Annotated in this window: 61 protein-coding genes and 1 pseudogene (1 of these 62 running past the window's edge); 46 read left to right on the top strand and 16 right to left on the bottom strand. The window is 33.2% G+C overall.

The features are described 5' to 3' along the window. Positions 1–186 precede the first annotated feature (186 nt). Entirely contained in the window at positions 187–1182 is a 996-nt protein-coding gene (locus tag C9J37_RS16145; RefSeq protein WP_107896153.1) for a tetratricopeptide repeat protein, read from the top strand. A 163-nt stretch (positions 1183–1345) separates the two neighbouring features. Here C9J37_RS16145 and C9J37_RS16140 read toward each other — a convergent pair whose 3' ends face one another. Continuing rightward, the gene (locus tag C9J37_RS16140) at positions 1346–2263 is read right to left on the bottom strand and encodes an alpha/beta hydrolase (protein ID WP_107896152.1); all 918 of its coding nucleotides are present in this window, start codon (positions 2261–2263) and stop codon (positions 1346–1348) included. Positions 2264–2436: 173 nt separating this feature from the next. Between C9J37_RS16140 and C9J37_RS16135 the strand changes: the two genes are divergently transcribed. Beyond that, entirely contained in the window at positions 2437–2916 is a 480-nt protein-coding gene (locus C9J37_RS16135; RefSeq protein ID WP_107896151.1) for a dihydrofolate reductase, read from the top strand. 106 nt (positions 2917–3022) lie between these two features. On the opposite strand, the gene trhA is transcribed toward C9J37_RS16135, so the two are convergent. After that, entirely contained in the window at positions 3023–3658 is a 636-nt protein-coding gene (gene trhA, locus C9J37_RS16130; RefSeq protein WP_107896150.1) for a PAQR family membrane homeostasis protein TrhA, read from the bottom strand. A gap of 266 nt (positions 3659–3924) precedes the next feature. On the opposite strand from trhA, the gene C9J37_RS16125 reads away from it, so the two are divergent. The 5 genes from C9J37_RS16125 to msrB all read left to right on the top strand — a co-directional run bounded on the left by C9J37_RS16125 (position 3925) and on the right by msrB (position 7438). Beyond that, a complete protein-coding gene (locus C9J37_RS16125) occupies positions 3925–4767 on the top strand; it encodes a fatty acid kinase binding subunit FakB (protein WP_107896149.1) in 843 nt (280 codons plus the stop codon). Positions 4768–4954: 187 nt separating this feature from the next. Then, positions 4955–5884 carry a GDSL-type esterase/lipase family protein gene (locus tag C9J37_RS16120; RefSeq protein ID WP_235617142.1) on the top strand — a complete coding sequence of 310 codons (930 nt, stop codon included), beginning with the start codon at positions 4955–4957 and terminating at the stop codon, positions 5882–5884. Between the two features lie 4 nt (positions 5885–5888). Next, entirely contained in the window at positions 5889–6470 is a 582-nt protein-coding gene (locus tag C9J37_RS16115; protein ID WP_024364120.1) for a YpmS family protein, read from the top strand. Between the two features lie 12 nt (positions 6471–6482). After that, a complete protein-coding gene (gene msrA, locus C9J37_RS16110) occupies positions 6483–7013 on the top strand; it encodes a peptide-methionine (S)-S-oxide reductase MsrA (protein ID WP_024364121.1) in 531 nt (176 codons plus the stop codon). Then, entirely contained in the window at positions 7010–7438 is a 429-nt protein-coding gene (msrB, locus tag C9J37_RS16105) for a peptide-methionine (R)-S-oxide reductase MsrB (protein WP_107896148.1), read from the top strand. Before msrA ends, msrB begins: the two co-directional genes overlap by 4 nt. 256 nt (positions 7439–7694) lie before the next feature. Here the strand turns inward: msrB and C9J37_RS16100 are convergent, their stop codons facing one another. Further along, the gene (locus C9J37_RS16100) at positions 7695–9542 is read right to left on the bottom strand and encodes a methyl-accepting chemotaxis protein (RefSeq protein WP_407656258.1); all 1848 of its coding nucleotides are present in this window, start codon (positions 9540–9542) and stop codon (positions 7695–7697) included. A 267-nt stretch (positions 9543–9809) separates the two neighbouring features. On the opposite strand from C9J37_RS16100, the gene C9J37_RS16095 reads away from it, so the two are divergent. Together C9J37_RS16095 and deoD are read left to right on the top strand one after the other, a co-directional pair. Beyond that, positions 9810–10031: a YozE family protein gene (locus C9J37_RS16095; RefSeq protein WP_024364124.1), complete on the top strand. Its 222-nt coding sequence runs from the start codon at positions 9810–9812 to the stop codon at positions 10029–10031. A gap of 118 nt (positions 10032–10149) precedes the next feature. Continuing rightward, on the top strand, positions 10150–10857 hold the full coding sequence (gene deoD / locus C9J37_RS16090; protein WP_024364125.1) for a purine-nucleoside phosphorylase: 708 nt from the start codon (positions 10150–10152) through the stop codon (positions 10855–10857). Positions 10858–10928: 71 nt separating this feature from the next. Here the strand turns inward: deoD and C9J37_RS16085 are convergent, their stop codons facing one another. Both C9J37_RS16085 and C9J37_RS16080 read right to left on the bottom strand, forming a co-directional pair. After that, positions 10929–11633: a site-specific integrase gene (locus C9J37_RS16085; protein ID WP_107896146.1), complete on the bottom strand. Its 705-nt coding sequence runs from the start codon at positions 11631–11633 to the stop codon at positions 10929–10931. Between the two features lie 191 nt (positions 11634–11824). Continuing rightward, the gene (locus C9J37_RS16080; RefSeq protein WP_107896145.1) at positions 11825–12196 is read right to left on the bottom strand and encodes a hypothetical protein; all 372 of its coding nucleotides are present in this window, start codon (positions 12194–12196) and stop codon (positions 11825–11827) included. 200 nt (positions 12197–12396) lie between these two features. Here C9J37_RS16080 and C9J37_RS16075 point away from each other — a divergent pair, with 200 nt between their 5' ends. Then, positions 12397–12618 carry a transcriptional regulator gene (locus tag C9J37_RS16075; RefSeq protein ID WP_107896144.1) on the top strand — a complete coding sequence of 74 codons (222 nt, stop codon included), beginning with the start codon at positions 12397–12399 and terminating at the stop codon, positions 12616–12618. After that, positions 12615–12974, top strand: a complete 360-nt coding sequence (locus C9J37_RS16070) for a YhjD family protein (protein WP_167397327.1) — start codon at positions 12615–12617, stop codon at positions 12972–12974. Before C9J37_RS16075 ends, C9J37_RS16070 begins: the two co-directional genes overlap by 4 nt. Before the next feature lie 21 nt (positions 12975–12995). On the opposite strand, the gene C9J37_RS16065 is transcribed toward C9J37_RS16070, so the two are convergent. The 4 genes from C9J37_RS16065 to C9J37_RS16050 all read right to left on the bottom strand — a co-directional run bounded on the left by C9J37_RS16065 (position 12996) and on the right by C9J37_RS16050 (position 14412). Then, a complete protein-coding gene (locus tag C9J37_RS16065; RefSeq protein ID WP_025219653.1) occupies positions 12996–13190 on the bottom strand; it encodes a hypothetical protein in 195 nt (64 codons plus the stop codon). Positions 13191–13584: 394 nt separating this feature from the next. Next, positions 13585–13782 (bottom strand): hypothetical protein, encoded by a 198-nt coding sequence (locus tag C9J37_RS16060; RefSeq protein WP_107896143.1) that lies wholly within the window; start codon positions 13780–13782, stop codon positions 13585–13587. Positions 13783–13872: 90 nt separating this feature from the next. After that, positions 13873–14118 (bottom strand): hypothetical protein, encoded by a 246-nt coding sequence (locus C9J37_RS16055; protein WP_107896142.1) that lies wholly within the window; start codon positions 14116–14118, stop codon positions 13873–13875. A 72-nt stretch (positions 14119–14190) separates the two neighbouring features. Next, positions 14191–14412: a helix-turn-helix domain-containing protein gene (locus C9J37_RS16050; protein ID WP_025220122.1), complete on the bottom strand. Its 222-nt coding sequence runs from the start codon at positions 14410–14412 to the stop codon at positions 14191–14193. Positions 14413–14636: 224 nt separating this feature from the next. Here C9J37_RS16050 and C9J37_RS29025 point away from each other — a divergent pair, with 224 nt between their 5' ends. The 3 genes from C9J37_RS29025 (at position 14637) to C9J37_RS16040 (ending at position 16426) form a co-directional block, all read left to right on the top strand. Next, positions 14637–15065 (top strand): helix-turn-helix domain-containing protein, encoded by a 429-nt coding sequence (locus C9J37_RS29025; protein WP_235617141.1) that lies wholly within the window; start codon positions 14637–14639, stop codon positions 15063–15065. Positions 15066–15173: 108 nt separating this feature from the next. After that, positions 15174–15509, top strand: coding sequence for a hypothetical protein (locus C9J37_RS29020; RefSeq protein WP_235617140.1), 336 nt, complete (start codon positions 15174–15176; stop codon positions 15507–15509). Positions 15510–15664: 155 nt separating this feature from the next. Continuing rightward, the gene (locus tag C9J37_RS16040; RefSeq protein WP_107896140.1) at positions 15665–16426 is read left to right on the top strand and encodes a hypothetical protein; all 762 of its coding nucleotides are present in this window, start codon (positions 15665–15667) and stop codon (positions 16424–16426) included. A gap of 437 nt (positions 16427–16863) precedes the next feature. Here C9J37_RS16040 and C9J37_RS29700 read toward each other — a convergent pair whose 3' ends face one another. Further along, positions 16864–17067, bottom strand: coding sequence for a tyrosine-type recombinase/integrase (locus C9J37_RS29700; RefSeq protein WP_107896139.1), 204 nt, complete (start codon positions 17065–17067; stop codon positions 16864–16866). Between the two features lie 310 nt (positions 17068–17377). Next, positions 17378–17818: a hypothetical protein gene (locus C9J37_RS16030; protein WP_137067709.1), complete on the bottom strand. Its 441-nt coding sequence runs from the start codon at positions 17816–17818 to the stop codon at positions 17378–17380. A gap of 137 nt (positions 17819–17955) precedes the next feature. Between C9J37_RS16030 and C9J37_RS16025 the strand changes: the two genes are divergently transcribed. The 7 genes from C9J37_RS16025 to C9J37_RS15985 all read left to right on the top strand — a co-directional run bounded on the left by C9J37_RS16025 (position 17956) and on the right by C9J37_RS15985 (position 23905). Then, positions 17956–18258 carry a hypothetical protein gene (locus C9J37_RS16025; protein ID WP_107896137.1) on the top strand — a complete coding sequence of 101 codons (303 nt, stop codon included), beginning with the start codon at positions 17956–17958 and terminating at the stop codon, positions 18256–18258. Positions 18259–18571: 313 nt separating this feature from the next. Then, positions 18572–19099 carry an SMI1/KNR4 family protein gene (locus C9J37_RS16020; RefSeq protein WP_107896136.1) on the top strand — a complete coding sequence of 176 codons (528 nt, stop codon included), beginning with the start codon at positions 18572–18574 and terminating at the stop codon, positions 19097–19099. Between the two features lie 79 nt (positions 19100–19178). Further along, on the top strand, positions 19179–19652 hold the full coding sequence (locus tag C9J37_RS16015; RefSeq protein ID WP_107896135.1) for a VanZ family protein: 474 nt from the start codon (positions 19179–19181) through the stop codon (positions 19650–19652). Positions 19653–19792: 140 nt separating this feature from the next. Then, on the top strand, positions 19793–20308 hold the full coding sequence (locus C9J37_RS16010; RefSeq protein WP_107896134.1) for a DUF6985 domain-containing protein: 516 nt from the start codon (positions 19793–19795) through the stop codon (positions 20306–20308). Positions 20309–20649: 341 nt separating this feature from the next. Next, the gene (locus tag C9J37_RS16005; RefSeq protein ID WP_107896133.1) at positions 20650–20979 is read left to right on the top strand and encodes a barstar family protein; all 330 of its coding nucleotides are present in this window, start codon (positions 20650–20652) and stop codon (positions 20977–20979) included. Between the two features lie 933 nt (positions 20980–21912). Next, positions 21913–22683, top strand: a complete 771-nt coding sequence (locus C9J37_RS15990) for a hypothetical protein (RefSeq protein WP_107896132.1) — start codon at positions 21913–21915, stop codon at positions 22681–22683. 295 nt (positions 22684–22978) lie between these two features. Beyond that, the gene (locus tag C9J37_RS15985; protein WP_107896131.1) at positions 22979–23905 is read left to right on the top strand and encodes a DNA/RNA non-specific endonuclease; all 927 of its coding nucleotides are present in this window, start codon (positions 22979–22981) and stop codon (positions 23903–23905) included. 339 nt (positions 23906–24244) lie between these two features. Here the strand turns inward: C9J37_RS15985 and C9J37_RS15980 are convergent, their stop codons facing one another. Beyond that, the gene (locus C9J37_RS15980; protein WP_107896130.1) at positions 24245–25204 is read right to left on the bottom strand and encodes a hypothetical protein; all 960 of its coding nucleotides are present in this window, start codon (positions 25202–25204) and stop codon (positions 24245–24247) included. A gap of 1278 nt (positions 25205–26482) precedes the next feature. On the opposite strand from C9J37_RS15980, the gene C9J37_RS15975 reads away from it, so the two are divergent. The 18 genes and pseudogenes from C9J37_RS15975 to C9J37_RS29015 all read left to right on the top strand — a co-directional run bounded on the left by C9J37_RS15975 (position 26483) and on the right by C9J37_RS29015 (position 39588). Beyond that, a complete protein-coding gene (locus tag C9J37_RS15975; RefSeq protein WP_107896129.1) occupies positions 26483–28168 on the top strand; it encodes a methyl-accepting chemotaxis protein in 1686 nt (561 codons plus the stop codon). A gap of 547 nt (positions 28169–28715) precedes the next feature. Beyond that, positions 28716–28982 carry a hypothetical protein gene (locus C9J37_RS15970; RefSeq protein ID WP_107896128.1) on the top strand — a complete coding sequence of 89 codons (267 nt, stop codon included), beginning with the start codon at positions 28716–28718 and terminating at the stop codon, positions 28980–28982. 1065 nt (positions 28983–30047) lie between these two features. Then, positions 30048–30947, top strand: a complete 900-nt coding sequence (locus C9J37_RS15965) for an ABC transporter ATP-binding protein (RefSeq protein ID WP_107896127.1) — start codon at positions 30048–30050, stop codon at positions 30945–30947. Beyond that, entirely contained in the window at positions 30944–31720 is a 777-nt protein-coding gene (locus C9J37_RS15960) for a DUF2705 family protein (protein ID WP_107896126.1), read from the top strand. The genes C9J37_RS15965 and C9J37_RS15960 overlap by 4 nt, the downstream gene beginning before the upstream one ends. 14 nt (positions 31721–31734) lie before the next feature. Beyond that, entirely contained in the window at positions 31735–32178 is a 444-nt protein-coding gene (locus tag C9J37_RS15955) for a DUF2975 domain-containing protein (protein ID WP_107896125.1), read from the top strand. A 10-nt stretch (positions 32179–32188) separates the two neighbouring features. Further along, complete coding sequence (locus C9J37_RS15950; protein ID WP_107896156.1) at positions 32189–32401, top strand: helix-turn-helix domain-containing protein; 213 nt, start codon at positions 32189–32191, stop codon at positions 32399–32401. Continuing rightward, on the top strand, positions 32398–32622 hold the full coding sequence (locus C9J37_RS15945; RefSeq protein WP_107896124.1) for a DUF3955 domain-containing protein: 225 nt from the start codon (positions 32398–32400) through the stop codon (positions 32620–32622). Before C9J37_RS15950 ends, C9J37_RS15945 begins: the two co-directional genes overlap by 4 nt. A 20-nt stretch (positions 32623–32642) precedes the next feature. Next, the gene (locus tag C9J37_RS15940; RefSeq protein ID WP_107896123.1) at positions 32643–32858 is read left to right on the top strand and encodes a DUF3955 domain-containing protein; all 216 of its coding nucleotides are present in this window, start codon (positions 32643–32645) and stop codon (positions 32856–32858) included. A gap of 248 nt (positions 32859–33106) precedes the next feature. Continuing rightward, positions 33107–34078 carry an alpha/beta fold hydrolase gene (locus C9J37_RS15935; protein WP_107896122.1) on the top strand — a complete coding sequence of 324 codons (972 nt, stop codon included), beginning with the start codon at positions 33107–33109 and terminating at the stop codon, positions 34076–34078. Positions 34079–34094: 16 nt separating this feature from the next. Continuing rightward, positions 34095–34763, top strand: coding sequence for a response regulator transcription factor (locus C9J37_RS15930; protein WP_024364148.1), 669 nt, complete (start codon positions 34095–34097; stop codon positions 34761–34763). Then, complete coding sequence (locus C9J37_RS15925; RefSeq protein WP_107896121.1) at positions 34760–35752, top strand: sensor histidine kinase; 993 nt, start codon at positions 34760–34762, stop codon at positions 35750–35752. The genes C9J37_RS15930 and C9J37_RS15925 overlap by 4 nt, the downstream gene beginning before the upstream one ends. 372 nt (positions 35753–36124) lie before the next feature. Further along, positions 36125–36559, top strand: a complete 435-nt coding sequence (locus C9J37_RS15920) for a hypothetical protein (RefSeq protein ID WP_107896120.1) — start codon at positions 36125–36127, stop codon at positions 36557–36559. Positions 36560–36656: 97 nt separating this feature from the next. Next, positions 36657–36871: pseudogene (locus tag C9J37_RS29695) on the top strand (IS3 family transposase); the annotation flags it as partial. A gap of 171 nt (positions 36872–37042) precedes the next feature. Beyond that, entirely contained in the window at positions 37043–37624 is a 582-nt protein-coding gene (locus C9J37_RS15910) for a hypothetical protein (protein ID WP_107896119.1), read from the top strand. A gap of 175 nt (positions 37625–37799) precedes the next feature. Then, the gene (locus tag C9J37_RS15905) at positions 37800–38030 is read left to right on the top strand and encodes a helix-turn-helix transcriptional regulator (RefSeq protein ID WP_107896118.1); all 231 of its coding nucleotides are present in this window, start codon (positions 37800–37802) and stop codon (positions 38028–38030) included. Further along, positions 37999–38406, top strand: coding sequence for a hypothetical protein (locus tag C9J37_RS15900; RefSeq protein ID WP_235617144.1), 408 nt, complete (start codon positions 37999–38001; stop codon positions 38404–38406). Before C9J37_RS15905 ends, C9J37_RS15900 begins: the two co-directional genes overlap by 32 nt. A 257-nt stretch (positions 38407–38663) precedes the next feature. Continuing rightward, complete coding sequence (locus tag C9J37_RS15895; RefSeq protein WP_107896116.1) at positions 38664–38951, top strand: hypothetical protein; 288 nt, start codon at positions 38664–38666, stop codon at positions 38949–38951. A gap of 487 nt (positions 38952–39438) precedes the next feature. After that, complete coding sequence (locus C9J37_RS29015) at positions 39439–39588, top strand: hypothetical protein (protein WP_235617139.1); 150 nt, start codon at positions 39439–39441, stop codon at positions 39586–39588. A 401-nt stretch (positions 39589–39989) separates the two neighbouring features. On the opposite strand, the gene C9J37_RS15885 is transcribed toward C9J37_RS29015, so the two are convergent. The 4 genes from C9J37_RS15885 to C9J37_RS15870 form a co-directional block, all read right to left on the bottom strand. Beyond that, positions 39990–40757: a MerR family transcriptional regulator gene (locus tag C9J37_RS15885; RefSeq protein ID WP_107896115.1), complete on the bottom strand. Its 768-nt coding sequence runs from the start codon at positions 40755–40757 to the stop codon at positions 39990–39992. A 492-nt stretch (positions 40758–41249) separates the two neighbouring features. Next, positions 41250–41810, bottom strand: a complete 561-nt coding sequence (locus tag C9J37_RS15880) for a hypothetical protein (protein ID WP_107896114.1) — start codon at positions 41808–41810, stop codon at positions 41250–41252. 245 nt (positions 41811–42055) lie between these two features. Next, positions 42056–42478, bottom strand: coding sequence for a ferritin-like domain-containing protein (locus tag C9J37_RS15875; protein ID WP_107896113.1), 423 nt, complete (start codon positions 42476–42478; stop codon positions 42056–42058). A 53-nt stretch (positions 42479–42531) separates the two neighbouring features. After that, the gene (locus tag C9J37_RS15870) at positions 42532–42801 is read right to left on the bottom strand and encodes a translation initiation factor 2 (RefSeq protein WP_107896112.1); all 270 of its coding nucleotides are present in this window, start codon (positions 42799–42801) and stop codon (positions 42532–42534) included. 491 nt (positions 42802–43292) lie between these two features. On the opposite strand from C9J37_RS15870, the gene C9J37_RS15865 reads away from it, so the two are divergent. From C9J37_RS15865 to hypD, 7 genes are all read left to right on the top strand, one after another. Then, the gene (locus tag C9J37_RS15865) at positions 43293–43751 is read left to right on the top strand and encodes a DUF2231 domain-containing protein (protein ID WP_201262174.1); all 459 of its coding nucleotides are present in this window, start codon (positions 43293–43295) and stop codon (positions 43749–43751) included. 542 nt (positions 43752–44293) lie between these two features. Beyond that, positions 44294–44686, top strand: coding sequence for a YidH family protein (locus C9J37_RS15860; RefSeq protein ID WP_235617138.1), 393 nt, complete (start codon positions 44294–44296; stop codon positions 44684–44686). A gap of 853 nt (positions 44687–45539) precedes the next feature. Then, positions 45540–45893: a hydrogenase maturation nickel metallochaperone HypA/HybF gene (locus C9J37_RS15855; protein WP_107896111.1), complete on the top strand. Its 354-nt coding sequence runs from the start codon at positions 45540–45542 to the stop codon at positions 45891–45893. A gap of 1 nt (position 45894) precedes the next feature. Next, positions 45895–46554 carry a hydrogenase nickel incorporation protein HypB gene (gene hypB, locus C9J37_RS15850; RefSeq protein WP_107896154.1) on the top strand — a complete coding sequence of 220 codons (660 nt, stop codon included), beginning with the start codon at positions 45895–45897 and terminating at the stop codon, positions 46552–46554. Continuing rightward, a complete protein-coding gene (gene hypF / locus C9J37_RS15845; RefSeq protein WP_107896110.1) occupies positions 46539–48842 on the top strand; it encodes a carbamoyltransferase HypF in 2304 nt (767 codons plus the stop codon). The genes hypB and hypF overlap by 16 nt, the downstream gene beginning before the upstream one ends. Before the next feature lie 15 nt (positions 48843–48857). Continuing rightward, the gene (locus C9J37_RS15840) at positions 48858–49091 is read left to right on the top strand and encodes a HypC/HybG/HupF family hydrogenase formation chaperone (RefSeq protein WP_024363297.1); all 234 of its coding nucleotides are present in this window, start codon (positions 48858–48860) and stop codon (positions 49089–49091) included. Continuing rightward, positions 49066–50158, top strand: partial view of a hydrogenase formation protein HypD gene (gene hypD, locus C9J37_RS15835; protein ID WP_107896109.1) — the 5' portion only. 14 nt of this gene lie beyond the right edge of the window; only the first 1093 of its 1107 coding nucleotides appear in the window; it begins with the start codon at positions 49066–49068; its stop codon lies beyond the right edge, outside the window. The genes C9J37_RS15840 and hypD overlap by 26 nt, the downstream gene beginning before the upstream one ends.

The raw sequence follows: 50158 nt of genomic DNA, 5'->3' as shown, positions 1-50158 counted from the left end.
CTTTTAACCTCACAAAAAATTTAAGGGTTACGCCCCTTAAATTATTTGTGAGGCGAGCAAGCGATAGCGCGCTTAGATTTAAAGCAAAATCTCAATTTTCCCTGTCCATTTTCTTGACATAGTATCAAAAATTTAGAAGCTATTTATTTAAAACTACTTTTAAAAGAAGATATTAAGGATTATGATTTGAGTATATTCGAAAACTCATATTTGTATTTGGCTAATAATGATTTATATATAAAATCAAAACTTATAAATTCTAAATATTTACTATCCTTAAATAAATATATAGAAGCGGAGGATATTATTAATCAACTAAGTGAAATATATAACACATTTTCTGATAGAAATAAGTTTATTTATTTAAATGTTGCTATATCACTTTATTATCTTACAAACCAAACAAATAAAGCTTTATACTTAATAAGTAATGAAAGTAATTTTAATATTCAAGCTGGTGATTTCGAAGTAGCGTGTTTTCGCTTTAACGTTGCATTAATTTTGTGTAAAGAATATAGGTTTTTAGAGTCAATTGATTATTGTCAAAATGCATTAGAATATTTCAAAACGGTATATCTCCCGAACTTTTCTTTTAAATGTCACATCTTATTAGCAAGAGCTAAAAATAACCTAGCTCAATATAAATTAGCGCAAACTCATATTAATATATGTTTTAAAATTTTGGAAAATTCCGATAAAATGAAACATCCAGAGAATTATACTATGATTTATTCCAATTTGGGGTGTTGTTTTGAGATAGAAGGTAATTTAGAAAAAGCAATTTATAATTACAAACTTGCGTTAGACTATAAACAAGAAGGACGTGAATATATTAATATTATACGCTGTACATATAAGAAGGGGGATCTAGGAGAAGCTATAGAGTATTTAAACAATGTAAATACTATTTTTGAAAATCTTCCACTTAATTTACAATATCAACGAGATATTTTTACTTTTATTTTATTAGGGAAATTAAATAGGGAAATCGCTACTAGTTTTAGTGATTTAGAAGAAAAATGCTTGAACTATTTTAAAAAAAATAAATTATATAATTTATTAATTTTTTATACAAAATTATTCGCGGAATTTTATAAAAACATTAAGTGGTATAAAAAATCATGTGAGCTGTATGAGTGGGCTCTTGAAATAAGTGAAAGTATAAGAAAAGGAACAAATTAACGATTGTTTAATCAATGAAGCGCATTGTAATTAATGTACTAATTATTTTTAACAGAAATAAGGCATTGGTGACTTTCGACCAATGCCTTACCTTGTGTCATGTTGTCATCCTTTAAAAAACATTTTGCTCTATTATCGCATTGTTTAGTGGCATTACACAAACTTATTTCACGAATGTCGCAATTTTTTCAACTGTTTCAATTGTGGCTGCTTCAAAAAACGCCATTTTACTGAAGTAACTATGAATCAAACCAGCCATAGGGATATGTTCTATATAAACACCCGCCCCAGCTAATTTTTGAGCATATGCAAGTCCTTCATCGTAGAGTACATCTGCTTCTGCCGCAATAATCATTGTTTTGGGAAGAACGCTCAAGTTTTCAATGTGCAAAGGGGAGACAAGTGGATTCGTAAAGTAGTTTGTCTCCGTATATTGCGCTGCAAACCATTGCATCCCTTGTTTATCTAAACCAAAGTGTTCGCCATAAACATTATAAGAAGCCGTCGTAAAATCAAGATTTACAACAGGGTAAATCAATGCTTGCGCAGTGATTTTAGGGCCATTAAATGTAGCAGCTAAATAGCTGACAACAGTTGCTAAGTTTCCTCCTGCACTATCACCAGCTACTGATAATTGGCTATTATCACCACCAAAAGTTGCAATGTTATCAAAAACCCACAGTAAACCATCATAGGCATCGTGTAAAGGTATTGGGAATGGGTATTCTGGTGCTAAGCGATAATCGATGGATACGACAATGGCATGGGCTTTGTCTGCAAGTAGCCGACAACCTGCATCAGCGGATTCTAAAGTGCCGAATACCCAGCCACCCCCGTGATAATAAATAATTACGGGTAATTTTTCTGCCTGTTCCGGAATGTAAATACGAATATTTATTTCTTGGCCATCACGCACGCTAATTTTTTTATTTTCTATAGAAGCAAGTTGTGGTGAATGGCTAGATTGCCATGGTGGAACTGTACGTGAGTTTCTTGCTTCCTGTGGTGTCATTTCATAATAATGGGGTGTTCTAGCTGTTTCTTGAATATAGCGAATAGCCTCTTTTGTTAAACGTGTCATGATCATCATCCTTTAATCGTTTAAGTATTAATCCTTATTATAAACTATTCTTATAATTTTACTAGGTTTTAGTATCAATTAAGAAAATTATTTTAATAATGAGCAGAAATATTCCGATAGTAAAGTAAAAATATGTTTATAATAGAATGAAGGATATAACTTGGAGGGTAAGCATGATTTCATTAATAGTAGCACATGATCATAACCATGTTATTGGCTATGAAAACGGTATGCCGTGGCATTTACCGGGAGATTTACAATATTTTAAGGAAAGAACGATGGGCAAGCCTATGATTATGGGACGTAAAACATTTGAATCGATTGGACGACCGCTACCAGGACGACGAAATATTGTCGTTACACGTGATGCAAATTATCGTGCGGATGGAATAGAAACGGCGACAAGTATTGAGGAAGCTCTTGCGTTAGCAGGGGACGTGCCGGAAATCATGATTATTGGCGGTGAACAAATTTTTAGACTATCTATGGAGCTAACGGATCGCATATACATTACAAAAATTAATCATGCTTTTAAAGGGGATACTTTTTTTCCAGCATATGAAGAAGAGTTTGTTTTAGTTGCGTCACAAGAACCAGAAACAGCACCTGAAGGTTACACATTTCAATATCAAATTTTTGAACGCAGACAATGACAGTTAGTAGGATTTAGCAGCAAATAATAGTTGTCCTACTTGCAAAAAACGCACGGTGTGAGCTTACACCGCGCGTTTTTTTAATATCCTATGTGGATGCATTAATTTATAAATACAGATACACACAAGCATACATTGAACCACATCCCGCTAACACAAACAGATGCCAAATTGTATGATTATAAGGCAATGAGCGCCACGCGTAAAAGATAGCACCAATTGTATAGAACAAACCACCAGCTAATAAATAAGCAAAGCCATGACTCCCTAAGAACAGATAGATTGGCTTTATGGCAAACATAATAAGCCAGCCCATACCAATGTAAAAAACAAGAGATAGGATGTCAAAACGATGAATAAAAAAGCATTTAAATAGCACACCAAGTAAGGCAAGCGTCCATATGATACATAATAGTGTTATTCCTAATGTACCCCCAAGTGCGATTAATAAAAATGGTGTGTAGGTCCCAGCAATTAAAATATAAATGGCGGAATGGTCAAGGATAGCAAAAAAATATTTATATTTTTCAGGCAGACTATGGAGTAAGGTAGACATCATAAACAAGATAATGACAGATGCACCGAAAATACTAAAAGTCGTAATATACAGTGCTTGCCCGTTGTGGACAGCCGTTAATAGTAACAGCACAAGCGCTGGAATACTTGCGAGCAACCCTACGCCGTGGGTGATGGCATTCCACAATTCTTCCTTCCGTGTTTTATAGTCAAATGAATTCATCATCGTACACCCTCCCGTCGTTATATGTTTACAATAGCCCATTCATTTGACTGTTTCTATGTATGTTTGTCATATATTTACTTATTTAAAATGTCATGTCGATTTATAGAGGAAAATGTTAGACAAATTTAATGAAAAAAGGCTATAGTATCCAAGGTAGTGTACATGAAACAGACTTGGAATAGACAAGTCAGATGACAAATGTCATGTTTACATATGGAAACATTAGTCTATATAATAATTTCAATGAAGTAAAAGGATGTGTCGAAGTGGGACGAATTCATATTGTAACGGACTCAACTTGTGATTTAACAAAAGAAGAAGTAATGCAACACGGTATACATATTGTGCCGTTAACCATTCAAATTGATGGGAAAACGTATATAGATGGAGTGGATTTAGAGCCACGAACTTTTTTAGGTTTAATGAAAAATGCGAAAGATTTGCCGAAAAGTTCTCAACCTGCACCAGGGAAATTTAAAGAATTGTACGACGAGCTTGGAAAAGATGGGGATCAAATACTTTCCATTCATATGACAGGTGGCATGAGTGGAACAGTCGAATCAGCTCGACAGGCGGCACAAATGACAGATGCAGATGTAACTGTCATTGATTCTCGCTTTATTGCAATTGGGCTTGCGATACAATTACGAGAGGCCATTAAAATGCGCGATGCAGGAGCGACTGTGCAAGAAATCGTCGCACGTTTAGACAAAGTACGTGAACATACTCATTTATATGTGATTGTTGATACACTTGAAAATTTAATTAAGGGCGGTCGAATTGGTAAAGGAACAGGCTTTATCGGTTCTTTACTCAACATAAAAGTAATTGCGAACTTAGAAGGTGGCGCATATAATCCTGTGTCAAAAGTTCGTAGTCACAAACAGGTTGTCAATTACTTATTCAAGCAATTCCAAGCGGATACTGCTGGTAAAACAGTAAAAGCTGTAGGAATTTCACATGCTGATGGCTTAACAACAATGGGCGGTCCATTAAAAGAGTTAGTAGAAGGAACAGGCTTTGATGAGGTAGAAATTGCTTTTACCTCTCCAATTATTTCTACTCATACCGGTCCAGGTGCAATTGGTTTTATTTATTTTGCCGAATAATCGATAAGAGCTGCTACATAAGTAATTGTAGTAGCTTTTTACTGTTCTTAGTCAGCTTGGAAAATGGTTAACAAGTATTTAGATGAATATGCTTAGATTTTTCTTGATAAATTGGAGCATCGTCACTTTTCTTTGTAGTGACAACTATCTATAATAGAACTAACAGCAAATGATGGAAGGTGGTCAAATGGGCATCTGGCGAATTATTTTGTCATGTTTGACCGTCTTAATACTAAGTGGTTGTGCAATATCAATAGATGAACCGAGTCCGCAGGCTGACGATGAAAATGAACAGTCAGGGACGGAGCAAGATATGAGACAGGATGAGCAACAAGCAGAGGAAGAGGCAAAGCACTCTAGTAATGTATTGACGCAAATTTTTGAACATTTTTTTGAGCCTACACCAGAGGATTTACGGCAAATTGATGATTACAACGCAAAACAACTACATTACTTGGCACTTGGAGATTCATTAACAGACGGTGTCGGGGATGAGTATGGTCAAGACGGTTATGTTGGAAGATTAGCAGATTCAATGTTAGCTTGGACTTCGATATCAGAAGTTAAGGTTGAAAATCGGGGAAAAAGAGGGAGACGTAGCGATCAGCTATTAAAATTATTAAAAAAAGGGCATTATGATGAAGAGTTACAACAAGCACAGTTTATTTCATTAACAATGGGTGGCAATGATGTAATGAAAGTAGTCAAAAAAGACCTGTTTAACTTGAAAAGAGATGCCTTTGATAAGGAATTATTAACCTATGAGAATCGTTACAGTAAAATAATTGACAATATACGTGCAAAAAATCCAACTGTACCGTTATTACTTATTGGGTTTTATAATCCCTTTTCAATTGTCACAAATGAGGCCAACGAATTTGATACGATTATTACAGAATGGAATAGCGTTATCAAAAAAATAGCAAGTAAGGATTCAAACGCTTGTTATGTCTCTGTAGAAGACTTATTTGATTCAAATGAAGAACTGGTCTATCACACGGATTTTTTTCACCCCAATGCAAAGGGATATGATAAAATGACGGAGCGAATTTTAGCAGCAATGGAGCAATGTAAAATGGAACAAAAAATTAATAAGGAAATAGGCTTCGGGGAGTGAAAAAATGAATAAATGGAAATTCGCATTTTTTGCGTTAGCAGGTATGGTTATTTTTTCAATTCTCCTCGTCGTTTATTTAGCAACGAAGCCAGTTGAAGGATTTGAATTAGCGAAGAGTGCAGACAGTGAAGAAAACGTAACAGGTAATGTTCTTGTAGTACAAACGACTACGAAAGAGTTGGAGTCAATTACCAAAAAATATTTAAAGGACACAGCTAAAGGCTCACCATTGCCATTGGATTTTACCATTGGAGATGATATTGAATTACGAAGTAAATTAACTGTTTTTTATACAGAAATTCCGATTTCAATGAATTTTGACCCAATCGTTGATGAAAAAGGCAATATTATTTTAAAGCAAACAGGGATGAATGTAGGGCTTTTAAACATTCCGCCGGAGACGACCATGAAAATTATGCGAGATTCGGTGGATTTCCCCTCATGGATTACGGTCAATCCAAATAAAGCTGAAATTTATATTGATTTATCGCGAGTAAATATTGCGTCAGGTTCTAGGGTTCGTGCGAAGGAATTAGACTTACCGAACGATAAGATTTTATTGGAAATTATCGTCCCAGGAAAATAAGGAGTGAAATAAATGGCAATACAATATGCGACATTTGCAGGCGGCTGTTTTTGGTGTATGGTCAAGCCATTCGATGAAACACCTGGCATTAAGGCTGTAGTTTCTGGTTACACTGGTGGACATGTTGAAAATCCAAGCTATGAACAAGTCTGTTCGGAAACAACAGGTCATGTAGAAGCGGTTCAAATTACATTTGATGATGACATCTATTCATACGAGCAATTATTGGCTACATTTTGGACATTAATTGACCCAACGGATGCTGGTGGGCAATTTTTTGATCGTGGACAATCCTATACAACAGCCATTTTTTACCATGATGAAGAGCAGCGTGAATTAGCTGAACGTTCAAAGGCAGATTTAGAAGCTTCTCGTAAGTTTGATAAGCCGATTGCTGTAAAAATTTTACCTGCAAGCACATTTTATGCTGCGGAGGACTACCATCAATATTATTATAAAAAAAATCCAATGCACTACGAACGTTATGCAGTAGGTTCTGGTCGCAAGGCATTTCAGGAACAACATTGGGGGCATAAAAAATGAATAAAGAGCAACGTTTAAAAGAACTAACAGATATGCAATACTATGTAACGCAGGAAAATGGGACTGAGCCACCGTTTCGTAATGAATATGATCAACATTTTGAAGAAGGAATTTATGTCGATATTGTTTCAGGAAAGCCACTCTTTAGCTCTCACGATAAATTCAATTCTGGCTGTGGATGGCCAGCATTTGCAAAACCAATTGCACAAGAGAATGTGACGGAGCATTTTGATACTTCCCATGGAATGCGTCGTGTAGAGGTAAGAAGTAAGGAAGCTGATTCTCATCTAGGACATGTCTTCCCAGACGGTCCACAAGAGTTAGGTGGTTTGCGCTACTGTATCAATTCTGCATCACTTCGTTTTATTCCTAAAGCTGATTTAGAACAAGAAGGCTACGCTGAATATAGCGCATTATTTAAGTAACAAACAAACGCCTAGTACGCTTAATTCGTACAGGCGTTTTTAATATTGGAAAAAAGAGAGGGTGGGATATAACTATAAAATTAAGAAACAGAGAGAAGAACTTAGCTATTCTTGCTTTTGCAAAAAAATGAGGGTTGTGGCTTACTGTGCTGAGCGGAAAGCGCCCACCCGTAGCGGACATCAACGACATAACAAAAAAGTGTTAGATTGATTGCAGTTAATCTAACACTTTTTCTCTTTGCCAGAGCCTCTTGTCTTAAATTTTAAACGCACCTACAACACTACGTAAACTATCGGCTTGATGTGCCAGCTCGGTTGCCGCTGCATTAATTTCCTGCATGGATGCAGAACCTTGGGTAGCTGCAGCAGCAGACATCACGGTATTGGAAGCTGTTTGTTCAGCATAGGCATTTATATGCACAAAATCACTTGCTACAGCATTACTATAATCAAGTGTATGGGCTATTTTATCAACCATTGTGGCAATAATCGCAGTCGTTTCTTTTGTTTGCGTTAAAATGTTGGACAATGACTGGTTTGTTTCATTTGTCACCTCAACGCCTCGAATAACCGTTGTGACACCTTCTTGATTTTGTGTAATAATTGATGCCACTTCATCTTGGATAGAATTTACAATAGCGGTTACTTCTTTAGCCGCAGTTTGTGATTGCTCAGCGAGCTTGCGTACTTCATCTGCTACGACCGCAAAGCCAAGACCATGCTCTCCAGCACGGGCTGCTTCAATTGCCGCATTTAATGCAAGTAAATTTGTTTGCTCAGAGATTGCAGTAATCGTACCAATAATGGAGGTTATATCTGCAGATTTGCGGCCAAGTGCCTCAACGGTTGTGGAGGTAGAAGCTATCGTTTCTTCAATTGTCTGCATGACTAAGGTAGATTGTAGGACAGAACGACTTCCTTCATCTGCTGCTTGTTGCATGGCGAGTGAAGCGCGTTGTACGGCATTGGCTTGCTCATTCAACTGATGCATAGAATGGTCTAAATCACTCATTTTTTGTTGAGCACTATTCATGCTATTGATTGTATTTTCACTATCACTTGCGATATCGGCACTTGCATCTGCAATATTTTGAATTGTGCGTGCATTTTCATCAGCTAGCGTCATGAGCTCTCGGCTACTATTTGATACATGATCAGCAAGTTCACTGACGCGTTTAATAAGGTTTGAAATAGACAAAATAAGCGTATTCGTCGAGTTAGCAATTGTAGAAAATTCATCGTGATTACGCACATGTACGCGCCTTGTTAAATCACCACCCGCTTGAGCAATATCTAAAATGGAATGGTTAATCGCACGCGTGTTATTTTTTAATGATTTAAATAACATATAGCCAAAAATGATAATAGCAATTAAACTGATAATCGAAAAAATAAAGAAATAAGTATTGGATACAGTTACCTGTTTGTTCAATTTATTAAGTTTTGTTTTGTTCGATTCATCCATTACTAAATTGATGGCGTCAATATTATGATCAATATGCAATTTCATAGTTTCGCCAGTGCCTTCAATCATGAGCTTCCTTGCTTGTTCAAGACCAAGTTCATCTCGCATTGTCATCACCTTTTTTGAGTATTCAAGGTAGTTTTTATAATACTGGCTGATTGCTTGTATATGTCCAAGTTCCACTTCGCGGTCTGCAAATTTTTCTTGTAAGGAAGCTATTTTTTTATTAATAGAATCAATTTTCATTTTGTAAGAAGTGGAATAACTACCATTGCCGGTAATTAGGTAAGCTTGTTCGAGGTTGGTTAATCTAGCAATTTCATAGGCAAGCTGATTTACTGTAAGCTGCTCTTGTACATTCTTCTCAGTAAAATCCTCCATTTGTTGTTGAAGATTCGTAATATTGATGTACGACAATATACCCATTGCTGCGTTAATAAAAATAAGCAAAGTAAAAATGATAAGTACTTTTCCTCGAATTAAATGATAAAAACGTTGTCGTTTTTCTGTAGTAGGAGGGAGATTGTGCCTACTAGCTTTAGAATCCATAGCTTTCTTTTTTCTGAAAAAATTAGAATCTAAGAGAGAAGGGCGGTTTCTCTTAGGTTTACTAGCCTGATTCTTGTTTTTCATCGCCATCACCTTCCTAATTTTTGCATTTATTGACTTCAATTCTATCGTATAATACTAAAAAATTCTATCCTAATTTCACAAAATTTTCATTTTTCAGATAAAAAAGCGTGATATTTTTGCATGACAAAAGTCTATAAGGTGAAAAAGGCTCTTCAGTTTTTTCTTCACTAGGAAAAAATACTTAAAGAAAAAATGCTACATTTTATGACGAAATGTATTTTTTTTGATAAACTAGCGGAAAGTAAAAATGAAAAGGGGAGGCATTTTTCAACAATGAAAAAGAGCTTTTATTTATATGTATTAACATTCAGAGGGGGAGAGTGGTCAGATGCAAAAGTTCGATTTGCTGAAGAAGTTTTTCATGAACATAACTTTCCTAAACAAAGCATGGATTTTGATGAGTTATCTACATATATCGAAACGTTTGCAACAGAAAATTTAACAACTGAAGTATTTGATGAGTTATGGGATTTATACAGTGAACAAGGACGATAATGATTCGCAATACTTTCACTATTCGTACTTTTATAGTTGCTAGACGTCTAGCATTGCGTAAATACGTGAAACCAAGTATTATTTATAGTGATAACTGACAGAAAAGAGGGATTGCAGTATGAGTATTCATATTAATGCAAAAAAAGGCGAAATCGCTGACACTATTTTACTTCCGGGAGACCCACTACGTGCAAAATACATTGCCGAAACGTTTTTAGAAGATGTTACATGCTATAACGAAGTCCGCAATATGTTTGGTTATACTGGTACGTATAAAGGCAAACGTATTTCTGTACAAGGTACTGGTATGGGCGTGCCTTCCATTTCCATTTATGTAACAGAATTAATGCAAGAATATGATGTACAAAAGTTAATTCGTGTAGGTACTTGTGGTGCAATTCAAAAAGATGTTAAAGTTCGTGATGTTATTTTAGCGCAAGGAGCAACGACGGATTCACGCATGAATCAAATTATTTGGGGCAACAACATTGACTTTGCACCAATCGCTAATTTTGACTTATTATTAAAAGCTTATAATGCAGGTAAAGATGCAGGCTTAAGTCTGCAAGTAGGTAATATTTTCACAGCAGATCTATTTTACTCAGACGAGCACCAAAATGAAAAGCTAGCTAAATACGGTGTACTAGCTGTAGAAATGGAATCAGCAGCACTTTACACATTAGCAGCGAAATTTGGCCGCCAAGCACTTTCAATCCTAACAGTAAGTGACCACATTATTACAGGTGAAGTTACAACATCAGAAGAGCGCCAAACTACGTTCAATGACATGATCGTTGTTGCGTTAGAGGCTGCTATTCAAGAGTAGTTGATATAGCAAGGTTTTACAACAAGTCTAAAACTATAAGAATAAGAGCAACCGACCTAAAACCGACCATTTTATAAAATGGAATCGAAGAAGTCGGTTGCTTTTTCTTTATCTCTCATGGTTAGGTGGCTATAGGTATTAACAGTCTCTTGAATATTTACATGTCCAAGTTGTTCTTGGATAATTTTAAAATTAACATTTTTACTAACCATAAATAATGCATAGGTATGTCTTAATCCATGGAAAGTGAGTATAGGTAGGTTATGTCTTTCTACTATTTCACGCCATCTTCCAGACATACTGTCAGGATGTGAAGGGCATCCGTTTGTTTTTGTAAAAAGTAAATTTATTGGTGTGCCTTTATCGTCCTTCATAGGTTTCCAAGCTTCACCTGATGCTAGCTGTAACTTCTTATGTTCCTTTGCATATTGTTTTATTTCTCTCATTAACTCCGCTGGTACATTGACAGTTCGTGGTCTTTTGGTTTTTGTAGGACCTAAGAAAAAGTTTTTATCTTCTTTGTCATATTGAAGAGTCGAATCAATGAGTATAGGATTGTTAACGAAATTTAAGCATTCATATCTAATTCCTGCGATTTCAGACATTCGTAAGCCTGCTAATGCAGCTAATTTAATTTGCAATGCATGCTTAGGATACATTTCCTTTGTCTTTTTTAAGAGTAATTTCAATTGTTCCTCGTCGTAAAATTCAATCTCCTTATACCTTTTAGAGCGAGAAGGTCTTTCAACACCATTCATTGGATTTGTTTCGATCATTAACTCCTACTTTGTTCATGATGAAATACTATATGCATCTAATATGTGCTATGAAAACAATGGTTTTCCCATCGTAGAAAGAGGTTTTATGTCACTTTCTTGGGCTGTTACTTGTAAATAGGGTAACCAACCCTTGCAACCCTCGAAAGCCCAGGTACTCAATTAATTTTGAGCTTGGGCTTTTATTGTTTTTACTTAGAATCATCCCTAGATGCAATAGCCAAAACATCCTGGTCTGCAGTGCTGATTATAATTGTAATGTTATCTTTTTTATATTGACCGGACCAGCTTCCTATATCTTGTTCCTTCTTTTCTTTTTTCCAGCCATTTATCATTAAGATAATTTTATAATCTAATGAAATTCCTTTAATAGAAGCTTTAGACCATTCGTAATTGATATTACTAAAGTATTCACTTTCATCCTCATATTCTACCACTGCATCTTTAGGTACTAAAAAATCATGTAATATTTCTTCTTTTTCATATCTTGAATCAATAATAAAGTAAGATAATCCTACAATCGCTACTAATACAATTGCAACTATTGCAACTATTTTTTTCACTTCAAACTCTCCTATAAACTAAATTATTTTTAACTATTTACCATTCTAAGTGTATATATGGAAAAAGTTCATGATTTAATCAATACCATATCCCTGTTTAATTAAATGATTATATAAGTAAAAATTACCGCTTGCCAAAATAAGAACAATTGTTCTAATATAAATACAAACGAATGTTCTTATTGGAGGAGTGTACTGTGATGAAAGAACAACTGGCTAAAGCTATGCAACGTAATCAAATAGTAAACATGATGTATATGTCAAAAAGCGGTGAGATTACAAAGAGGAGAGTAAAGCTTGTAAAGCTTACAGGTGATTCATTTCAAGCGTACTGTTTTACAAGACGAGCAAAGCGTACTTTTACTATCAATAATGTGTTAGCAGTTGTTCCAATCATACACAAGGAGCGTTCAGTTGTATGATTAGCTTTGAACAAAGAGGACTTCTTCATAAATATGTCATTTACGATATGGCAGTACAGACATTACAACGTGACTACAAGGTGATTGAAAATCTTAAAATGAGCAATGTATATTTACCAATACTCGATAAGCTTTTAGATGACATTTCACAAGAATGTTACAACTCTAAAAGGCTATTAGCTAAAGATAAAATTAGAGTCGTGAAATGGGAAAAGATAGATGAATACTTTAGTGATTTGACCGTTGCTACAGCTGGTGAGGATTTAGTTTTAACTTATGCAAATATGGCTTTGAAAACACAAGTTGAAAAATTATTGTTAAGCACCCAACACAAAGAACCAGGCACTCATAGTTAATTGAGTACCTGGTCTTTTTGTTTATTCACCTTGTAATTCCTTTTCTCGTTCTTCGATAAGCTTTTTTAATTCGTGCAAATCTTCTAACTCACAATATTTATTAATGTAAGTCCTAGCTGCACTTTTAGCGGACTGTTTACGTGTCTTTTCTCTATTTCGTTCGCGATATGCCTGAGTAGCTCTTTTTTGTGCGTCTGTTGTTTTTTTCTCGGTCATAATTATTTACCTCTTTTCTCGATAAAGTATAGAACGATGTTCAATGCTAATAGAATTAAACAGATTGAGTACATCACAATCATAGAGTAGTCGTAGAATTTCGGCTCTTTCCAATCAACCAAATAAACTAAAATGTACAAAGCAAATGCAAATGCCACAGCGTAAGTTATATTTTTCATAATTAGATGAATGTGATAAGATTTAAGAAGAGAGGGGAATTTCTTCCCCTTCTTGCTATTTGCGACGTTTCTTCTTAGCGGGAGTGCGTCGCTTTTTCTTATTTAATCGCATATCGTGTATGTTTTAACTGACCCAGTGAGTAAGTTAATTACTGTTGATATTCCGATTAGATAAGTTAAAATCTTATCATAATCCACTTTGTTCACCTCCTTTCTTATAGATTATTCTTCTTTCCTAGTTCATCAGTAACTATTTTTTTTATATCGTTTACTAGGATTGCGCTTGTATCCGTTGTACTTACTGTAGTAGGAGGAGGGGGTGTTTCTGCTTTACCATTTGATTCTGCTTCTTCTTTTAATTTAGATTCATCAGCTTTTGCTTTTTGTTCTTCTTCTTTTTTATTTGCTTCCACATTAGCTTTGGCTTCTTCTTTAGCTTTTTGTTCAGCTAATTCTTTTTCCTTGGCTTTGCGTTCTTCCTCTTCTTTAACTTTGTTCTCTTCTTATTTTTTAGCTTCTGATGTAGCCTTTTCTTTTTTTAGTTCTTCCTCTGTTTTGCTTGCCACTTCAACCTTTTCTTTGCTACCTTCTGGTGCAGGCATCATAAAGGATACAATGAATAACAAAATTGAAACACCCAATACAATGCCGCCTTTTAATTTTTTCTTCTTAATAAGTCCAAGTATCAGCAATACTACACCAGCCATCATACCTAAAACACTTATTCCAAATACAAATAAAGTCATCATTAAAACCTTCCTTTATATTTCCATTTTAGGAAACTTGGAGATGAAAGTACATAAAAAAACAGATAACCCTAATTAGTTATCTGTTTCCTCGTCTACACGTTGCAGTAAGTCACCTAAGTTCTTTATGTCCAATGTAAACATTATTTTCTCTAATGCATCCTTTGGATACATCTTCACTTTATTATTGGCAATTTCACTAATCAAACGTGTAGTAAGCCCTGTCTGTTCAGCTAAATCCTTCTGACTCATATCTCTTTCAGCGAGCAATACTTTTAACCTCGATTTTAAATACATATGCACACCTGCCTTCATTCCGATTTTCTTAATTTAATTATAGATTAAGAAATAAAATTACGCAATTAGTAATTTACATTGCGAATAAAGTAATTTACTATTTGAGTAACATAGTTACTTTAAAAGTAATTTTATTATTTTATTATTTTATTATTTTATTATTTTATTATTTTATTAATGAATGAAATGAAGGATATAGTAATTTTAAAGAGAGGTGAACAACAATGACATTCGAATACTTAGCACAATACACAACATTTGATTCAATAGCAGATATGGATAAGAGTGTGGAAGACCACATGGCTGTTCACTATTATGACCTAACAGAATCAGAGCGTGCCATCATTTATAAACTTGCTTCTCACAGCTTAGAACATACTGGAGCATGTCATTTAAAAGCTTCTACAATTGCTGATGCATTGGAAATCAGTACGAAGACAGTATATCGAAGTGTTAAAAAATTAGAGTCATTAGGCATTATTGAAAAAGTACCAGGAACAAAATTAAACGGTATTAAAGGGGCAAGTATTTATCGCATTTTACCTTATGTCCCATCGAGCGTGTCCCAACGAATGACAGCCGATGAAGCTAGTAATGACGTGGTTTGTCGTCCACAATCTGAAAACCACCATCTAGTTCTTTTTATCTTTTAAGTTCTAAACAAGCAAATAATATTATGAGTCTTGGTAATGAATTAGCTATTCAAGCTGAAAATAAAAAAGAGTATATGAATGAGTACCAGGTAATGCTGTTTCGATTTCATGAATAGCTTACCATTAGCAGATAGATTGAAAGATGAATTACACAAGGTTGTATTATCAGCACAGGTTCAAAGTGCACCTGACTTCATTAAAGCGAAAAATGTTCTATTCAAAATTGCTATGGATATAAAAGAAGGTACACTAACTGTAGCGAGCACATTAAGAGCTGTATTTGTAGGAGCGTATAGCAAGGCTGTGGAGCGTTCAAATAACAAGCTATATAAATCATCTTCTATAGAAGTAACTCCATATAAAGAACGTCCTGTACCTTTCTACAATTGGTTAAAAGAACGTGATAGCCTTCCACAATCTATTAGTAATAGTCCATATATTTAGATAATTGGGTAGAATGGTAGATGAATGAGATAATGATATGGGAAAACACTCTACTTTTGTTGGGTTTTTAACATCTGTTGGTAGAATATAAGATTACTAGTATATAATACTAAGATATTATGTTCTTTAAAATGAAACTGTGTAGGGGGAGAATAATGAAAAAAATATTTACTGTGTTACTAGCAGCATTCGTATTTGCAGTAGTAAATCCAACAAAATCAGAAGCGAAAGTGATGTATGATGGAGCAGAAGTTGTCAAAGGGCAAACAGGAAAAATGACCTTTAAAAAAGACATCAAGGTGTACAAGAAAAATCCAGATGGTACGTTTGAATCTTTAGTGGTTAAGCGAAATAACTTCTTTAGAACGTATGATATTGAAAAGTATGATAAAAAAATATTCTATCAAATGGGGCAATACCGCGTACAAGCAACGGATTTGGTAGTTTTCAAAGAAGTACCAATAAAAATTCGTTCATCTTTCTATAGCAATCCAGTGTATATTGTTATCAATCGTGATGGTGTTTATAATATGGGGTATTATGGGAAATTCTTCAAAGATGGTGGTATTGGTGGTATTTCTTTCTTGGATACAAATAGTGGACAACTGCTGAAGTTTTCCGAGAGCTATGGCGGTGAAGGGTTATGGTATGATAAATATCCTGGTACAGATCTTAAAATCGCTGAGGAAATATCGAGAGCAAGCAATGTACGTTTTGAGTTAACAAAAGATGCTGGTGGGAAAAACACGCCACTAAATGAAGCTAAACCTTTAACAATGCATGCAAAAGGAAGCATTTTTACATCGCTAGGTGTTGAAGTTAATGGTTATCTATATGTGGACAATGGCTTAGGAGGAAATGGCGAACAATATTTTTGGCTTCCAGTGAATTTATTAAAGCCAGTTGGAGATAAGTAATAGCTTAAGAATTATATAAAGCCCTCTTATTTATTTGATAAGGGGGCTATTTTTTATGGTTGATTGACATGCGGATAGGGATGTCTATCGATGTCTTGGGTTTAGCTAAAAAACTATTAAAAGACCACTCCGAAATGGGTGGTCTTATTACTATAAAAATGCCCGACTGAACCGACTAAAAACCGACCAAAAAAAAGATAATTAAAGATTTTCTATTACTATAATTGATTTCTAAATACAGTTCATAAACAGTAAGGTACTGATATAGAGGGCTTTTGAGTATTGGTGATTTTCTAAGAAAGTTCAGGTCATTCAATGACATGATTGTTGTTGCGTTAGAGGCGGCTATTCAAGAGTAGTTGATATAGCAAGGTTTTAAAGGCTTTAATTTTTTGTGAATAGTGAGTAAGTGACCAGAGGCGACGAAAAGGCGACATTTACAGGATTTCGTCAAACAGGTCACTTGCTTTAATTTTGTCCTGTTCTGTTAAATGACTGTAGGTATTGAGGGGTTGTTTTATATTCGTATGCCCGAGTTGTTCTTGAATGATTTTGAAATGTACATTCTTACTAATCATATACGAAGCGTAAGTTTGACGTAATCCATGAAAAGTGAGAAGCGGTAAGTTAAATCGTTTCACAATTTCTTTCTATCTATTAGACATACTATCAGGGTGTGAAGGAAACCCATTACTTTTCAGCACGATGACAATTACTTTTATAAAAAACAGGGTATCCATAGTTACAACTGAGGTATGGGCAATGGATATTCTGTTTTTTTACTGCAAGAAAGCTGAAACGTTTTACAGGAATTAATACTACAAAGAACTCCGGGGGCATTGTAATACAAGAACTTAATAAGTAAATTAAAGACCAGGTACTCAACAAATAATAATTGAGTCCTAGTCTTTATTTTAAAAATTTAAATTATATATCAGTAAATCAAATTCTTTATTCTATATTTACATCAAAAACAAAAGTCATTTTTCCTTCATTCCATTTAGCTTTAATTTCATAGATATAATAACCTTCTTCTGATGGAAGGGTAATTTCATTATCATTTATTTCAATAACATCTGTTGTACCATCTTCATTCTCTTGATTTATGATTATTGAAGAGGGGCTTTGTTCGATTTCTATTTTTATTCTATCTCCTTTTTTAACTTCTAATGTTTCAAATTTTTCTGCTAAGTCAATTTTATCGGATGTACTAATTTTTCTTGATTCAAAGTCGCCTTCATTCCATTCAAAATCACCAATCCTCATCGTATAACCTTTATTATCTATAATTACTTTTCCCTGCGGCTGTTTAAATGTATTGAATGAAGAGCAACCAGCTATAAATATAACAAAAAACATTAAATAAACTATTTTAGTAATTTTCAGAATCATCACTCCTGTCCTAATAAGAATTTAAGATAATTAATTTTATTTGTATTATGCGCAAATCTATTATATTTTACCATAAAAGGTTTATAGTTCGTTTTTTCTATTTTATGGTAAAATAATAAAATATAGGAGGTTTATGCATGAAGAAATTTCTATTAGGGCTTTTGTTAGCGGGAAGCAGTTTTGCATTTTATGATGAGGTATATGCATCAGAAGTTAGTGATACCGAAGGACAGTCGGTTGAACAAGAACAAGAAGAAGTAGAAACTATTTATTTTAGTGGAAATCAAGGTCTTTTAATAACTGATGATGTTATTATTAGAAAAATCTCAGATTTACCATCAAATGATATACCAAATTTGGAATCAAAATTTAATTATAAAGGTAATGGTGTGGTAACGTTGGGAGCAGGGGAGTGGGATTTAATAGGGATGAGTTTGTGAAGCTGCTTGTAATTTTTCCTCAGCAGTATATTTAGCCATTAAAAAACTGCACCTCCAATTGTTAGGCGTGTCTAACGATTGGGGTGCAGTTCATTATGATGATGGGGTGTTTTTTTATTAATCGTAATTATCTGTGAAGGGCAAAGTACACAAGAAAGTGATAGCCTTCCACAATTAATGATGCATGGTGAACCATCGTTAGAAAATTGGTTGGAATGTTGAATGGAAATTTTTAACCAAGTTGAGTTGGTATAAGGTATTATTAAACTACAGATAAATAGAAATTTAAATCGAATAACTGAGGAGTTTGAGCATGATAAAACAAGCCGAATTACTATGGGAACGTATAATTAAAAGAGGTTCAAATCAAGATATTAATTTTAGAGAAGTACTAAACCTTCAACCAAGTGCAACAGTTGAGGAGTTCCAACTAATTGAAAGCACTTTAGGCGTTCAACTCCCGGAAGAAATGAAAAGTTTTTATAGTGTTTATAATGGACAAGTTTGGGATTTAGGAGTGGAGCCTTTTGTTAGAAATTTAACACTCTCTCCAATTTCGGAAATTATTAATAACTGGGAATTTCTACAGGAAGAATTTGATCCTGATGACGGACTGCTAGATATTAATTATGGTGCAGAGGTTAAACCAATTCTCTGGAATAAAAAGTGGATTCCAATTGCTGAAAATGGAGGCGGAGATTATCTTTGCCTCGACACCGATCCAACTGAGGTTGGAGTATTTGGACAAGTGCTATATTTTTATCATGATTATGGAAATCGTTCAATCGAAGCAAAAAATTTATATGAATTCATAGAAGTTTGTTTGAATGAAGAAAGTTAAATGACAGCTAGTATTTAAAATAAGACCACTCCGTGATTGGTGGTCTTATTACTATAAAAACGGCGAAGGAGGGATATGAATGAAGATAAGAACTGTATGGAAAATTATATTTGTTACCTATGTATGCTTGTTGCTATATTTTGTTGTAATAAAATTTAATGGTTCTATAGATAGGGTTATTTCAATAAAGGAAAGCCGGGATTCTGGATATTGGAATTATAATTTATATCCGTTCCGTACGATTACACGCTATTTGGAGGATATATTCCATTCATATGCCTATATGAATATTTTGGGTAATATCGCTCCTTTTGTTCCGATGGGTTTTTTAATACCTATTATTTCTAAAAAGTACATAAATGCATTAAAAACTATATCCATTTCTTTTATTTGTATAATTGGAATAGAGGTATTTCAATTAATCACGATGTTAGGATTTTTTGATATTGATGACATTTTACTTAATACGTTTGGTTGTATTATAGGATATGGTATTTATGTTGGATTTAGAAAGTTATTTAGTAAACATAGTTATATTTTTCAAAAAGTATAATAGAACTATTGTTAAACTAAACCAACTAAGAGAAGCTAATCGGTATTCAATTATCGGGCGCTATTCTTGAAATGAATCGTGCCTTTTTCATTAATAAGGCCATGATTATATAAGATTATTTATAAAAGGGGAGAAAAATTATGGATTTGTTGCACTCTATATTCGGAGAGTTAGAGTTAAATGAATTTGAAGAATACGAAGCAATTAGACTTATAAAGTTTTCAGGATTAGAAAAAGAAGTAAAAATAACTTTTGATGATGAAATCAACGAAAAACATTGTCGAGCATATCAATATTTTATAGAAAATTTAGATAGAATAACTCCGGATATAATACAGTCAATCATCGAATATCAGAATGAATGTCATGATTACACTGACTATACAGCGAGTTTTAAATATTTCGAAAATACTAATGATGTGTTAGGAAATACCGAACTTTTTGAAATTGTTCTTCAAACCGAACTTCATGGAGTAGTTACGGACTCAAACCTCTATCATAAAGTAATGAAAGAAGAACTAAATGGCACAGGAGAAGAAAGATACGTAGTGCTATTGTTTGAAGCAAAATGGGTAAATGATGATTATCGCATCTTAAGTGTTGCTTTTGCGAATGAAAAAGTGATTTATGTAACAGATGAAAATATTACAGTTTAATTTGGAGATTATGAGCATAATACGAAGTATATAAATATCAGTCTATCACAGAAACTATATAATAAATGTTTTGACTCATCTTATAAATTTACATTATACAGAAATAAAAAGAGTGATAGGATAAGTCTTTCACTGGAATAGGGATATCTTTATCAGAACATCTAATAAGGAGAGAGGAAAATGGCAGGACAAGAACATCTAGAAATTAATCAATTTGTGAAGTTAAGTTCAACGCTGTAACAATTCCGTTTATACATCAGATTAATGATATAGATAAATTTAATGAAATATATAACTTACTAGATCAAACATGTAATAAACAAGAAGAAACTTTTTATACAATGCTTGAAGGAACATGTTGTTTTAACTTAGAGGGCTTATTTAATGAATTTGCTTTAAAGCTAAAATTTCCAAATTATTTTGGTGGAAATTGGGATGCATTTGATGAGTGTCTAAATGATCTAGATTGGTTAGACTGTCATCAATATATTTTGTTTATTAAAGATTTTGACCATATATTGGCTGATGAAAAAGATGAGTTTGGAACATTTATTGATATTCTAAAACTTACAGTGGATGATTGGACGTCTGGAAGAATGAATAATATAGTGTCTTCAGCCACATTTCATATTGTAATTCACAGTGAAAGTGAAAATAATTTATTAAAGTAGATTATATCTTTTACAAAAGTATATAAAAACATGACAAACCAGGTTTTGGTTACATAAAATTGTTCGGAAAGTTAAAGAAGCACTTTCCGGAATAGCTATTGGATATTTTGACACTGCCAAAAGTTATAGTTTTGATGAATATTATAAATATTTTAATGTTGATGATAAAGAGACTCGAAAATATGCGATATTACTTTTACATCTATGTTAGGAAATTGGTATAGTAAATCGGCTTTTGCTTTTAAACCACAGAAAGAACGTTTAAAGTATGATTATGGAATAAATACTGATTATTTCAATTTCGAGAGTTATTTATCTTCACTATAGAAGGTTATCAACATATTGAAAAAGACTTTCCTTATATGTTTGAATATATTTAATGTATTTAATCTTAATTGAAAAAGATAAAGGTTTAAGCTAGGAAGAATGGTTTCCTGAAATCAATTCAGATATTTTTAAAAAACTTCGGGAGAAAATTTTAATTCCTAACAGCAATTTGGCTCATGGTGGACATCCAATAAAATTTTTATTTAGAGAAGTTGGAATTGAACAATTTTTTAACAGATTTTTTTGAAGAATAATGTTGTTAGTTAGTCATATTTAAGAGAGTGCGGACAAGGAGCGTTTAGATAGATGATTAACACAAAGAGGATTTCTTTGATTTGGCAGTATAGACATTACACCGTGATTATAAGGTGATTGAAAATCTTATAATGAGCAATGGATATTTACCAATACTCGATAAGCTTATAGATGACATTTCACAACAATATTACAACAACTCTAAAAAACTGTTGGCTAAAGATAAAATAATGTTATGGAAAAACACTCTACTTTTGTTGAATTATTAACATCCATTGGTAGATATTGGATTACTGGTATACAATAATGAGATATTATGTTTGTTTGAAATAAAACAGTTAGGGGAGAATAATGAAAAAAATATTTATTTTGTTACTAGTAGCATGCGTATTTGTGATAGTAAATCCTACAAAATCAGAAGCAAAAGTGATGTATGATGGAGCAGAAGTTGTAAAAGGGCAAACAGGAAAAATGACCTTTAAAAAAGACATAAAAGTATATAAGAAAAATCCAAATGGTACGTTTGATTCTTTAATGGTTAAGCAGAATAACTTCTTTAGAACGTATGATATTGAAAAGTATGATGGCAAAACATTTTATCAAATGGGGCAATATCGGGTACAAGCAACCGATTTAGTGGTTTTTAATGAAGTACCGATTGATATTCGTGCATCTTTCTATAACAATCCAGCCTATGTCAATATTAATCATCAGGGCTTGAAATTCGAAGGAGTGTATAACCTTGACTATGGTGAACTTTTAACAGTTGGAAAACGAGAAGATGCTTGCAGACCAAAAATATTTGTAGTTTCTATTGGGAAGGGCAAATTAAATTACCATCTTTGTGCTGGAGATATTGAAGGAGAGGATGTAATTACTCCTGGTATTCTTGATAGCACTGATATTCGAATTTTTGAAAAGATAATAAGATATAAAGGCTCATATATATTAACAGAAGATACAGAGCAATACAGTGGTCCGATGATAACAAAATACCATGGAAAAGAGTTGAAGGGAACAGTCTTTTATTCACCAGGAATTGAGATAAATGGCTATTTGATGGTGGGAGATGTGAATTTTGGTTTTATTCCAGCCAATCTATTGAAGCCAGTTGAAGAATAAATTAGAAAAAAGACCACTCAATGGGAATTGACCCGAAAATAGGGATAGACAAAAAAGCATTTTCAATTGAAATTCGGGTGTAACTATCTAAATTTCAATTTGGAGGTGTTTTTTTCTAGGGGAAAAAGAGTGAGTTATCCTTGAGTTAAAATGAAAATCATTGGGGTGCACTACCTTCTTAAATTGAAATTGCTACTGTAATAAAATTAATATTGTAATATGCTATTATAAATAGGTTAACAATGTTAATAGAGTTCTAGAATGTTCAGAAAAAACAATTGTAAGGAGTCCCATAATGAAAAAGAGAATAAACTATTTAATCTTACTTGTAACTGCCACTTTTATTGTTGGTTGTACTAACGTAGAAGATGCATCCGTTACAGTGAAAGAAACAGATTCACAAGAATTAACAACAACTACGGTAACAGAAAAAACAGCATCAGAAAATACAGCAACTCAAACAAAAGATGAACTGTTCAAAGGGTACAAACTGATTGAGGTTGATGGTGGCGATTTGTCAGGACATCGCGAACCTAACGTCGTCGTTGACATTGGCTTTGGGGACCGCCATTACTATGCATTTACGAATGAGGCAGGGCAATTGGTTCGTGTCATTGCTGACGAAATTGTTCTACAAGATGACCGTACCGAACCCGTAACATCAGCTGGCAGATACTACGCGGATGAAGCAAAAGTTCCTGGTGTAGAAAGAGCAGATTTAGATGAAGGACATATTATTGCAGATTCCCTTGGTGGGGTATCAAACGCTTATAATATTACGCCACAAAATAGCACCCTTAACCGACATGGTGATCAAGCATATATGGAAGACGCTATTCGTAAAGCTGGTGGAGCTACTAATTTCGAAGCTATTATTACATATCCTAATAAGGAAACGCAGATTCCTTCTCATTACAAGTACACTTACACTTTAAAAGGGAATAAAATTGTAGATGAGTTTGCTAACGGTAACCCTGATGAAATAAATAAATCTCTAGGATTAACTGAAAGTAAATCAACTAAATCAACTAACTCAACAAGTTCGAATAAGTCCAATGCTTCGAATGGCACTGAAGATATTTCGAGTGTTGATACAGATGGAAATGGACAAGTGACGATTAAAGAAGCAAAAGCAGCAGGTTATAGCATGCCAATAACTCGTGAACACTGGTTGTACAAATATATGCAAGACCGTGATAACGACGGTTTGGTAGGTGAATAAGCTTCTTGAACTTGAGGATAAAAAACATGCTTGTCCTTGGACGATTTATAAAAATAGTGCTCAATAATGAGCGCTAATCAGGCTATAGACAAACACAATGATTTTTGAGTTTGTCTAGCTGAATGTTGAAGTTGTCAAAGCGACTATGTGAAGATGTCTGGTTCTAAAATACCTCTGTATTTTTTTAGGAACCAGACATCTTGTATTTTATATTGATTTACTTTCAGTATTAGTGTTTTCCCAAAATTGAAATATAAAAGGGTTCACTGTAACCTATTTAAATGATGTTTTTAATATCATTTTTAACAAGTTTTCTATACGTTTTAATAGTAAATACGGTTAAGATTCTTCTCTTATTAGTAGAGCAGAGAAGGAAACCGGTAAATCTACATATACCTTTCCAACATCTGTGATTTCATAAGGTCTATAAATAAAACCACTTCTATCAACAAAAGGCAGATCAATCCCTTGACTATATACTTCGCCATTACTAGAAGAAGAGCGACATGTGCATTTACGGTTACACGAACAGTTATTCGCACAACATCCAGGTGATTGAACTTGTAAATCTATAATGCTAATTTCAATCCCACCTCTAAGCAGCGTCCTTACCTGTAACTCAGGTTTAAACCTAACTCTATAAAAGCCTGGTTGACAATCATTTTTTTCCACTGTAAACGCATACTGTTGACTACATTCAAGTGTTGTTCCATCCAAAATAGCCCCTTCACTGCTGATTATTCCTGAAATAACATCTGTAACACCTTCTCCTGTCCCAAATCCAGGCCTACCTACTTGTACGTTTACTGGATCAGGTATGATTTCTAAAGTAGGTTCTTGATCAGGAGAGACGATGGAAAAAGGTTTAGTGAAAATAACTCTGTATGTCCCCGTATTTGGGGCGTGAGAGACAGTGAAACCGACTGATCCTGAGGGAATAGTTCCATCTCTTCGGACTATTCCAGAGATTGTACGAGGGTGCGGAAGTATCCCGTCAGAGTTGAAATCAATCCCAAAGACACTAAATGATACAGCACGTTCTATACTTTTTCCGCCTTGGCTAAGGACATAGGTAAAACCAGACGTATTAAATCCGAAAATATTTATTTCTATAGGACCTCCTCCGCCCACATTTCCGCAACATGAACATTGACAAGGCTGGCATTGGTGACAGCATTTTTTGGAACAACGGTTAGAGCAGTTAGAATGATTCTGACAATTGCAATGTTTAAGCGAGTTGTTAAAATTTTGATTGCCATTATCTTTGTTTAAATATCCCATTTTTTTACCTCCCTTCATATCAGATTCACCTGGTAAGTTAAGTTTATTTGCCAGGATACTATAGGATATGAAATAAGAAGAGTAACGTGTAGTTAGTAGTCTATTATTTGTTTAATTTGTTAGGAATTCAATCGTAGTTTTTGATACCAAAAGCTAATTTATATCGCAGTCAGTCATGAATGATGAGGTGGGGGGAGAGAGTTGAATAGTAAAGTAAATCTGTAAGAACATTATAACAAGTTTCAAGATGAAAATAGGTTAAAAAAATATAGAAGTATTGTATTTTAATTTTAAATTAAGAATGGAAAAGTTAAAAAAGTATTTTCTGCAAATAACTAATTTATTTAATCAAATTTTAAATGAAGGGACTTTTTATATCAAGGAAATAAGGAAGCATAAAGTTATACCTGAAAAACGGTAAGATAGTGGAAGAGCTTGTTGTTACTAATAATGCTGTAGTTATTAAATTTACTGATGGTACAAAAATACTGGAATATTAAAGACTATAAAATCTCTTCTTAAAAATATAGGATTCTTTAATTTATCCAGAAATTAGAATTGACTAATTTGCGTAGTTTTGCAAGACACGATAATAGATGTTTGTAAAGGTTCAACGAATCCGTATCTTACTCAGATAAAAAAATGCAGGGAATATTGTTCTTGAGGGAGAGAATCCTTGGAGGGCAATCTATTCTTATGAAGAACAAAGTTGCAGTTTTAGTTAAGATGTTGAATGCAACACTGTTTATTATAAAACTATTTATCATATATTAATTCTTTTAAGTATGATTTAACTTGTAATATGTATATTTCCCCACATTATTTTATTATTTAGTACAATAATTGAGAGGATTTTGTAAAATACACCATTGACCTAGAAGACTTATTTAATATACAAAGTGAGCCCTGAAATTTAAGCTAGGTTATTCGATTAAATAACGAAAATTAGTGAGGAAAGTTTAATATTAAAATCGGAAGATCATTTGATTAAGTGGTGGAATTACCAACAAAATTTGGAGATAGATTTATTATTAAGCTATTATACAAAAATGTTCTATCTCCTTAAAATTTGTAGAATTGCTACTAGCCTTAAGGATGAGATTACTGCTTTTATAGAAGGTCGTGGATGAATAAATGACATACTTGAATTAATGAACCAGTAAAGCAGATGAATATTTCATACAACCAGTTGAAAATAAATGGCTTTATCTTTAAAAGGTTAGTGCACTATTAAATTATCATTCTAATATATTTTTTTGAGAAAGGTGTTTCAAAAATACGTGGGGGTTTAGATTTATGTCAATTAAAAAGAAAATTTACTTAGGGTTTGGTATTATTATTTTATTCTTACTACTTAGTTCTACCATTGCATTTGTCCAATTAAGTAGTGTTGATAACAAGTATACATTTACTATAGAAGACAGAGTCTATAAACTTTTACAAGTCGATGCTATATTAAACGCATCTTCTTTACAAGGTCTTTACATTCGTTCTTACATACTTGATCCAAGTGATGAAACAATTAAAAACCTGCAAAGACAGGAAAAACTAATCGAAGATAAAACTGCAGAACTAGAAAAAATAATAAAAAATCCTGAAATGCAAAAACAACTTCAAAGTATAAAAGAAAATCAAGCAAAATTTAATCAGGGTGCGCAAGATATTATCAATACATATAACAAGGAAGATGTTCAAGCTTCCATTGAAAAAATACAAGTATTGGTGCGCCCTGCAAATGAAGGTATTCAACTTGCAGTGAACAAAATTTCTGTTTATCAAAAGCAACAGATGGAAAAGTCGAACGCTGAAGCAACTAAAATTGCAAATAATAGTTCACTGATCATTTTAGGTATTGCTATCGTAACCACAATTCTTGCTCTTCTCATTTCAGTATTTATTACTCGTTTAATTACTGTACCTATTAATAAACTAAATGCTACTGCAAAAGTTATTGCTGAGGGTGATTTAAGCGGAGAAGATATAAATGTGAAAACAAACGATGAAATTGGAGTATTAGCCGATTCATTTAATGAAATGAAAAGGAAATTACATTCAATTATTAATAATGTTGCTGCAAATGTAGAGCAAACAACGGCCGCTGCTGAACAATTAGCAGCCAGCACCGATCAAGTAGCTATCTCATCCAATGAAGTAGCCAATCGAATAGAGGTAACATCAGAGGGTGCTAATCAATCGGCTATGACGGGACGAGAAAGTGCGACCGCAATGGATGAAACTGCCCATGGTGTACAACGAATCGCAGAAGCAACACAGCTACTTAATTCAAAAGCATTAGACACACAAGTGATTGCCAATGAAGGCGGAAAAACATTACAGACCGCAGAAAACCAAATGGCTGTTATTCAACAATCTTCTCATGAGACAAATGAGCGAATTAAACAGTTAAGTGCACAATCAACAGAGATAGAAAAAATTATAAAAGTTATTACGGATATTACGGAGCAAACAAATCTTCTTGCCCTTAATGCAGCTATCGAAGCGGCACGTGCTGGTGAGCATGGAAAAGGTTTTGCAGTCGTTGCCGATGAAGTTCGGAAGCTTGCAGAAGAATCAAAGGCTTCTGCTCATCAAATTGTTGATCTAACAACATCTATTCAACAAGAAACAAATGCAGTTGAAAAGGCAGTGAGTGTCACTGTGCAAAATGTCGAAGAAGGTGTTACCTTTATCCAAAATGCCCAAGTATCATTTGATACTATTATGAAGGCCATTCAAGAAATTACTTCTCAAATTGAAGAGGTTTCAGCTTCTACTGAAGAAATTTCGGCAAGTACTGAAGAAGTTGCCGCTTCAGTAAATGAAATGGCTTCTGCTGCAACTACCGCCGCAGAACAATCCGAAATGATTGCTGCAGCCGTAGAAGAACAAACAGCAACGATTCAAGAAATCAATGCTGTAGCTAAATCGTTAAGTGAAGGAGCAATGACAGTGCAAGAAGAAATTAATAAATTTAAAATCTAATTAAAGGATTAAATAGGTTAGTTGCTTTATGAAAAAAATCAATCTTTTCTATTAAAAAGAAATCCTCATTTCCATAAAAAAGGAGATGAGGATTTTCTGACTGTGTAAAAAAGAGAATATACCTTAAATGATTGGCTTATTGAGCAATCCCGTAATGTATACTGGTATCCAGGAGTAAATCAAACTTTGATCTTTAATATTAAGTTGAATAATATTTAGAAAAAATAAAAATGACCCCTTCGATTATCTTTCATTGAATAGTGTAGTAAAACAAGAAGGGATTGTAATGTATCTCGTCCGCAATAGCTGTAAAAGTTATGTTTATATTTCTATAATATTTTTAGGAATTATTGAGTCATATCTAACTAGAAGTAGCTTTTAAATTATATTAAGAATAATAATTGTTAAAAAATTTAAATGACTTTATAATAGTGAATATTAAATTAAAATGATGACGTGGTTCATATCCTAGGATGTTGATCAATTTCTAGTATATCAAAGACTATAATGTTAAAATGACTTTATGTAAGAGAGGAAGAGTCAATCAATGCTGAAAAATGCAAATAATCATGGTCAAATATTGGATACTGAACATGTTTTAGAGAAATATCAAGAGAATATAGAATTAATTCAAAAGTTATTAAATCAACTTGAACAGGATGTTAGTAATTTGCAAAGTGAAGGGTTGGTTGAAATAGAAAAACTGGCTAATGATTTAAGTATGTTGCAGAAGCTCTCAACTAGTATAGAAATTAAAGCAAAGTGTTTTATTTGTAATCACAGCGAAACAATCGAGACTTCAAAATCTGAATAATATAGTTTAAGCTACATCTATTTAACCTTTATCCCCACTGTTAAAACACGTAATAACAATAGGGGTACAGCACAAATGGATGTGGCTTATTAGGTTTGATAGATTATCAAATTACGTATAATAGCTTCCCCTTAAATGCCACGTATACAGTTGCCCAAGCAAATAATTCCTTTAGACTATTGTTGAAAAGCTTGAGTAAAGATTTCATTTCCAATCTGCTACTTAAATAAAATTAATTTTATTGAAAGAAATAATGTAATAGACCACCCACTTAAATCAAGCGATATCTGCTTTTAAACTAAGCTTCACTCTTCATTTAAAGTTCGTCAAGGTTCACTTGTACAAGTATTTCTTATTACCTGGAAACAAAAGAGGTAATTCAAGATGATGAATATAATATACCGTTCAATTTCTGTTGAAGAAAGAAGAAGAATCGTTTTTTAAAATAACAAACTAAATATAAACCAAACACTTTATTAATTTGATATTTTTGTATTTAGTTAATTTTTATACTAACCTACAGATCAATATTTGAAGCATTTTAAATTTTTGATATTTAATAATTGTGCCCTTTTCAGTAATAGGACCATATTGTTGAACAACACTAAAAATTTATAAAGCATATCCCTCCATTAATACACTGGACGCACTTTCGATTCCCCTATTTCTTTATTTCCTGCTAATATGGATTCTACCATTTATTTAATAGAATCAGACATCTGATTGAATACTTTGAACTCCTACTTAGTTAAATAGATTAACTCCATTTTAATCAATCTTTATTCAAAACCTACGCTCGGATAATCTAGGCTGCCTGAAGCATGCTTAGATTACCAAAAAACAACAGGTAACTTAGAACGATTTGCGGACGATTTGTAGATTTGAATTAAAGTTGTACCCGTTATACAGGAACACCTCTTTCAGGCTATTAAACAACAAAATGATAATATTAAATCTCTATAATTTGTTTCGAAGGGATATAAATTTATTGATTTACGATATATTTTTGTTGCAATGTAATTTATTTTGTATTACCATAAAAACGTCAAAAGGAGTGGGTGACAGATGGGGAAAACTGTATTGAGATTAACCGACGTGCAAAAAAGCATCGGTGATAAAAAGATTGTACATGGCTTAACTTTTGAGGTAAAAGAGGGCGAGATTTATGGCTTTTTAGGACCGAATGGTAGTGGCAAAACAACGACAATCCGAATGATTACAGGGTTAATTAGTATGACGCGAGGAGATATTCAAATTTGTGGGCATAGCATTGCTACAGAGCGAGAAAAAGCGCTCATGAATATTGGTGCAATTGTAGAGAACCCTGAATTATATGGATATATGACAGGTAGACAAAACCTAATGCACTTTGCCAATATGGCGAATCATAAAGTTTCGAAGGCGCGCATTGATGAAATAGTTCAGCTCGTAGATTTAGGAGAATCTATACACGCGCCTGTGAAAAACTACTCGCTTGGTATGAAGCAGCGCTTAGGGATTGCACAAGCCTTATTACATCAACCAAAAGTTTTAATTTTAGATGAGCCAACAAATGGCTTAGATCCTGCCGGTATTCGCAAAATTCGGGAGTATTTACGCGAGCTTGCACAGAAGGAAAAAATAGCGGTCATTGTATCAAGCCACCTATTAAGTGAGATTGAGCTAATGTGTGACCGTGTGCTCATTATTAATAAGGGCACCTTTATTAAAGAGCACAACCTACACGAAAAGCAGGCGGGCGAGCATCGTGTGCAGATTAAAACGAAACAAACGGAGGGCATTGATGAGCTAATAGACTGCCGCATTATAAGTGACACTTCATTTGAGGTAACAGCAGATGAAGTAGAAGTTGCCGCCATTATTGCAAAGCTCGTGTCCCACAATATTGCGATTTATGAGGTTATTCCCAAACAAAAAACGCTAGAAGATGAATTTTTAGCAATTACGAAGGGGGCAACTTCATGATCAATTTAATCAAAAATGAGTTAATGAAAATTTTCGTAAAAAAGAATGTGCGCGTTTTTTTAACGGTACTACTTACGTTGCAGGTAGCAACCGCCTTTATTCTTAAAAATTGGCTACCACCAGCGGAGAGGTTTTCAAGCTATGTGACGTTTTCACATTTGAACTTTACGATTACAGCGATGCTTGTCACGATATTTAGTATTTCGTTAATGGTAAAGTCGATTGCTGATGAGTTTCAGCAAGGTACGATTAAGCAATTATTAATTCGTCCAAAGTCGCGGGTAGCTATTTTGCTTTCCAAGTATTTTGCAATCCTGATTACCGTTGTATTATTTATTGTTGCGGCACTATTGGTTTCTATGCTTGTAGGGGGCATTCGCTTTGGTTGGACGGCAGATAATTTTACACTCAGCATATTACTTAAAATTGTCATGTACGAATTTGTGCCCATCGTCTTCTATATTACGTTAGCGTTTATGCTTGTGAGTTTGATGACAACAACGATACTACCAGTCACAATTACAATGCTTATATTTTTATTACAGGGCAATATCGTTAACATCATGACAAGTTTGTTGAAGAAATATTCAGATATTTTTGTGTTTAAGCATTTAAGTTTAAGAGATTTGGATGCTAACCCGCTAATTGGAAACGGAACGAATATGCTATCAGAGCACTTTACGTTAACAACGTCCTTTCTTTATGTAGTTATACATCTGCTTGTCATGTTAGTCATAGCAAGTGTGGTGTTTAAAAAGCGCGACATACTGTAAAAGGAGTTGGCAATATGAAGAAGTTAGCAATGTGGTTAAAGTTTCTAATTATAATAGTTGCACTTTCGAGTATATTATTTTTTTCCTTCGTTGTGCCACTAATGACAGCTACTATTGAAGGCATGCCGATTACACTATTTATGTGGGTTACCGCACTCCCTTTTTATATAGCATTATGGTTTGCTTGGAAAATTTGCTCAGTCATTTCGGAACAGCTCTTTAGTGAACAACATATTAAACATCTTAAAAATATAAGTTACTTAGCAATGAGTGAGATTGTACTATATGCGATTGGCATTGTTTACATCATTATAAGCGAGCAAGCGACGATAACTATTTTGGCATTCTGTTTATTATTTTTAGGAATGGCTGTAACATTAACCTTATTTTTACGTGTATTAGCAAATGTATTTCAAGAGGCGAAACAGCTAGAGGAAGAAGCAAAATTAACGATTTGAGGTGGAGGTTATAGCAATCATCGTCAATCTCGATGTCATGTTAGCAAAACGAAAAATGTCAGTGACAGCATTATCGGAAGCTCTTGACATTACGATGGCTAATGTGTCTATTTTTAAAACTGGAAAAGCAAAAGCAGTAAAATTTTCAACGTTAAATAAAATTTGTGAAGTGTTAGATTGTCAGCCTGGTGATCTTTTAGCTTATGAAAAAGGGAAGGAATGATGTCATATAAAAAAATAATCGTCGCATCTGTTCCACTAATACTAGGCGTTATATTTATGATTGCGTTAGCGTTCGCACCTTCCAGTGTACAGCAGGATGGCATGCTGTATGAGCCATACTTCTTCCTAGTGCCAGTAAGTGTGCTATTCATCTTTATCGGTGTCATTGCATTGATGATTATGGCTATTACAAAGATTAAGAAAAATATTAAACACCGATAAAAGTAGAGGAGAGAGTATTTATGAAAAAAATGATTTTTGCTGTTGTACCACTTGTGTTAGGGATTATATTATTAATCGCGTCAAAGTTTGCGCCTGTCACTGTACAGGATAATGGCATGATAGACGAGCCATACTTCTTCTTAACGCCAGTAGGTGCTTTGCTTATTTTCGTCAGTGTTGTGTCATTAATTATCACGATTATTTCGAATGCTAAACAAGGCATCACAAAAAAATAAACGTTAATAGACAGGCTGATATTTCATCATGCTTGTCTATTTTTTAATCACTCAAAAGCAAAGTTTGTTTAACTATATAGTTTATTAGTAAAGTCACGAAACGTTAATTTAAAAACATTCGTGACTTTTTGATGTGTGCCCAAATTTAGTTTATTGACTGTTTAAATTCAAAAAATCATCAAAAGTTTATAAGAATTATATTTTTTTACTTTAACCTTGTATCTATAATTGAAAGGGGCAACTAGAAAATGAAAAAAATTATGAAGTGGTTTTCAGTAAGTTTCTGTATGTTATTGCTTGTGTTTAGCGTCTCTGTCTATAGCTTCCATAAGTTCAAAGAGAATAAAGAGAGTTCGTTATTAGAGAATAATACGGGCAAACTAATCAATTTTAACGGAAAGAAGATGAATGTTTATTCTGAAGGTCAGGACAATGATACATTTGTATTTATGGCTGGCTCAGCAGTAGCAGCACCGATGTATGAATTAAAAAGCTTGTATCGTCATTTTTCAAAAGAAGATAAAATTGCCGTTGTGGAAAGAGCGGGATATGGGTATAGTGATGTATTTAACGACGATCGGGCTATAGATGTAATACTAGAACAAACGAGGGAGGCACTAATGAAAAGCGGGAATAAGCCCCCTTATATTTTAGTACCACACTCGATTTCAGGAATCGAAGCCATCTATTGGGCGCAGAAATATCCGAAAGAAGTAAAAGCCATTGTGGCGTTAGATATTGGTTTACCATCTCAATATATAAAACATCCCGTAGGTTTCGCAGAAAAGACTTTTATGAAAATAGGGAATGCTTTAAGTGAATTAGGATTCCAAAGAGTGTTTCCGAATTTAGCATATAACGAAGCCGTCTTAGAGAAAGATTTTCTAACTTCAAAAGAAAAAGAAATATTTAAGGCGATTTCAAATAAACAGGGCATCAACAACGATATGGAACAAGAAATGCTACATGTCGTAAATAATAGTAAAAAGTCTACTTCATTACCTATTCCAAAAACAACCCCAATTTTATTTATTGATGCTTACCTTGATAAAAATTCTAAAGCTGCTAAAGCATCACTAAAAGACTATCAGGATTTTGCAAAGCAGTTAGACGTTTCAACTGTAATTCAAATAAAAAGCAAGCACAGTATTTACTTGTACCATACTACTGAAATCTATGAAGAAATCCAAAAATTCTTGCAGGAGATGGTTGAACAATAGTGAGGAAAGGACGAAAATGTTGTTTACAATTTTACTGGTAGAAGATGATAAAATGATTGGAAGTTTATTAGAGAATATATTACAAAAAGAAGGGTATAACGTAATCTGGTTAGAAAATGGAGCTTCATTATATACCGTTATTAAGCAAGTCGACATTGTCATTATGGATATTATGCTACCAGGGGAGGATGGGTATCAAATTTCCATGCGAATTAATCAGCTAGGGCATAATATCCCTATCATATTTTTAACTGCTAGAAGTGATATTGAGAGTAAATTAAGAGGGCTTGAAATTGGCGAAGATTACATGGTAAAGCCATTTGATCCGAGGGAATTATTAATACGAATAAAAAATAAATTAGTTGCTACTTACGGCATTCACAAACAAATACAGCATTTATCAATTGATGTTACGCATATGCGTGTTGTTAATCATCAACATCATAAAGAAGTCGAATTGACAGCGATTGAAAAGAAAATATTCTTTTATCTCTACGAAAACGCAAATTTTATTTTATCTAAAGAACAATTCATGGAATACCTTTGGCCGCTAGAGGATCGCAATTTAAATTTAATTAACGTATATATCAAAAAGTTACGCAGCAAAATTGACGATCGAGATGGTGTTATTATTCAAAATGTATATGGAGAAGGGTATCGTATGAATACTCATATGAAACAATGAAACTAAAAAAGAAATATCAACTATTGCTATTGACGGTTATAGGCAGTGTTCCACTTTCTGTTGTTGTGATTAGTGTTATCGTAACCATCATTTACAATCATTTTTCAAATGATGCACAAACCCAGTTTTATGAGTCAAAAGCTTACCCAATTATGCTAGGATTATTTATCGTCAGTTTCTTTGCTTTGGCTATTCTATTCTCTAAATCCATTAATACATTGATTAAACGGATCAATGTATTAAAGCAAACAATTATGGAGTTGGCAAGTGACGACAAGAAGAGGCTGCAAAAGATTCCTTACGCTAGAAATGATGAATTAGGGGATTTAACCAGTGCAGTAAACCTTCTTATTGACCGGACGATATCAAAGGAAATTGAAATACAGCAACAGGAGCGAATGAAACAAGAACTTTTAACTCAGTTGCGCCATGATATTAATACGCCTTTAACAGCGATGCGCTTACAACTGTACACAATCGAACATGATTTTTCACAACATCAGGATATTTTCAATTCTTTAAACGAACAAATAAACTATATTTCAAAGTTATCCAATGAATATGACTTTGAACGCTTATCTCGTGTTGATAATTCGTATGTAATCATGGAAAAAGTAGATGTTCCAAAACTTCTAAATACAATTATTTTAAAGTGGAATTTTTTATTTAAAGTCAACCAAATCTCTATTGTGTTAAACAATTGCGCAACTAACTGCCAATGGCGCAGTAATGAAATTTGGTTGCACCGATTATTTGATAATATCTTCCAAAATATAGTGCGTCATGCAGCGTGTGATACATTGGAAATCACTTTGCAAACAAACGCAATTAACTTTAAGGATAATGGGATTGGGTTTAATGTGGAGGAAAAGGGTACTGGTTTATGTATCATCGAAGATATTTGTCGAGTGCTTGAACTACAGAGTACAATCCAATCCAATGAAAAAGGTACTCAAGTGACCATAAGTTATGCGCAACTTAAAAGATGAAGATAGTCTTGTCAAAGCCATTATTCTCTTCTCAAGAATAATGGCTTTTTTATTTTTGATAACCTTTTTTGAATCTAGTAAAAAATCTAAAAGATTATTTCCTTTAAAATCACTTGGCCATTGTTCTAATAATAACTTCATCAGTGATTAATAGATCATATTTATCAGTATCATAATAAATGATATTATCTGGAGCTTCTGATGGTTGACTTGTGGAAGTATAAACTTATTTCCAATCTCATAAACTCCTAAATATTGTGTTATATTAAAAATAATAACATATATACGATCTATACATATATTGTTTTTTTGTAAAACTTAATGCGGAACATTTACTCTAAATGGAATCTATAATAAAAAGGAGGTGTTAAAATGAAAAAAATAGTTTTATCTATTCTGATTGTTGCTCTGTTAAATGGGTGTAACGCTTTTCCAAAAGGTACCATTAGTCAACCAGAAGGCAAAGTTATTTTGAATGAAAAACAATATACAATGATTCCAGTTGATTACGAATGGGAAGATGAAAATGTTAAAATAACAGATATAAGTTCTCGTGATATAAATGAATTAGCCGATGATTTTGAAACATTGGAAGTCAAAAAAGGTGATATATTAAATTTTGAAATTGAAAAAAATCCTTCTTCCATAATAATAACTAAATTAGATGAAGAAGGTTTAATTGATAATGTTGAAATTAAAGATTATAAAATAACAATGCCATCTAAAGAAGGGTATTATATTTATGAACTTAAGGTAGTATGGGATAAAGGAAAAGAGACTTTTGTTTTCGATGTTGATGTAAAATAAAAAATACAAGTACTAATTTTAGATATTTGATGTTAGGTAGGGGTTACGAAATGCCTCTTTATATAGGGGGTGCATTCAATTTGGAGGTGTTTTTTCTATGGGAACAAGAGTGAGTTATCCATATGATGTAAAAATGAAAGTGATTGAGATGCATTAGCAGGTGTATCAATCAAACAGATTTTATTGGAATTAAATATACGCCAGAAAACACAGATGGGAACATGGATGCGCTGGTATAGAAATGGCGAAATGAATCGTTTGAAACAACCAGTAGGCAAACAATATAGCTTTAATAAAGGTCCAGAACCAGACAATGGACATTGAAATTAGCATTGGAAAACCGGTATTTAAAGCAATAAATTGAGGTGCTAAAAAAGAATTATTGTCCTTACGAAGTTGTAGCCATTGTGAAAAAGTGTATTTCAGCTAATGAGCAGTTGAGTAAACACAAATGTACCTTTAACGAAATAGGGATGTGATTGGATGTTTCAAGATGGATTTCCAAAATATTTGAGGGATGATGTGGCTAATGTGATTGGAATGATTCCTAAGCAGACTTATAATAATGTCACTCATAATGAATCGCAGGTGACTATTGAATATTTTCAAGATGAAAACGTGATTAAATTTCCTTATCGTATTTATAACATTGATAACTCAGATAAATTGATAGACAATTTAAGTGTACAACAAAAAATGATTTTGCATTGCATGTATTCAAGAAGTTGTGATGGGTTTATTCGCCAAAAACATCTGAATTCATTGCTTTTAATGGATTATGAGGCTTGGGCTATTCCTTATATTGTAAAAATATGTGATGAATATGTCGTAGAAATACTAGAAATGACTTATGATATTTTAAAAGAACAAGACACAGAACCAATTAAGAGATTTTGTTTTGAAAATAATGATTTGTTTTGCAAAAGTTATAGTAGAATGATTAGCTATTGGAACGAATATTACAGGAATAATTACAATAATTTTCATCAATATATTGGTAGGAAGTTATTTAGAGAATGTTTTGGTTACTCTAGATCAATGGAAGTAAAAAATAGGAATTTATGAAACAAAACACATCAATGCTTAGCTAAAGTAAGCAGGTTAGTACAAAGTAGAATAAAAGTAATAACAGCCAAATAAGACAAATAGAGTGTAAAACATATTTGACATCCTATTTGTCTTGTTTTATCATATAGATGTAAAATATCTTTTACACCTCAAGAGTGGAGTGGTATACGAAATGGAAAATAGAATCAAGGAGTGTAGAGAAAAGAACAGTCTTTCACAAGGCAAATTAGCAGAACTATGTAACGTGACAAGGCAGACAATCAATGCCATTGAAAATAATAAGTATGACCCAAGTTTAGAATTGGCGTTTACATTGTCATATATTTTAGGTCCTCCTCTTGATGAATTATTTATTTTTAAATACGAAAGGAATGAGAAAAGTGACAATTATAAAAAAGGTTAGTGTAATCGGTTCTTTAGTTATTATTACTGCAGTTGGTGGTTATGGGGTATATGAATGGATTACAAAAGAAATAATCAACGCTACTACACTTTTCTATGTATTTTTAGGAATTGGCCTTTTATTCCACTCTATTACTTGGGGGGAGATGGATGGGAAACACGAAGGAGAAAAAGACGAATTAGAAAAACAAATTACACTTGTAAGTACAAAAATAAGTTATTATCTATTACTTTTATTGATGATTATCGTTTTAGTTATCTCAGAAAGCGTAACTGCAATGAATGATATAAAGAATATCCCACTTGTTATTGTAATAGGACTTGCTTGGATAACAATGCCAATTACTGAGTTTTTTGTTTCAAAAAAATATCATTAAAAATACTGTGGAGTTTAAAATAGTTTAATTGAAACAGAAGTTTTATCAATAGGTAATATTAAGGTAACGCTGCAATATTATGATTCTCTTTTGAATTTTAAGTTGCATTTTTTTGATACTTTATGGTCTCCATATTGCACAATTGGACGTTTTTCCGAGAAACTATGAAAGTGTCTATCTTCTTAAAGATCCTGTTGTGGAGGAACGCTCATCCTTTTTACATTCATAATAAAAAACAAATGTTAGGGGACATTGTTATGGAAATACACTGGGTAAATGGACAATATAGAGAAGATAATAGGATTTTTGATTCTCTGTTTGAAGTATATGAATGGACGGACTCATTGTATCAAGATTTCTCAAATCACTTTTTTAGAGAAGAAAATGTCGGTTATGCAACTCCTAATGTAAAGGTAATTGATTGTTTAACTGAACTAATACCACAATGGGCGGGATACATTAATGTGGTTGTTGTATTACATAGAGATGAGATAGAGGTAGACGGTAAATATGTGTATAGGGTTTGGACTTCATATAGTAGATAAAGTTAATCAACAAATGGGCGCTATTCTTAAAAAAGAATTGTGCCTTTTTTAGCGAAAGGGCCATTTAATTGAATGAGGAAATTGTTCAAATTTAGAACTTTTACCATTCTATATCATTATTCTTAATTATTAAATGCCTATTTTACATATTTAGAAGGATCTTTTACGCATTAATGAAAAAATATTATTAGGCAGAATTAATCTATTCTAATGTTAAATGCAGATAAAATCTCAGAGGACATGCTTAATGCGGATTTTTATAATGGTATAAGAATTAGGAATATCTTGAACTAAGGTGAATTTATAGGAAATTAAATGAGTAACTTTTGGGGGGGAATATCACGAAAAAAATATTTGATACTAATGATTACACCAATTCTATTACTCTTATTTTTTATTTGTTAAACCTGAAGTTGTTTTTGAAGAGCAATGTCCTGATAAGCCATATAGTTTAGAGATAGTGAAATGCGGTAAGGGAATTCTGGATATGGAGATTGCTTATAAACATTACAAAATGAATGGTGAAACTATTGCATGTAAAAAATCAGCTTTTTTTAATAAATTAGGTAGATTTGATGTTGTATGGGATACCTCTATGACGATGCGACTAGATGTGTTGACAAGAGCGTTCATCTAACTATGACCTACTTCAAACACTGCAGTTTAGTTTAAGAAGGATAAAGAGATAATAGAACGAATTAGTTAACTATATTGAAAATGAGGTGGGTAAATGAGATTAGGATTAAAACAAGATGAGGTAAGGTTAGAAGCACAATGTGAAAAGACCAAATTAATAACCTTATTCAACTAATGTGTTTTTAGGTGAATAAGGCTCATTTAATTGGATCAATTTTTTTGAAAAATGAAGTTTTTCTATTAAGCTGATAATTAAGGGTTGAAGGAGATTTTTTAATCAATCTTTTTCTAAAGTTACATGTTTCCTAGAAAAATGTTCATTTCTGCAAGCCTCTTTAATGGAAAATCAAATTGTGCTGTTTTAAAAAAGATTGCCCAACTTTAGTATAAGCGAATAGCTCTTTAATCCATTACTTCTTGCTTCATATAATATTCCATCACTTGATTAAGCCAATTTTGTTCATCTTCTGTGAAGGGGGATAGTGTTATATTTTCTATTTCATGAATATCAAGTTCTTCGATATTAGTGTCAGCCAGTTTTTGCATCATATTTTCACCAAGAAATGAAAATAAAGCTTCTAAATAAGTCTTAATCATCTCTTGTACTTTTGGGTCCTCTACTGGTTTACCATATAATTTTTTCACTTCTTTCGTCAATTGAATAAACGTTTGATCTAAAAGAATTTTATCTTCTTCCGATTTCTTTGATAACTCTTCGGCGACATCCTTTAACATATGGCGATTCATCCATTCTTCATGTATATGTTCAGTACTCATACCGTGAATAAGACTAAATAATAAGGTGCTATCCACTTCTCCTTCTTCCTCGACTAATCTTATTACTCTTTTAATGGATTTTATGGATTGCTCGATTCGTTTTTCTTCTTTCTCTAAAGCGTGCAAATGGAGGGACAAGCTTTCATTTAAGTCAACAGAAAAGCTCGATTCATTTAACAAATTAGTGATTTTATCTAGACTATATCCTAGGAATTTTAGACTTAGAATTTTTTGTAAGTTTATCATATCTTGATATTTGTAAATGCGATGCCCTGAAGATGGATTCTTTTCTGGTCGTAATAAACCAATTTCATCATAGTAATGTAAAGTAGGAATAGAGATTCCTGTCTTTTCTGAAAATTCCCCAATGGAATACTTGTTATTCTTCTTCATCAAAAATCCTCCTATAAAAAGTATAAGTTTATTATAAAACCTCAAGTAACTTCAGGTTCAAGAGAGAATTTGAATAATATGGAGCATCCAATAGTTTTTGTTGCATTATCTCAGAAATAAAAGATTAAAACTTTGGAGGATAACTGAATATAAATTGAAGTTGACCAGTCAAAATTAACATTATTAAAAAAGGCTTGTACAAGTTTGTCGTAAAATGCAAATAACCCATTGTGCTTTAAAATGATAAAAGTGCATACTCTATCATCTAAACGAACTGAAAACAAGTTAGAGGATTGTCATTAAGTTCACCATAACGCATCATAACTGCCAGAGGTAATTGGTTTGGTTTGAATTCGACTTACTTAATACTATGGTCAGAGCTTAGCCAAATGGCAAAACGAACCACTGACTAGGGCTATATACTCATACTTAGAACTTTTTAATGGTTTTGGCATTCTTATGACAATCTCTTGTTCTTGAAATTGATATTACCTAACTATTCGCTTCAATTTCTGCTCCTGTAAAAATAGTTTTTTCAACAAAAACACCTGTAGCTTGGGGATCTGTAGATAATATTTGTCCAGTAAGATAGTAAGTATTCACACCAGTAGGCAATGAGAGGTCTACAAAGGTAAAGGTGGTAGCATTACCATTTACAAACCCGCTATTCACTACTATATCTTCAAGGAGGAAAATTGATGATGTGAAAGTAGGATCGTTTCTATATATTTGGAAAGCAATTTGAACAAAACCTGGTGCAGGCGCACCTGTAGATACCCTTGTCTGAACTGTCCCAGTTAACCATACTCGGTCATCTAAGTCGTCAATGTTTAATGTGACAGTAGTTAAAAGTGTTGGTAACAACGTAAGCTCAATAAAAGTAGGTAACACGATATTTTGATCAAATTCGGTCAAAAGCCCGCAACTTGATATCGGAGGTTCTTGTTCCTTCTGTGGCTCTGGTGGACAAATTGCTTTTATCTTATTAAATTTTTTACATTCTAGTTCTGAATAGCATCTCTGAACGATTTTATAGGTCTTATTTTTATGCATAAAATCACCTCAAGTTTCCACTTATTATCTCTATAAATATGTTTTATAGGGAAATACGCTAGGGCGAATGGAGGGATTACTTTAAGAGATTTGTTATCTACATGAAGAGGAGGAATGTTTAATGGAAATTATACATAATACCTACTAAAACACTTAGCATAAATAAATCTGTAAGATGTACGTATCAGATATTGTTAGGTAAAGAAGATTTATAAAAAACCGACAAAAAAGTCGGTAAAACATTTTCAATATTGGTTTATAAAGAATAAAAACCAAACTGCGTGATTTTGTTCGTCTGATGCATTTGAACTAAATTGGTTGCTAATAAAAGGAATATTATACTGTCGAGCCACACGATGATAAAATTCGACCGCTTCTTGTTCGTCTTTAAATGCAGTTAAAATTCCGCTTTTAAAATTTAATGGCAATGGCTCTGTTATTTGTGGAGAAGGGTGTTGACCAGTAAGGGAGGTATACATATAAGCAAAACCTTGGTAATGTCGCATTTCATCTTTTCTTATCTCTAGAATACGGTTTTTAACATCCTCATTTGGAGCAAGCTGAGCCAAGTGCTCATAAAATCGAATAGCATTATATTCGCCATTAATGGCTTTAACAAGATCGACAAGAAATTGATTATTTGAAGTTGGTTGTACGGCGTATTGCAATCGTTCACACTCCTTTTTAATAAGCTTTAAAAGTAACTGGCAGTAACATGTAATTATTGCATCATTTTTTTTACTTGTTTTAGTTCAATGATTATTTGGTCTATCTGTTTTTGCAAATTATCTACTTCTTTCGATTTATCACTATTTTGGTTTTGAGGATCCTGATTATTTGATTTTTCTAAAGCATTTAGAGCTAGACCTGCTGCAACTGCAGAAAGACCGTCACCCAATGTTGCGATTGATGCTCCGATATATGCTAATCTTGCTATTTCAATTTCCGTCGTATCTAGATTTTGTTGTGGATTTTTTTTATGTCTATTCATTACTATATCCCCCTTTACTTTTATAGTGGAAAATAATCTTAACCGTATCCTATGTATTAAGGAAAAGAAAGGTGACGACCTAAATTTTTTGCAGGAACATTGTTGTATAGAATAAGTCACATGAATGAACTTAGGAAATGGATTTAGAGCGTCCATACGACAATGGTTGCTAATTATGATAATTTAGGAATGCCAAGAGCTAGTGGCATAGTGACATAACTGGTAAACTGAGAAGCACGCTGCCATGATGGACAGTTGAGAATTGTGTACTCCCCTGAGGTCTCTTTGATTCTGAAAATTCAATTAAATAGATAAAGATTTCATTCATCATGATAATAGTCCAATTTTTGTTTCATTATATTAATATTTTCAGTTAAATTTCATTCATAGTGGATAGACTATTTTATAACAAGTGAAATAAACGCAGAATTAATTTTCCTGATGTTTGTTTTGATCTATTGTGTAAATTTTTTTAAGAAGGAGGCAATTGCGTGCCACTACACCCGTCCGTTGTGCATTTTCCAATTGCATTATTATTAACAGCAACAGTAATTGAAGTCATCAATTTGTTTTTAAAGAAAGAGTATTTATTTAAGACAAGTACAATTTTGTTTGTAACAGGTTTTGTAACCGGTTTGGTTTCTTTTATGACAGGTGATGCAGCAGAAGAATTTGCTGAACAAAAATGGGGAGAAGTTATCGAATCGACAGTTGAATTACATGAAAATATGGCTTTATTATCTTTAATATTGTTTGGTGCAAATTCAATATTAAAATTATTTGGGCAGAAACTGAAAATTAATACAAAATGGATCGTAACTTTAGTGGTGATTTTAGGTATCATAGGTTCTTCTACATTAGCTTATACCGGGCATCTGGGAGGAAAGATGGTGTATGAAAGTGAAAAATTAAGTAATACAGACAATTACGAATTGCCAGATCGTGATTAAAAAATGGATTTTTTATAACCAATTTTTTCTTGCCCTGTAGATGTTAGTTTTGCCAATTTCCCATAGCAAGCAATGGAACTCATTGTATTCTGCGTAAATTGCTTTTGGATATCGTGTTAATACATGATTTTCCTCCTTTTTAACCTTCGTCTTTTCACCTGCTTTGGGTATTGTAAGTTGTGCAAGTTCATAATTCCTTTTTTATTTACCTTAAATGTTACATTACTACCTCTATCGTCAAAAATAATTCAACTCTACAACGAAACAATTGATAATAATCCCTCTCTTAGCGGAGAGAGGGATAACCTTTTTTCTATTTCAACGTGTTATTTTTAAGTGAATTCTGACGGTGGCGTGTGTCATTAATCATTTTTATCTTCTCATTACATAGTAATATGTAGAACAAAAGATTAAAAAAATGGTTTTAGATCATTTCTCAACATACATTAAAATTGAATAATCCTCTTTTATTCTTTCTACAATAGGATATATTAAAATAGAATAATTGAAAATATTTTAACCAAAGAGTAGGTGTCAACTAGATGGAGAATCACCCTTTAAATAATGCAGAAATAGAAATGAAGCAATTAAAATATGCCCAGCAACATTTGGCAAATGAAAGAACATATTTAGCATGGATTCGAACGGCCATTTCCATTTTAGGGGTTGCTTTCTTGGCAACGAGTTTGCACTTTGCCATAGGTACTGTTCGGAATTTCTGGGTAGATTTTTTATCAGCCATAATCGGCTTGTTAGCTTGTTTATTTGGGATTTTAATTATCTTTACAGCTACATTTAATTATTCTGCAAAAAGAAAACAGATAGTGAATGAAGAGTTTGTTCCATCAAATAGACATATTGTGTGGATTTCTTATTTTTTAATTATCCTAATATTATTGGTGATTATTTACTTTTTGATGATTAGTTTATCATAGATTAAAATGAGGAATGTTTAAGGCAAACATAAAGCGTATTGATAAATGACAGATAGGGAAAATTCCCATACAGTAAATTAGCAAGTATGTTATCTCAAACCTAGATAAAATCGATTGTTTAATAGGAGACTTGAAATATTTACAAGGGATAGCTTAATTAAAGAGATTTTATTTTAAATTGCTTAACTTAATAATACGAGTTCAAACCGGTTAATCTTTCATGATTAAACCGATTTAGTTTATTAAGAGCCAAATTTAAAAAACGGTGTCTTGCTTCATAAAATGCTCTTTAATTGGATATAAAATGCTATCTGACTACGAGTCTTTGTGCCAATACTAAATTCAAGATTGCCAATGATGTAGACTCAATTATTAAATGATTTTATTAAATGGAAACATCTTTGATAAATGCTTTACGGTTTTGATAGATACCTGTTGCTTCAAATACGGCGGTGACCATCATAGAATTGCAGCGGTACTGTTTCCTTTACTACCATCTAAAGCAATGACGTGCTTCTTATTATGCTTTTCCTTAGAAATCTTCACATACCTTATCCATTCTCCTTTCTTATACTCGATTTCTTAAGACCCAACATGCCAACTGATTCATATATGGGAATGAAGTTAATGGCTCTTCTTCACTTTTACTAATGCTAGAGTGTTTTATTATCCCAAATATATGGTTATGTCATAGCTAGGACAGGGATAAATTCTTTCTCTCTTTTTAAGCACGCATACCAAAATAGACAAAGTAAGAAATTATTAAGATTAATACTTAATTCATAATGTAAGTTCTTTTTAATCATATCAAACATAAAATTTTTATAGAAGTTTAAAGAAAGGCGCCTATTAGATGCATGAAATGTCATTAATGTATGAAATCATTCAGCTTGTTTCAGAGGATGCGAAATTAAGAGGTTTTCAAAAAGTAAAACAAATCCAAATGATTGTAGGAGATTTATCAAACGTGTTGCCAGATGCGTTAGAATTGGCATTTTTGTATTTTTGTAAAGAGAGAGCCTGTCTTCTGAATGAAGAATCCCAATTAACAATTATCCGTGAAAAGGCAATATCACAATGCCAAAACTGTTTATTTCAGTTTGAACCTGACTATCGCATCGCCCTTTGTCCAAAATGCAATTTACTAGATGGCCTGATTATATCAGGAGAAACATTTCAAGTTGAATTTTATGAAGGAAGTGATTAGTTTGAAAATAAAACTTAAAGAAGAAGTATTAACCGATCTGAATGTAGCGGCAACATTTAATCGGAATTTGTTTAAAGACAATAAAACACTAGTAATTAATTTAATGAGTTCACCTGGTGCGGGTAAGACAACCCTATTAGAAGAAACAGTTAAAAGACTAGCGGACAAGTTCAATATTGCTGTGATTGAAGGAGATTTAGCGACAGAACGAGATGCAGAAAGATTACGCTTTCTTGGAATCAAAACAGTTCAAATTAATACTGTGGGTGGTTGTCATCTAGATGCAAGAATGATTGCCAAGACTATTCCAGAATTCAACTTTGAATCTATTGATATACTCTTTATAGAAAACATTGGTAATTTAGTTTGTCCATCTGGTTATGATTTAGGCCAAGATTATAAAGTTGTTGTTTTAAGTGTTCCAGAAGGTAATGATAAAATACCGAAATATCCTGTCATGTTTCGAAGAACGGATTTAACGATTATTAATAAAATAGATCTTTTGCCATATGTAGCTTTTAACATCGAAGAGGCTAAAAAAGATTTAGCACAAATTAATCCCAACGCACAATTAAAATTAGTATCTGCAACGACAGGGGAAGGTATAGATGATTGGATTAATTGGATTAAGGATGTTTATCGTACATGTATCAAGCATTAAATGTCGTTGTGCAGGGAAAAATACAAGGTGTAGGTTTTCGTCCTTTTGTGTATGATCTATCAAAAAAGTACGACTTAAAAGGAACTGTACAAAATACCGTTGGCAGTGTATCGATTATTATAGAGGGTGAAGAAGAAAGACTATACGAGATGATACATGAATTAAAAAGTAATCCACCAAAAATATGCAACATCACGGATTTGGAAATACAAAAAATACCGCCTCATTATTACAAAGATTTCTCTATTCTTCAAAGTAAAGAAAGCAAACATCCTACGACTCTCGCTATTACTCCAGATGCTGCAATTTGTGAATTATGCTTTGAAGAAATGATGAATCCACAAAATCGCCGTTTTCAACATCCATTTATTAATTGTACTCAATGCGGTCCACGTTATACGATAATACATCGTTTTCCATATGATCGTCCTCAGACGACTATGAATAAATTTCCGATGTGTTCAGACTGTCAAAATGAATATCATAACCCAAATAATCGACGGCACCATGCACAACCAATTTGTTGCCCTAATTGTGGACCAACATTGAATCTACTAAATACAAAAGGTGAGCAAATAGCGCATAACCTTTTCGCAATCGCCAAAACCACAGAATTATTGAAACTCGGGAAAATCATTTCCATTAAAGGAATAGGTGGTTATCATCTTGTTTGTGATGCCACCCAAGAAAAAGGAATAGATTTACTAAGGAATAGAAAAAAACGTCCTCAAAAACCATTCGCTATAATGGTAAAATCACTAGAAGTCGCGCGGAAATTTTGTTATATAACATCTGATGAAGCCGCATTATTAACAAGTTCAGCAAATCCTATCGTTTTATTGGAAATGAAGAAAGAAAATTCATTACCACTTAATATTGCTCCTGGATTAACCAAGCTTGGAGTTATGTTACCTTATACACCTATAAATCATCTGTTATTTGATACGCAAGAACTGGAATGTCTAATTATGACAAGTGCCAACAGAAGTGGCTCTCCCATTTATTACAAAGATTCAGATTATGAGGGTTTGAGTGAACTTTGTGATTATATCTTAACGCATAATCGTGAAATTGCACATCCAATTGATGATTCAGTAATACAGCATAATGGAGAGAATACGGTCATTATTAGAAGTGCTAGAGGTTTCGCACCTGAAGTAATTGAATCCAATATGAATGTTTCAAATATTATTGCTCTTGGTGGAAATCAAAGAAACGCATTTGCTATAGGGGGACAAAAAGGTCTAATACTTAGCCCGCAAATTGGAGATTTAGAAAATGAGGAAATGATTAATAGCTTGAACAAACAGCTTCAATCTTTTAAAGAATGGTACACTGTTGACGAAAAATATATCGCCGTTGATATGCATCCTTTATACGCAACTACTATACTGGCAAAACAATCGAAAAGTGAAATAATACCGATTCAACATCATCACGCTCATCACGTATCTTGTATGGCAGAACATAATCTCAAAGAACCATGTTTGGGTATTATTTTAGATGGTACTGGTTACGGTAATGACGGTCATATTTGGGGGTTTGAATTTTTATATGGAGATGCAAAAAGAATCAGAAGATTAGGCCATTTAAAGTACACACCTTTACCTGGAAGTGAAAAGGCAGTTAAAGAACCATGGCGGAATGCAGTTGGTATGATTGTTTCATCTTTGAAAGAAGAAGGAAATAGATTTGCTACACAACTTTTCCCTGAAAAATCAAACGAAATTCATGTCATAGAACAAATGGTTATAAAACAATTAAATACAACAATGGCAGGAACTTGTGGACGCTTATTTGATGCGGTTAGTGCAATATTAGGCATCTGTACAAGTTCTACTTATGAGGGAGAAGCAGCAATCAAGTTATCTGATTACTTAACTCGTGACACAATGAATAAATCAACGAAGGATATGTATTCCTTCGAAATTATAGAAAATCCTCAAGAATTTGTACTTGATATGAGTGCTATGATACGTCAAATAGTCATTGATAAATTAGAACAAAAACCTATTGTCCAAATCATCCAAAAGTTCCATCAAACGATTGTTGAAAGTTGCGTTAAAATGATTGTATTAATTGTGAAAAAATCCCCTGTTTTAAATAGAAATGTCGTTCTTTCTGGTGGCTCGTTCCAAAATAACTATTTGTCAATTGAAATAACAAATAAGCTTCGTGAGAAAGGATTTCAAGTATACACACATCAAAAGATTCCATGCCATGATGGTGGCTTAGCTATAGGACAACTTTTAATTGCTGCGCATAAAATTATAGATAAAAATAGTTAGGAGAGACTTGAAACAATGTGTATAGGGGTTCCTGCAAAAGTAATAAAAATAAAAGCGGAGAAAGCATTAGTGGATGTAATGGGATCAAAGATGTTTGTTGGAATCGTTTTTGTACCAGAAGTTCAATTAAACGATTTTGTTTTGTTACATGCTGGGCAAGCCATGACTATAGTTGATGAGAAATTTGCAAAAGAGAGTATGGAAGAATGGAGGAATATAATGAATGGAACATCTGATACATTTATCTAATCCTATTATTCTACGAAAATCTTTGGAAGCAGTCATTCAACTTGCTGAGCAATATAAGAAAGAAAAAGGTAGAATCCCCGTACTGATGGAAGTATGTGGTTCACATACAATGGCTTTTGCAAAAACTGGTATTAAAACAAGACTGAAAGACCATGTTCGTTTAATTGCAGGACCAGGATGTCCAGTTTGTGTAACAGATCAAAAATCCATAGATACCATGATTGAATTATCACGAGATACCAATCGCATTCTTTGTACATTTGGTGATATGGTGCGTGTCCCTGGATCAAAGTTTTCTTTAATGGAAGCAAAAACAGAAGGCAAGGATATACGAGTTGTGTACTCCCCGTTAGACAGTATTAAAATTGCAGAAGAGAATCCAGAAAAAGAAGTCATTTTTTTAGGTATTGGTTTTGAAACGACTATACCTATTCTTGTGGCAACTATTCAGGAGGCAGAAAAAAAGGGATTAACAAATTACACTATTTGGATGACAACGAAATTAGTGGAGCCTATACTAAGGACGCTACTTAATGGCAAAGAGATTAATATAGATGGTTTTTTATTACCTGGTCATGTTTCTGTGGTGACAGGCAAGAATAGTTTTGATTTTTTAGTAAAAGAGTACGGTATTTCTGGTGTAATAACAGGGTTTGAACCAGTTGAATTGTTAAGAGCGATTTATAAACTATTACAGCAATTATTAAGTGGAAAAATTGAAATTATTAATGATTATAAATATATGGTCAAAAATGACGGAAATATAGTCGCGAAAAAGTTGATGGAAAAATATTTAGATTACCACGATGAAGCATGGCGCGGTATAGGGGTAATTCAAAACAGTGGCTTCATTTTAAAACCTGAATATGCGATATTCGATGCAAAGAAAAAGTTTCATGTGTCTGTTGAAGAGCCGCGAAAAACAAAATGCCGCTGCGGTGAAATTATTCAAGGGGTAATAACACCTGAGGAATGTATCCTATTTAGTAGAGGGTGTACACCATTATTTCCAATTGGTCCTTGTATGGTTTCGACAGAAGGTACTTGTGCAGCACATTACCAATATA

Origin of the sequence: Lysinibacillus mangiferihumi, assembly GCF_003049665.1 — a bacterium.
Lineage (GTDB): Bacteria > Bacillota > Bacilli > Bacillales_A > Planococcaceae > Lysinibacillus > Lysinibacillus mangiferihumi.
The sequence above is the reverse complement of the archived record's forward strand: the minus strand, read 5'-3'. Positions and strand labels throughout refer to the sequence as shown.

Excerpts from the sequence above, each read along its gene's own strand:
- C9J37_RS15880 (WP_107896114.1), bottom strand. The coding sequence starts at position 41,810 with ATGCATAAAAATAAGACCTATAAAATCGTTCAGAGATGCTATTCAGAA.
- C9J37_RS16085 (WP_107896146.1), bottom strand. The coding sequence starts at position 11,633 with ATGATCGAAACAAATCCAATGAATGGTGTTGAAAGACCTTCTCGCTCT.
- C9J37_RS15840 (WP_024363297.1), top strand. The coding sequence starts at position 48,858 with ATGTGTATAGGGGTTCCTGCAAAAGTAATAAAAATAAAAGCGGAGAAA.
- C9J37_RS16040 (WP_107896140.1), top strand. The coding sequence starts at position 15,665 with ATGAAAAAAATATTTACTGTGTTACTAGCAGCATTCGTATTTGCAGTA.
- C9J37_RS15935 (WP_107896122.1), top strand. The coding sequence starts at position 33,107 with ATGAAAAAAATTATGAAGTGGTTTTCAGTAAGTTTCTGTATGTTATTG.
- C9J37_RS15900 (WP_235617144.1), top strand. The coding sequence starts at position 37,999 with ATGAGAAAAGTGACAATTATAAAAAAGGTTAGTGTAATCGGTTCTTTA.
- trhA (WP_107896150.1), bottom strand. The coding sequence starts at position 3,658 with ATGATGAATTCATTTGACTATAAAACACGGAAGGAAGAATTGTGGAAT.
- C9J37_RS16005 (WP_107896133.1), top strand. The coding sequence starts at position 20,650 with ATGCTTGAAGGAACATGTTGTTTTAACTTAGAGGGCTTATTTAATGAA.
- C9J37_RS16055 (WP_107896142.1), bottom strand. The coding sequence starts at position 14,118 with ATGATGACTTTATTTGTATTTGGAATAAGTGTTTTAGGTATGATGGCT.
- C9J37_RS15870 (WP_107896112.1), bottom strand. The coding sequence starts at position 42,801 with ATGAATAGACATAAAAAAAATCCACAACAAAATCTAGATACGACGGAA.
- C9J37_RS15920 (WP_107896120.1), top strand. The coding sequence starts at position 36,125 with ATGAAAAAAATAGTTTTATCTATTCTGATTGTTGCTCTGTTAAATGGG.
- C9J37_RS29015 (WP_235617139.1), top strand. The coding sequence starts at position 39,439 with ATGGAGATTGCTTATAAACATTACAAAATGAATGGTGAAACTATTGCA.
- C9J37_RS16095 (WP_024364124.1), top strand. The coding sequence starts at position 9,810 with ATGAAAAAGAGCTTTTATTTATATGTATTAACATTCAGAGGGGGAGAG.
- C9J37_RS15980 (WP_107896130.1), bottom strand. The coding sequence starts at position 25,204 with ATGAAGGGAGGTAAAAAAATGGGATATTTAAACAAAGATAATGGCAAT.
- C9J37_RS16070 (WP_167397327.1), top strand. The coding sequence starts at position 12,615 with ATGATTAGCTTTGAACAAAGAGGACTTCTTCATAAATATGTCATTTAC.
- C9J37_RS15930 (WP_024364148.1), top strand. The coding sequence starts at position 34,095 with ATGTTGTTTACAATTTTACTGGTAGAAGATGATAAAATGATTGGAAGT.
- C9J37_RS16120 (WP_235617142.1), top strand. The coding sequence starts at position 4,955 with ATGGGCATCTGGCGAATTATTTTGTCATGTTTGACCGTCTTAATACTA.
- C9J37_RS16030 (WP_137067709.1), bottom strand. The coding sequence starts at position 17,818 with ATGATTCTGAAAATTACTAAAATAGTTTATTTAATGTTTTTTGTTATA.
- C9J37_RS15925 (WP_107896121.1), top strand. The coding sequence starts at position 34,760 with ATGAAACTAAAAAAGAAATATCAACTATTGCTATTGACGGTTATAGGC.
- C9J37_RS15965 (WP_107896127.1), top strand. The coding sequence starts at position 30,048 with ATGGGGAAAACTGTATTGAGATTAACCGACGTGCAAAAAAGCATCGGT.
- hypF (WP_107896110.1), top strand. The coding sequence starts at position 46,539 with ATGTATCAAGCATTAAATGTCGTTGTGCAGGGAAAAATACAAGGTGTA.
- C9J37_RS15910 (WP_107896119.1), top strand. The coding sequence starts at position 37,043 with ATGTTTCAAGATGGATTTCCAAAATATTTGAGGGATGATGTGGCTAAT.
- C9J37_RS15895 (WP_107896116.1), top strand. The coding sequence starts at position 38,664 with ATGGAAATACACTGGGTAAATGGACAATATAGAGAAGATAATAGGATT.
- C9J37_RS15990 (WP_107896132.1), top strand. The coding sequence starts at position 21,913 with ATGAAAAAAATATTTATTTTGTTACTAGTAGCATGCGTATTTGTGATA.
- C9J37_RS15860 (WP_235617138.1), top strand. The coding sequence starts at position 44,294 with ATGGAGAATCACCCTTTAAATAATGCAGAAATAGAAATGAAGCAATTA.
- C9J37_RS29025 (WP_235617141.1), top strand. The coding sequence starts at position 14,637 with ATGACATTCGAATACTTAGCACAATACACAACATTTGATTCAATAGCA.
- C9J37_RS15970 (WP_107896128.1), top strand. The coding sequence starts at position 28,716 with ATGCTGAAAAATGCAAATAATCATGGTCAAATATTGGATACTGAACAT.
- C9J37_RS15985 (WP_107896131.1), top strand. The coding sequence starts at position 22,979 with ATGAAAAAGAGAATAAACTATTTAATCTTACTTGTAACTGCCACTTTT.
- msrA (WP_024364121.1), top strand. The coding sequence starts at position 6,483 with ATGGCAATACAATATGCGACATTTGCAGGCGGCTGTTTTTGGTGTATG.
- C9J37_RS16115 (WP_024364120.1), top strand. The coding sequence starts at position 5,889 with ATGAATAAATGGAAATTCGCATTTTTTGCGTTAGCAGGTATGGTTATT.
- C9J37_RS16075 (WP_107896144.1), top strand. The coding sequence starts at position 12,397 with ATGAAAGAACAACTGGCTAAAGCTATGCAACGTAATCAAATAGTAAAC.
- C9J37_RS15940 (WP_107896123.1), top strand. The coding sequence starts at position 32,643 with ATGAAAAAAATGATTTTTGCTGTTGTACCACTTGTGTTAGGGATTATA.
- C9J37_RS15945 (WP_107896124.1), top strand. The coding sequence starts at position 32,398 with ATGATGTCATATAAAAAAATAATCGTCGCATCTGTTCCACTAATACTA.
- C9J37_RS15855 (WP_107896111.1), top strand. The coding sequence starts at position 45,540 with ATGCATGAAATGTCATTAATGTATGAAATCATTCAGCTTGTTTCAGAG.
- C9J37_RS16140 (WP_107896152.1), bottom strand. The coding sequence starts at position 2,263 with ATGACACGTTTAACAAAAGAGGCTATTCGCTATATTCAAGAAACAGCT.
- C9J37_RS16100 (WP_407656258.1), bottom strand. The coding sequence starts at position 9,542 with ATGGCGATGAAAAACAAGAATCAGGCTAGTAAACCTAAGAGAAACCGC.
- C9J37_RS15960 (WP_107896126.1), top strand. The coding sequence starts at position 30,944 with ATGATCAATTTAATCAAAAATGAGTTAATGAAAATTTTCGTAAAAAAG.
- C9J37_RS15975 (WP_107896129.1), top strand. The coding sequence starts at position 26,483 with ATGTCAATTAAAAAGAAAATTTACTTAGGGTTTGGTATTATTATTTTA.
- C9J37_RS16135 (WP_107896151.1), top strand. The coding sequence starts at position 2,437 with ATGATTTCATTAATAGTAGCACATGATCATAACCATGTTATTGGCTAT.
- deoD (WP_024364125.1), top strand. The coding sequence starts at position 10,150 with ATGAGTATTCATATTAATGCAAAAAAAGGCGAAATCGCTGACACTATT.
- C9J37_RS16010 (WP_107896134.1), top strand. The coding sequence starts at position 19,793 with ATGGATTTGTTGCACTCTATATTCGGAGAGTTAGAGTTAAATGAATTT.
- C9J37_RS16020 (WP_107896136.1), top strand. The coding sequence starts at position 18,572 with ATGATAAAACAAGCCGAATTACTATGGGAACGTATAATTAAAAGAGGT.
- C9J37_RS29020 (WP_235617140.1), top strand. The coding sequence starts at position 15,174 with ATGAATAGCTTACCATTAGCAGATAGATTGAAAGATGAATTACACAAG.
- C9J37_RS16015 (WP_107896135.1), top strand. The coding sequence starts at position 19,179 with ATGAAGATAAGAACTGTATGGAAAATTATATTTGTTACCTATGTATGC.
- C9J37_RS15955 (WP_107896125.1), top strand. The coding sequence starts at position 31,735 with ATGAAGAAGTTAGCAATGTGGTTAAAGTTTCTAATTATAATAGTTGCA.
- C9J37_RS16065 (WP_025219653.1), bottom strand. The coding sequence starts at position 13,190 with ATGACCGAGAAAAAAACAACAGACGCACAAAAAAGAGCTACTCAGGCA.
- C9J37_RS16025 (WP_107896137.1), top strand. The coding sequence starts at position 17,956 with ATGAAGAAATTTCTATTAGGGCTTTTGTTAGCGGGAAGCAGTTTTGCA.
- C9J37_RS16050 (WP_025220122.1), bottom strand. The coding sequence starts at position 14,412 with ATGTATTTAAAATCGAGGTTAAAAGTATTGCTCGCTGAAAGAGATATG.
- C9J37_RS15905 (WP_107896118.1), top strand. The coding sequence starts at position 37,800 with ATGGAAAATAGAATCAAGGAGTGTAGAGAAAAGAACAGTCTTTCACAA.
- C9J37_RS15885 (WP_107896115.1), bottom strand. The coding sequence starts at position 40,757 with ATGAAGAAGAATAACAAGTATTCCATTGGGGAATTTTCAGAAAAGACA.
- msrB (WP_107896148.1), top strand. The coding sequence starts at position 7,010 with ATGAATAAAGAGCAACGTTTAAAAGAACTAACAGATATGCAATACTAT.